Source organism: Mycolicibacterium vaccae NBRC 14118 = CIP 105934, from assembly GCF_001552715.1.
Lineage (GTDB): Bacteria > Actinomycetota > Actinomycetes > Mycobacteriales > Mycobacteriaceae > Mycobacterium > Mycobacterium vaccae.
Genome location: NZ_BCRS01000027.1, coordinates 1 through 45,008 on the forward strand (window position 1 = coordinate 1; position 45,008 = coordinate 45,008).

47 protein-coding genes and 1 riboswitch are annotated in these 45,008 nt (G+C 68.9%); of the genes, 28 read left to right on the forward strand and 19 right to left on the reverse strand.

Translation table 11 applies throughout. The features are described from left to right. A partial coding sequence (locus tag MVA01S_RS07715; RefSeq protein WP_174538867.1) for an alanine racemase occupies positions 1-748 on the reverse strand: 748 nt, incomplete at its 3' end. A gap of 23 nt (positions 749-771) precedes the next feature. On the opposite strand from MVA01S_RS07715, the gene lysS reads away from it, so the two are divergent. From lysS to MVA01S_RS07745, 6 genes are all read left to right on the forward strand, one after another. After that, positions 772-2,277 carry a lysine--tRNA ligase gene (gene lysS, locus MVA01S_RS07720; protein WP_003930680.1) on the forward strand — a complete coding sequence of 502 codons (1,506 nt, stop codon included), beginning with the start codon at positions 772-774 and terminating at the stop codon, positions 2,275-2,277. 107 nt (positions 2,278-2,384) lie between these two features. Then, entirely contained in the window at positions 2,385-2,726 is a 342-nt protein-coding gene (gene lsr2 / locus MVA01S_RS07725; protein ID WP_003930679.1) for a histone-like nucleoid-structuring protein Lsr2, read from the forward strand. A 290-nt stretch (positions 2,727-3,016) separates the two neighbouring features. Continuing rightward, on the forward strand, positions 3,017-5,560 hold the full coding sequence (gene clpC1, locus MVA01S_RS07730) for an ATP-dependent protease ATP-binding subunit ClpC (RefSeq protein WP_003930678.1): 2,544 nt from the start codon (positions 3,017-3,019) through the stop codon (positions 5,558-5,560). 69 nt (positions 5,561-5,629) lie between these two features. After that, positions 5,630-5,826, forward strand: a riboswitch (cobalamin riboswitch). A 22-nt stretch (positions 5,827-5,848) separates the two neighbouring features. Further along, on the forward strand, positions 5,849-5,992 hold the full coding sequence (locus MVA01S_RS07735; protein WP_435405975.1) for a CbtB domain-containing protein: 144 nt from the start codon (positions 5,849-5,851) through the stop codon (positions 5,990-5,992). 27 nt (positions 5,993-6,019) lie between these two features. Next, positions 6,020-6,817, forward strand: a complete 798-nt coding sequence (locus tag MVA01S_RS07740; RefSeq protein ID WP_003930676.1) for a CbtA family protein — start codon at positions 6,020-6,022, stop codon at positions 6,815-6,817. Further along, positions 6,814-7,392 (forward strand): histidine phosphatase family protein, encoded by a 579-nt coding sequence (locus MVA01S_RS07745; RefSeq protein WP_003930675.1) that lies wholly within the window; start codon positions 6,814-6,816, stop codon positions 7,390-7,392. The genes MVA01S_RS07740 and MVA01S_RS07745 overlap by 4 nt, the downstream gene beginning before the upstream one ends. On the opposite strand, the gene MVA01S_RS07750 is transcribed toward MVA01S_RS07745, so the two are convergent. Together MVA01S_RS07750 and mhuD are read right to left on the reverse strand one after the other, a co-directional pair. Then, complete coding sequence (locus MVA01S_RS07750; protein WP_110765613.1) at positions 7,379-8,740, reverse strand: serine hydrolase; 1,362 nt, start codon at positions 8,738-8,740, stop codon at positions 7,379-7,381. The two genes, MVA01S_RS07745 and MVA01S_RS07750, sit on opposite strands and share 14 nt — an antisense overlap. After that, the gene (gene mhuD, locus MVA01S_RS07755) at positions 8,715-9,032 is read right to left on the reverse strand and encodes a mycobilin-forming heme oxygenase MhuD (protein WP_003930673.1); all 318 of its coding nucleotides are present in this window, start codon (positions 9,030-9,032) and stop codon (positions 8,715-8,717) included. The genes MVA01S_RS07750 and mhuD overlap by 26 nt, the downstream gene beginning before the upstream one ends. A 40-nt stretch (positions 9,033-9,072) precedes the next feature. Between mhuD and MVA01S_RS07760 the strand changes: the two genes are divergently transcribed. Then, entirely contained in the window at positions 9,073-9,855 is a 783-nt protein-coding gene (locus tag MVA01S_RS07760) for an alpha/beta fold hydrolase (protein WP_003930672.1), read from the forward strand. 45 nt (positions 9,856-9,900) lie between these two features. Here the strand turns inward: MVA01S_RS07760 and MVA01S_RS07765 are convergent, their stop codons facing one another. After that, positions 9,901-10,152, reverse strand: a complete 252-nt coding sequence (locus MVA01S_RS07765) for a hypothetical protein (protein WP_003930671.1) — start codon at positions 10,150-10,152, stop codon at positions 9,901-9,903. 72 nt (positions 10,153-10,224) lie between these two features. Between MVA01S_RS07765 and MVA01S_RS07770 the strand changes: the two genes are divergently transcribed. Next, on the forward strand, positions 10,225-11,205 hold the full coding sequence (locus MVA01S_RS07770) for a GlxA family transcriptional regulator (protein ID WP_003930670.1): 981 nt from the start codon (positions 10,225-10,227) through the stop codon (positions 11,203-11,205). Here the strand turns inward: MVA01S_RS07770 and MVA01S_RS07775 are convergent. Continuing rightward, positions 11,202-12,074 (reverse strand): HhH-GPD family protein, encoded by an 873-nt coding sequence (locus tag MVA01S_RS07775; protein ID WP_040541274.1) that lies wholly within the window; start codon positions 12,072-12,074, stop codon positions 11,202-11,204. The genes MVA01S_RS07770 and MVA01S_RS07775 overlap by 4 nt on opposite strands. A 28-nt stretch (positions 12,075-12,102) precedes the next feature. On the opposite strand from MVA01S_RS07775, the gene MVA01S_RS07780 reads away from it, so the two are divergent. Continuing rightward, positions 12,103-12,723: a carbonic anhydrase gene (locus tag MVA01S_RS07780; RefSeq protein WP_003930668.1), complete on the forward strand. Its 621-nt coding sequence runs from the start codon at positions 12,103-12,105 to the stop codon at positions 12,721-12,723. Positions 12,724-12,781: 58 nt separating this feature from the next. After that, positions 12,782-13,552: a hypothetical protein gene (locus tag MVA01S_RS07785; protein ID WP_186007280.1), complete on the forward strand. Its 771-nt coding sequence runs from the start codon at positions 12,782-12,784 to the stop codon at positions 13,550-13,552. Between the two features lies 1 nt (position 13,553). Here the strand turns inward: MVA01S_RS07785 and disA are convergent, their stop codons facing one another. The 3 genes from disA to MVA01S_RS07800 form a co-directional block, all read right to left on the reverse strand. Further along, positions 13,554-14,675: a DNA integrity scanning diadenylate cyclase DisA gene (disA, locus tag MVA01S_RS07790; RefSeq protein WP_003930666.1), complete on the reverse strand. Its 1,122-nt coding sequence runs from the start codon at positions 14,673-14,675 to the stop codon at positions 13,554-13,556. Between the two features lie 56 nt (positions 14,676-14,731). Next, positions 14,732-16,120: a DNA repair protein RadA gene (radA, locus tag MVA01S_RS07795; protein WP_040541272.1), complete on the reverse strand. Its 1,389-nt coding sequence runs from the start codon at positions 16,118-16,120 to the stop codon at positions 14,732-14,734. A gap of 62 nt (positions 16,121-16,182) precedes the next feature. Continuing rightward, a complete protein-coding gene (locus MVA01S_RS07800) occupies positions 16,183-16,767 on the reverse strand; it encodes a copper chaperone PCu(A)C domain-containing protein (RefSeq protein ID WP_040541270.1) in 585 nt (194 codons plus the stop codon). Between the two features lie 260 nt (positions 16,768-17,027). Here MVA01S_RS07800 and carD point away from each other — a divergent pair, with 260 nt between their 5' ends. Genes carD through rlmB form a run of 4 tightly spaced genes read left to right on the forward strand, consistent with a single transcriptional unit; the run spans position 17,028 to position 20,443 of the window. Further along, the gene (carD, locus tag MVA01S_RS07805) at positions 17,028-17,516 is read left to right on the forward strand and encodes an RNA polymerase-binding transcription factor CarD (protein WP_003930663.1); all 489 of its coding nucleotides are present in this window, start codon (positions 17,028-17,030) and stop codon (positions 17,514-17,516) included. A gap of 18 nt (positions 17,517-17,534) precedes the next feature. Then, positions 17,535-18,047, forward strand: a complete 513-nt coding sequence (ispF, locus tag MVA01S_RS07810) for a 2-C-methyl-D-erythritol 2,4-cyclodiphosphate synthase (RefSeq protein WP_003930662.1) — start codon at positions 17,535-17,537, stop codon at positions 18,045-18,047. A 60-nt stretch (positions 18,048-18,107) separates the two neighbouring features. Then, positions 18,108-19,499: a cysteine--tRNA ligase gene (gene cysS / locus MVA01S_RS07815; RefSeq protein WP_040541235.1), complete on the forward strand. Its 1,392-nt coding sequence runs from the start codon at positions 18,108-18,110 to the stop codon at positions 19,497-19,499. After that, on the forward strand, positions 19,499-20,443 hold the full coding sequence (rlmB, locus tag MVA01S_RS07820) for a 23S rRNA (guanosine(2251)-2'-O)-methyltransferase RlmB (RefSeq protein WP_003930660.1): 945 nt from the start codon (positions 19,499-19,501) through the stop codon (positions 20,441-20,443). Before cysS ends, rlmB begins: the two co-directional genes overlap by 1 nt. Here the strand turns inward: rlmB and MVA01S_RS07825 are convergent. From MVA01S_RS07825 to MVA01S_RS07840, 4 genes are all read right to left on the reverse strand, one after another. Then, complete coding sequence (locus tag MVA01S_RS07825; RefSeq protein WP_040541361.1) at positions 20,440-21,681, reverse strand: SLC13 family permease; 1,242 nt, start codon at positions 21,679-21,681, stop codon at positions 20,440-20,442. The two genes, rlmB and MVA01S_RS07825, sit on opposite strands and share 4 nt — an antisense overlap. Further along, on the reverse strand, positions 21,672-22,586 hold the full coding sequence (locus tag MVA01S_RS07830; RefSeq protein ID WP_003930658.1) for an MBL fold metallo-hydrolase: 915 nt from the start codon (positions 22,584-22,586) through the stop codon (positions 21,672-21,674). The genes MVA01S_RS07825 and MVA01S_RS07830 overlap by 10 nt, the downstream gene beginning before the upstream one ends. Positions 22,587-22,595: 9 nt before the next feature. Beyond that, the gene (locus MVA01S_RS07835) at positions 22,596-23,798 is read right to left on the reverse strand and encodes an MFS transporter (RefSeq protein WP_003930657.1); all 1,203 of its coding nucleotides are present in this window, start codon (positions 23,796-23,798) and stop codon (positions 22,596-22,598) included. Positions 23,799-23,907: 109 nt separating this feature from the next. Then, a complete protein-coding gene (locus MVA01S_RS07840) occupies positions 23,908-24,672 on the reverse strand; it encodes a LamB/YcsF family protein (RefSeq protein ID WP_003930656.1) in 765 nt (254 codons plus the stop codon). A 104-nt stretch (positions 24,673-24,776) separates the two neighbouring features. Here MVA01S_RS07840 and MVA01S_RS07845 point away from each other — a divergent pair, with 104 nt between their 5' ends. Genes MVA01S_RS07845 through MVA01S_RS07860 form a run of 4 tightly spaced genes read left to right on the forward strand, consistent with a single transcriptional unit; the run spans position 24,777 to position 28,510 of the window. Then, positions 24,777-25,757: a metal ABC transporter solute-binding protein, Zn/Mn family gene (locus tag MVA01S_RS07845; protein ID WP_003930655.1), complete on the forward strand. Its 981-nt coding sequence runs from the start codon at positions 24,777-24,779 to the stop codon at positions 25,755-25,757. After that, positions 25,744-26,529: a metal ABC transporter ATP-binding protein gene (locus tag MVA01S_RS07850; RefSeq protein ID WP_003930654.1), complete on the forward strand. Its 786-nt coding sequence runs from the start codon at positions 25,744-25,746 to the stop codon at positions 26,527-26,529. The genes MVA01S_RS07845 and MVA01S_RS07850 overlap by 14 nt, the downstream gene beginning before the upstream one ends. Next, positions 26,526-27,398 carry a metal ABC transporter permease gene (locus MVA01S_RS07855; RefSeq protein ID WP_003930653.1) on the forward strand — a complete coding sequence of 291 codons (873 nt, stop codon included), beginning with the start codon at positions 26,526-26,528 and terminating at the stop codon, positions 27,396-27,398. The genes MVA01S_RS07850 and MVA01S_RS07855 overlap by 4 nt, the downstream gene beginning before the upstream one ends. Before the next feature lie 11 nt (positions 27,399-27,409). Beyond that, the gene (locus MVA01S_RS07860; protein ID WP_003930652.1) at positions 27,410-28,510 is read left to right on the forward strand and encodes an Rv3575c family transcriptional regulator; all 1,101 of its coding nucleotides are present in this window, start codon (positions 27,410-27,412) and stop codon (positions 28,508-28,510) included. Here the strand turns inward: MVA01S_RS07860 and otsB are convergent. Together otsB and kstR are read right to left on the reverse strand one after the other, a co-directional pair. Beyond that, positions 28,493-29,257, reverse strand: a complete 765-nt coding sequence (otsB, locus tag MVA01S_RS07865) for a trehalose-phosphatase (protein ID WP_003930651.1) — start codon at positions 29,255-29,257, stop codon at positions 28,493-28,495. The two genes, MVA01S_RS07860 and otsB, sit on opposite strands and share 18 nt — an antisense overlap. Before the next feature lie 3 nt (positions 29,258-29,260). Beyond that, positions 29,261-29,968 carry a cholesterol catabolism transcriptional regulator KstR gene (kstR, locus tag MVA01S_RS07870; RefSeq protein ID WP_003930650.1) on the reverse strand — a complete coding sequence of 236 codons (708 nt, stop codon included), beginning with the start codon at positions 29,966-29,968 and terminating at the stop codon, positions 29,261-29,263. A 193-nt stretch (positions 29,969-30,161) separates the two neighbouring features. Here kstR and MVA01S_RS07875 point away from each other — a divergent pair, with 193 nt between their 5' ends. Together MVA01S_RS07875 and MVA01S_RS07880 are read left to right on the forward strand one after the other, a co-directional pair. Beyond that, positions 30,162-32,300 (forward strand): acyl-CoA dehydrogenase family protein, encoded by a 2,139-nt coding sequence (locus MVA01S_RS07875; protein ID WP_003930649.1) that lies wholly within the window; start codon positions 30,162-30,164, stop codon positions 32,298-32,300. Then, a complete protein-coding gene (locus MVA01S_RS07880) occupies positions 32,297-32,851 on the forward strand; it encodes a DUF6973 domain-containing protein (RefSeq protein ID WP_003930648.1) in 555 nt (184 codons plus the stop codon). The genes MVA01S_RS07875 and MVA01S_RS07880 overlap by 4 nt, the downstream gene beginning before the upstream one ends. 4 nt (positions 32,852-32,855) lie before the next feature. Here the strand turns inward: MVA01S_RS07880 and MVA01S_RS07885 are convergent, their stop codons facing one another. Together MVA01S_RS07885 and MVA01S_RS07890 are read right to left on the reverse strand one after the other, a co-directional pair. Beyond that, positions 32,856-33,443 carry a hypothetical protein gene (locus MVA01S_RS07885; RefSeq protein WP_003930647.1) on the reverse strand — a complete coding sequence of 196 codons (588 nt, stop codon included), beginning with the start codon at positions 33,441-33,443 and terminating at the stop codon, positions 32,856-32,858. Between the two features lie 22 nt (positions 33,444-33,465). Further along, on the reverse strand, positions 33,466-34,536 hold the full coding sequence (locus MVA01S_RS07890; protein ID WP_003930646.1) for a ferredoxin--NADP reductase: 1,071 nt from the start codon (positions 34,534-34,536) through the stop codon (positions 33,466-33,468). Positions 34,537-34,696: 160 nt separating this feature from the next. Between MVA01S_RS07890 and hsaA the strand changes: the two genes are divergently transcribed. The 4 genes from hsaA to hsaB are packed head-to-tail and all read left to right on the forward strand — an operon-like array spanning position 34,697 to position 38,263. Continuing rightward, a complete protein-coding gene (hsaA, locus tag MVA01S_RS07895; protein WP_003930645.1) occupies positions 34,697-35,881 on the forward strand; it encodes a 3-hydroxy-9,10-secoandrosta-1,3,5(10)-triene-9,17-dione monooxygenase oxygenase subunit in 1,185 nt (394 codons plus the stop codon). Then, positions 35,881-36,780, forward strand: a complete 900-nt coding sequence (gene hsaD, locus MVA01S_RS07900) for a 4,5:9,10-diseco-3-hydroxy-5,9,17-trioxoandrosta-1(10),2-diene-4-oate hydrolase (RefSeq protein WP_003930644.1) — start codon at positions 35,881-35,883, stop codon at positions 36,778-36,780. The genes hsaA and hsaD overlap by 1 nt, the downstream gene beginning before the upstream one ends. Continuing rightward, positions 36,777-37,679, forward strand: coding sequence for an iron-dependent extradiol dioxygenase HsaC (gene hsaC, locus MVA01S_RS07905; protein ID WP_003930643.1), 903 nt, complete (start codon positions 36,777-36,779; stop codon positions 37,677-37,679). The genes hsaD and hsaC overlap by 4 nt, the downstream gene beginning before the upstream one ends. A gap of 14 nt (positions 37,680-37,693) precedes the next feature. After that, positions 37,694-38,263 carry a 3-hydroxy-9,10-secoandrosta-1,3,5(10)-triene-9,17-dione monooxygenase reductase subunit gene (gene hsaB, locus MVA01S_RS07910; RefSeq protein WP_003930642.1) on the forward strand — a complete coding sequence of 190 codons (570 nt, stop codon included), beginning with the start codon at positions 37,694-37,696 and terminating at the stop codon, positions 38,261-38,263. Here hsaB and MVA01S_RS07915 read toward each other — a convergent pair. Continuing rightward, on the reverse strand, positions 38,260-38,736 hold the full coding sequence (locus MVA01S_RS07915) for a hypothetical protein (protein ID WP_003930641.1): 477 nt from the start codon (positions 38,734-38,736) through the stop codon (positions 38,260-38,262). The two genes, hsaB and MVA01S_RS07915, sit on opposite strands and share 4 nt — an antisense overlap. An 83-nt stretch (positions 38,737-38,819) precedes the next feature. On the opposite strand from MVA01S_RS07915, the gene MVA01S_RS07920 reads away from it, so the two are divergent. After that, positions 38,820-39,383 carry a TetR/AcrR family transcriptional regulator gene (locus tag MVA01S_RS07920; protein WP_003930640.1) on the forward strand — a complete coding sequence of 188 codons (564 nt, stop codon included), beginning with the start codon at positions 38,820-38,822 and terminating at the stop codon, positions 39,381-39,383. A gap of 40 nt (positions 39,384-39,423) precedes the next feature. Here MVA01S_RS07920 and MVA01S_RS07925 read toward each other — a convergent pair whose 3' ends face one another. Beyond that, the gene (locus tag MVA01S_RS07925; RefSeq protein ID WP_040541233.1) at positions 39,424-40,374 is read right to left on the reverse strand and encodes a LysR family transcriptional regulator; all 951 of its coding nucleotides are present in this window, start codon (positions 40,372-40,374) and stop codon (positions 39,424-39,426) included. A gap of 69 nt (positions 40,375-40,443) precedes the next feature. Here MVA01S_RS07925 and MVA01S_RS07930 point away from each other — a divergent pair, with 69 nt between their 5' ends. From MVA01S_RS07930 to MVA01S_RS07940, 3 genes are read left to right on the forward strand one after another with little or no spacing between them, the layout of a single operon-like run. Next, entirely contained in the window at positions 40,444-41,814 is a 1,371-nt protein-coding gene (locus MVA01S_RS07930) for an MFS transporter (RefSeq protein WP_003930638.1), read from the forward strand. Further along, on the forward strand, positions 41,811-42,557 hold the full coding sequence (locus MVA01S_RS07935) for a 3-hydroxybutyrate dehydrogenase (protein ID WP_003930637.1): 747 nt from the start codon (positions 41,811-41,813) through the stop codon (positions 42,555-42,557). Before MVA01S_RS07930 ends, MVA01S_RS07935 begins: the two co-directional genes overlap by 4 nt. Next, entirely contained in the window at positions 42,542-44,449 is a 1,908-nt protein-coding gene (locus MVA01S_RS07940) for an acetoacetate--CoA ligase (protein ID WP_003930636.1), read from the forward strand. Before MVA01S_RS07935 ends, MVA01S_RS07940 begins: the two co-directional genes overlap by 16 nt. Here the strand turns inward: MVA01S_RS07940 and MVA01S_RS07945 are convergent. Then, on the reverse strand, positions 44,430-45,008 hold a 579-nt coding region (locus tag MVA01S_RS07945; RefSeq protein WP_169801747.1), incomplete at its 5' end, for an HNH endonuclease signature motif containing protein. The two genes, MVA01S_RS07940 and MVA01S_RS07945, sit on opposite strands and share 20 nt — an antisense overlap.

A 45,008-nucleotide genomic window follows, 5' to 3' on the forward strand; every position in this document is an offset into this window, starting at 1 on the left:
CCAGCCGCAGGACCGTCGCCCGCAGGTCCGCCAGGTGGGCTGCGACAGCGGCCAGCGCGTCGCCGGTCAACGCCTGCGCCACCGCGGCCTCGTACCCGGCCACGCCCACCAGCCTCAAGTGTGGGGAGGCGAGTGCGGCGCGGGCCACCTCGGCGGCGGTCTCCGCCGACCGGCACCCGGTCCGCCCGCCCGGCATCCCGATGTCGACGCACACGTCGACCGGTCTGGCCGCGCCGGCCAGCGCCCGGGTCATCAGCTGCACGCCGCGCACCGAGTCCACCCAGCACACGAACCCCAGGCCGGGGTCGCGGTCCAGTTCGGCGGCCACCCAGCGCAGCCCGGCTTCGTCGACCAGTTCGTTGGCCAGCACCAGTTCGCGGACCCCGAACGCGCGGTACACCGCGGCCTGTGCGACGGTCGCGACCGTGATCGCGACGGCGCCGGCGGCCAGCTGGCGGGCCGCCAGCTGCGGAGACATGTGCGTCTTGCCGTGCGGGGCCAGTTGCACGCCCCGGTCGCGGCACCAGGCGGCCATCGTCTCGATGTTGTGTGCGACCGCGTCGGCGCGCAGCACACAGGCCGGGCTGCCGGGCCCCGAGCGGGGCAGTATGGGGCGCTGGGCGACGATCTGCGCCGGGGTGTGTCCCCACCACGGCGCCGGGACACCCTTGTAGCTCCAGTCCAGGGTGCGGTGAGTCAGGCCACGCACCGCGGCGGTGTCGATTAGAGCGTGGGCGGACGGGGTCATTTGTTCATTTAAGCTGGCACGTCGTGACGTCCCCCGATTCTGTTGACGACATCCCCGAGCAGTTCCGCATCCGGCAGGCCAAGCGTGAGCGGCTGCTGGCCGAGGGGCGCGACCCGTACCCGGTGATGGTCGACCGCACCCACACCCTCGCGGAGCTGCGCGCGGCGTTCCCGGACCTGGCCGCCGACACCAAGACCGGTGAGCAGGTCGGCGTCGCGGGGCGGGTCATCTTCGCGCGTAACTCCGGCAAGCTCTGCTTCGCGACGCTGCAGGAGGGCGACGGCACGCAGCTGCAGGCGATGATCAGCCTGGACCAGGTCGGGCAGGAATCCCTGGACGCGTGGAAGGCCGATGTCGATCTCGGTGACATCGTTTTCGTGCACGGAGAGGTGATCAGCTCCCGACGCGGCGAACTTTCTGTGCTCGCCGACTCCTGGCAAATCGCTGCCAAGGCGCTGAGGCCGCTGCCGGTCGCGCACAAGGAATTGAGTGAGGAATCCCGGGTTCGGCAGCGTTACGTCGACCTGATCGTGCGTCCCGAGGCGCGCGAGATCGCCCGGCAGCGGGTGGCCGTGGTGCGCGCGGTGCGGTCGGCGCTGGAGCGCCGCGGTTTCCTCGAAGTCGAGACCCCGATGCTGCAGACGCTGGCCGGCGGGGCCGCGGCCCGGCCTTTTGTGACGCACTCCAATGCGCTGGACGCCGACCTTTACCTACGCATCGCGCCGGAACTGTTTCTGAAGCGCTGTGTGGTGGGTGGATTCGACCGGGTCTTCGAGTTGAATCGAAACTTCAGAAACGAAGGCGCGGATTCCACGCATTCACCTGAATTCGCGATGTTGGAGACATATCAGGCGTACGGAACCTATGACGATTCCGCGGTCGTCACCCGGGAACTTATTCAGGAGGTCGCCGACGAAGCGATCGGCACCCGTCAGGTCCCATTGGCGGATGGCTCCGTCTACGACCTCGACGGTGAATGGGCGACGCTGGAAATGTATCCGTCATTGTCCGAGGCGCTCGGTGAAGAGATCACCCCGCAGACCCCTGTACAGCGGCTTTGGCAGATCGCCGACGGTTTAGGAGTCGAGATCGCCCGTGACCGGGGTTATGGGCACGGGAAATTGGTGGAAGAACTGTGGGAATTCACCGTTGGTGACAAGCTGTGGGCGCCGACGTTCGTGCGTGATTTCCCGGTCGAGACCACGCCGCTGACGCGGCCGCACCGCAGCATCGACGGCGTCACTGAAAAATGGGATCTTTACGTACGCAACTTCGAGTTGGCGACCGGATACTCGGAGCTGATCGATCCCGTCATTCAGCGTGAACGTTTCGAAGCCCAGGCGCGTGCCGCTGCGGCCGGAGATGACGAGGCAATGGCGCTTGACGAGGATTTTCTGGCCGCTCTTGAGTACGGCATGCCTCCTACTACCGGAACCGGAATGGGCATCGACCGACTTCTGATGGCGTTGACCGGACTGTCGATTAGGGAGACCGTTTTGTTCCCGATTGTTCGCCGACACGGCAACTGAACTGCTTCGAATCGAACGTTGTTGAATGGCCCGCCCGTTTATGGCACATTGGTGCCAGCGATGGGGCCATATCCGCCCATCTGAGACGTGAGAAGGGCAGTACGGTAATGGCGAAGAAAGTCACCGTCACGTTGGTCGACGATTTTGACGGTGAGGGCGCCGCCGACGAGACCGTTGAATTCGGTCTCGATGGTGTCAGCTATGAGATCGATCTGTCCGCCAAGAACGCCGCAAAGCTGCGAAATGATTTGAAGCAATGGGTGGACGCCGGCCGTCGGGTCGGCGGCAGGCGCCGCGGGCGCGCCGTGGGCACCGGCCGCGGCCGCGCCGCGATCGACCGGGAGCAGAGCGCGGCCATCCGCGAATGGGCCCGTCGCAACGGCCACAACGTCTCCACCCGCGGGCGGATTCCGGCCGACGTCATCGACGCCTTCCACGCAGCAACGTAACTACCGATTGCCGGTGCGTCTCACGCCGGTTTTTCGTTCGCTGCTGGCGAACCGAAGGCGACGCGGATTCGGAAACGAAATGCCGCTGCCCCGCGTTGCTTGTATCAGCGTCGGGTTTCTCGTCCTCTGCCAGTTCTGTCGTCATTCCGTCAGTTACCGGCGGGCGGGGCACTCGGAGCCGCCGACCATTAGAGTGGACGGCGTAGGTGCGAAGCGCTGGGTGAAGACCGCCCGCGAGACGGCGCAGTGCGAGCACCTCCATATATGCAATGGAGAGCAGGTAACCACGGATGTTCGAAAGATTCACCGACCGTGCGCGTCGGGTTGTCGTCCTGGCTCAAGAAGAGGCCCGGATGCTCAACCACAACTACATCGGCACCGAGCACATCCTGCTGGGCTTGATCCACGAGGGTGAGGGCGTCGCCGCCAAGTCGCTCGAATCGCTGGGCATCTCGCTGGAAGGCGTGCGCAGCCAGGTCGAGGAGATCATCGGCCAGGGCCAGCAGGCGCCGTCCGGGCACATCCCCTTCACCCCCCGAGCCAAGAAGGTGCTCGAGCTCAGCCTGCGCGAGGCGCTGCAGCTCGGCCACAACTACATCGGCACCGAGCACATCCTGCTCGGCCTCATCCGCGAGGGTGAGGGCGTGGCGGCCCAGGTCCTGGTCAAGCTCGGCGCCGAACTGACCCGGGTGCGCCAGCAGGTCATCCAGCTGCTGAGCGGCTACCAGGGCAAGGAGACGGCCGAGGCCGGAACCGGCGGCCGCGGCGGGGAGGCGGGCAATCCGTCCACCTCGCTGGTGCTCGACCAGTTCGGGCGCAACCTGACCGCCGCCGCGATGGAGGGCAAGCTCGACCCGGTCATCGGCCGCGAGAAGGAAATCGAGCGGGTCATGCAGGTGCTGAGCCGCCGCACCAAGAACAACCCGGTGCTGATCGGCGAGCCCGGCGTCGGCAAGACCGCGGTCGTCGAGGGCCTGGCCCAGGCGATCGTGCACGGCGACGTGCCCGAGACGCTGAAGGACAAGCAGCTCTACACGCTCGATCTGGGTTCGCTGGTCGCAGGCAGCCGCTATCGCGGTGACTTCGAGGAACGCCTCAAGAAGGTGCTCAAGGAGATCAACACCCGCGGCGACATCATCCTGTTCATCGACGAGCTGCACACCCTCGTCGGCGCCGGCGCTGCGGAAGGCGCCATCGACGCGGCGTCCATCCTGAAGCCGAAGCTGGCCCGCGGCGAGCTGCAGACCATCGGTGCGACCACCCTCGACGAGTACCGCAAGTACATCGAGAAGGACGCCGCGCTGGAGCGCCGCTTCCAGCCGGTCCAGGTCGGCGAGCCGACGGTCGAGCACACCATCGAGATCCTCAAGGGTCTGCGCGACCGGTACGAGGCGCACCACCGCGTGTCCATCACCGACGGGGCGATCGCGGCCGCGGCAACACTGGCCGACCGGTACATCAACGACCGGTTCCTGCCGGACAAGGCGATCGACCTGATCGACGAGGCCGGCGCCCGGATGCGCATCCGCCGGATGACCGCGCCGCCGGACCTGCGTGAGTTCGACGAGAAGATCGCCGACGCGCGCCGGGAGAAGGAGTCCGCGATCGACGCGCAGGACTTCGAGAAGGCCGCCAGCCTGCGCGACAAGGAGAAGACCCTCGTCGCGCAGCGCGCCGAGCGTGAGAAGCAGTGGCGCTCAGGCGATCTCGATGTCGTGGCGGAAGTCGACGACGAGCAGATCGCCGAGGTCCTGGGCAACTGGACCGGCATCCCGGTGTTCAAGCTGACCGAGGAGGAGACCACGCGTCTGCTCCGCATGGAGGACGAGCTGCACAAGCGGATCATCGGCCAGGAGGATGCCGTCAAGGCCGTCTCCAAGGCGATCCGCCGCACCCGTGCCGGTCTGAAGGATCCCAAGCGTCCGTCGGGGTCGTTCATCTTCGCCGGCCCGTCCGGTGTCGGTAAGACCGAGCTGTCCAAGGCGCTGGCGAACTTCCTGTTCGGCGACGACGACGCGCTCATCCAGATCGACATGGGCGAGTTCCACGACCGGTTCACCGCGTCGCGGCTGTTCGGTGCCCCTCCGGGGTACGTCGGCTACGAAGAGGGCGGCCAGCTCACCGAGAAGGTGCGCCGCAAGCCGTTCTCCGTGGTCCTGTTCGACGAGATCGAGAAGGCCCACCAGGAGATCTACAACAGCCTCCTGCAGGTCCTCGAGGACGGTCGCCTGACCGACGGCCAGGGCCGCACGGTCGACTTCAAGAACACCGTGCTGATCTTCACCTCGAACCTCGGTACGAGCGACATCAGCAAGGCGGTCGGTCTGGGCTTCACCCAGGGTGGCGGCGAGAACAACTACGAGCGGATGAAGCAGAAGGTTCACGACGAACTGAAGAAGCACTTCCGTCCGGAGTTCCTCAACCGCATCGACGACATCATCGTGTTCCACCAGCTGACGCAGGACGAGATCATCAAGATGGTCGACCTGATGATCGGCCGGGTCTCCAAGCAGCTCGCTGCCAAGGACATGACGATGGAGCTGACCGACAAGGCCAAGTCGCTGCTGGCCAAGCGCGGGTTCGACCCGGTGCTGGGCGCGCGCCCGCTGCGCCGGACCATCCAGCGCGAGATCGAGGACGCGCTGTCGGAGAAGATCCTCTTCGAAGAGGTCGGACCCGGTCAGCTCGTCACCGTCGACGTCGAGAACTGGGACGGCGAGGGCCAGGGCGAGGACGCGGTGTTCACGTTCTCCGGCGCCCGCAAGCCGGTTGCGGCTGCCGAGCCGGACCTGGCACAGGCCGGTGCCGGCGGCGCTGCGTCCGCAGCCGAATAACGTCGTCAACCACAACGGGCGGTCACCTGCGGGTGGCCGCCCGTTGGGCTTTGTGAAGGTGGCTTACGTGGGCGGTGCGGTTGGGCTTACGATGCAGAAGTAATCGACGGGCCCCGGAACCTGGTGAAATTCCAGAACGGTCGCGCCACTGTGAAAGTCAGACCCGGACCCGTCGCCCTCATCACTGGGACGCGACATCCCTGAAAGGAACCGGGCATGACTTCTCCTCACGCGAGCAGGACACGGGCGGGCGCCATCGACCTCTCCGGCACCAAAGCCGCGGTCTGGCTGTCTCTCACCGCATTCTTCGCGCTGGTGGTGCTGTATTTCATCGGCATGGATCAGGGTGCGACGTCGGTCTTCGGCAGCAACACCTACATCCACGAGTTCGTGCACGACGCACGGCACCTCCTCGGTTTCCCCTGCCACTGATTCAGCGGCAGGAAGGGACAACCGAAAATGGAGAAGCAGATCATCTGGCGTGGCCTCTTGGCCGGCGCCGCGGCAGGCGTGCTCGGGTTCTTGTTCGCCCGGATCTTCGTCGAGCCGCAGATCGAGCTGGCGATCGGCTATGAGGACGGCGTCGGTGCCGCGCACGAGGCGATCGAGGCCGCCGCGGGCGCCGCAGGCCACAGTCACGGCGACGGGGGAGGCTTCAGTCGCGCTGTGCAGATGAACATCGGCATGGGTCTGGGCGTGCTGCTGTTCAGCCTCGCGATCGGCGCGTTGTTCGCGGTCGTGTTCGCGGTCGCCTACGGGCGGGTCGGTGCCGTGTCGGCACGGCTGCTGTCGCTCTACATCGCGGGCGGCATGCTGTTGAGCCTGTATGTCGTTCCGTCGCTGAAGTATCCGGCGAGTCCGCCCGCGCTGAGCCTGGATGAGACGATCAGGCAGCGCACGCTGCTCTACCTCGCCGTCGTGGTGCTCTCGGCGGCATTGCTGGTCGGTGCGGTGTACCTGGGCAGGCGGTGGTCGGCCAGGCTGGGCGCATGGAACGCCACGCTCGCCGCCGGCGGCGCGTACGTGGTCGCGGTCGCGGTCGTGATGCTGATCCTGCCGTCGATCAACGAGACCCCCGGTCCGTTGGTAGACGATGCGGGAGTCATCGTCTACAAGGGCTTCCCGGCCGATGTGCTCTACGACTTCCGCCTCTACTCGCTGGGCACCCAGGTCGTGGTCTACGCCACGATCGGACTGGTGTTCGCGGCGATGGTGTCGCGGCTGTTCGGGGAACGTAAGCAGTCCGTCAGCGGGTGAGTCCGGTCAGCGAGGTCGTCCGGCTGACGCTGGTGTCGCATGCGATGACCGATGCGATGGCGGCCGGACGGTTCCCCGTCGACGAGCCCGTGAACCCGCTCGGCCGAGACCAGATCGCCAAGGTCGGCCGAGCCGACCTCGGTCAGGCCGAGCGGGTCTTCTGCGGGCCGGAGATGCGTGCCCGGCAGACCGCCGAGCTGCTGGGTCTGCACGCGACGGTCGAGACCGGGCTCGCCGATCTGGACTGCGGCCGGTGGCGGGGCGACGAACTCGGCGGCGTGCCACCGGCCGACATGGCCGTCTGGCTGACCGATCCCGTGCGCGCGCCGCACGGCGGCGAATCGGTGGTCGAACTGATCGCCCGGGTGGGCCGGTGGCTGGATTCGGTGACTACCGCGCGCACCCGCGTCGTGGCGGTCACCCATCCGGCGGTGGTCCGGGCGGCGATCCTGGTGGCGCTCGACGCGCCGCCGAAGTCGTTCTGGCGCATCGACGTCGCACCGGTGAGTCGCACGGCGCTGCACTTCCGCGGGTACGCGTGGAACCTGCGGGGCGCCCCGATCAGTTCGGAATGAGGTCGAAGGTCTGTCGGGCGATCGACATCAGCCACGCCGCGGCGGTCTGGCTGCGGAACTCCGGCCAGTTCGACTGCAGGCTGACGACCCACGGCTGACCGGAGGCGTCGACGGCGTACCAGCTGAACGTCAGGTCGCCCGGCAGGTTTCCTGCCTTGGCGCCGATGTAGGGCCACTCACCGCGGTCGAGGTCGATGCCGGGAACGGCGGACAAGATGTCTCTGACCGGCGCGGCCTCGCCGACCGCGCCCTTCTGCAGCGCGGCGTGCAGCCGGCAGATGTCGGCGGCGCTGCCGTACCACTCGGCGCCGATGTCGGAGGCCGGCATGTGGGTGCGCTTCGGGTCCGGTTCGTACGGGCGGCTGTTGGTCTGCTGCAGCAACCGGGCGCGACCTTCGCGGGAGGCCTGCTTCCACTGGTCACGCAGATCCGGCGTGCCCCAACCGACCGAGAACAACTCGTGCATGGTCGGAAACGGGGTCATGCTGGCCGGATCGTGATGGCCGGCGGCCACCAGGGCCCGCTCGATGGCGCCGGGCCCGAGACGCTCGATGAGCAGGTCGGTGGCCATGTTGTCGCTGGCCGAGATCATCTGCTGGGCGGCGTCGCGCACGGTCACCGTGGCCCCCGGGTCCAGTTCGTCGAACGCGGACGAGCCGACGGCCTTGGCGCCCTCGGTGATCGTCAGGGTGTCGGTCCACTCCAGGGTGTCCGCTTTGACCGCGTCGGCGACCGCGAGCAGTACGTACAGCTTGAAGATCGACGCCAGCGGCAGCGACAGGTCGGTGTTGGAGCCGGCCACCTTGACGCAGCGACCGTCCTCCACCTTGGCCACCTGGTAGGAGTAGCGGGCCCCGGCCGCGGTCAACAGCTCGTCGATGTCCGACCATTGGTCGACCGTCGGCGGCACCAACTCAACCTGGAACCGGTCCACCATGCCCGCTGCATCGGTGCGCAGCTCGATGGTCTGGGCCACCCCGTAGGACGTCAGCACGTTCAGTTTCGCGTGCCCGGCGCCCACGTCGACGTCGGTGACCGTGAAGGGCCTGTCCCACCACATCCGGTCGAGTGTCACCCCGACGTGCTCGACAGCCTCCGGCGCGGCCAGCGTGCGGATGCCGACCTCGCCGATCGGCCAGTCGCTGTTGAGCATGTCCATGGTCTGCTTGGCACGCAGACCCTGGGGCGTGTTGATCTGGATGGGCACGCCGTATGCCGCGTCGGCCGGAGCCGGACGCGTGGCGGCACATCCGCAGGCCACGGACGCGACGCAGACCAGGCTGACCGCCAGCGCGGTCGCTCTGCGCCTTATCCGGCCTGCGTTACGACGTGGTGTCAGTCCTTGCAACGTCGAGTACAACCTCGAACTCCAGCAGGGAGGCGCCGGTGGCCACCGGGTTGGCGCGCTCACCTGCGTGTGCCTCGATCGCAGGCCCGTTCGCCCAGGCCTGGAACGCTTCCTCGGACTCCCACTGCGTGACCACGAAGTAGCGGGTCTCACCCTTGACCGGGCGGAGCAGCTGAAAGCCCAGGAATCCGGGTTGGTTGTCGACGGCGTGGGCGCGGTGGCCGAACCGCTTCTCCAGCTCCGGGCCTGCGTCCGGGGGCACCTCGATTGCGTTGATCTTCACCACAGCCATGCCGTTCAGGTTACCGCCTCCGTCTCGGCATGATGTCTGCATGGATTCGGGGCGCAGTTTCGCAGGCGGGGATCTGCTCACCTTCCGGGGCGGCGCGGGCCGTCCGCTGGTGCTGGTGCACGGACTGATGGGCCGGGGTACCACGTGGCCCCGGCAGACGTCGTGGCTGGCCCGGTTCGGGCGGGTGTACACCTACGACGCGCCGTGGCACCGGGGCCGCGAGGTCGCCGATGCGCATCCGATCTGCACCGAGCGGTTCGTCGCCGACCTCGGCGCGGCCGTCGCAGAGCTCGGTGAGCCCGCGGTGATGATCGGTCACTCGATGGGGGCGCTGCACTCCTGGTGTCTGGCTGCCGAGCGGCCGGACCTGGTGGCCGCGGTGGTCGTCGAGGACATGGCTCCGGACTTCCGGGGGCGCACGACCGGCCCGTGGGAGCCGTGGGTGCATGCGCTGCCGGTGGAGTTCGGCACCGCCGAGCAGGTGTACGCCGAGTTCGGTCCGGTGGCGGGCCGGTACTTCCTCGAGGCGTTCGACCGGACGGCGACAGGCTGGCGGCTGCACGGACACCCGGACAAGTGGATCGAGATCGCCGCAGAGTGGGGCAGACGCGACTACTGGGAGCAGTGGCGGGCGGTCTCGGTGCCGGCGCTGCTGCTGGAAGCGGGCGCCTCGGTGGCCCCGCCGGGGCAGATGCGCGAGATGGCCGAGATGGTGCGCGACGCCAGGTATCTGCACGTGCCGGGCGCCGGACACCTGATCCACGACGACGCCGCCGGGAAATACGAACGGGCGGTCACGGAGTTCTTGACAGTGTGTTCTTGAAGCTTGATCACGGGTCTGCGGCCGGTCGTTCTTGACCAGCCGTTTCTAACGGCGTTCGCCGGACGCGCTCGAGGACGGCCAGCTCGGGTGTTCCTCGAACCGGGTGCGGATCGCGTCGAGGTCGTGGTGCACCCGGTTCCAGTCGGGGTCGTCGAACAGGCGGCCCGACATCGGTGCAGCCCAGCGGAACTGGTCCCGGTGCAGGCGAAGGTGGCCGGACCGGTGGGCAGCCCAGCTCACCACGACGGCCAGCGCGAACGGAGAGAGAAGGATCAGATATGCCAGTGCGGTACTCATGGCAGTAATAGTCCGCTCAGATAACATCCGGCCAACAGTGGCAGGAGCGACATCTCTCGATAAGATGCTGCCATGACGTTGAAAAGTGTCTCGACGCTCGTGCTCGACAAACTCGCGGTGTTCGAGTTCGGCGTCATCTGCGAGGTGTTCGGCATCGACCGCTCCGGCGACGGCGTGCCCAACTTCGACTTCAAGGTGTGCGGCCCCGAGGCGGGTAAACCGCTGCGGACCTCGGTCGGCGCCACCCTCACCCCGGACCACGGTCTCGACGACCTCATCGGCGCCGACCTGGTCGCGATCCCGGCGATCGGTGGGGGCGACTACCTGCCGGAAGCGCTCGAGGCGGTGCGCCGGGCAGCCGAATCGGGCTCGATCATCCTGACGGTGTGCTCGGGGGCGTTCGTCGCCGGCGCCGCGGGTCTGCTCGACGGGCGTCCGTGCACCACGCACTGGATGCACGCCGACGAGCTGGCACGCATGTACCCGACCGCGAAGGTCGACCGCAACGTGCTCTTCGTCGACGACGGCAACCTGATCACCAGCGCGGGCACCGCGGCGGGTATCGACGCGTGCCTGCACCTGGTGCGCCGGGAGCTCGGCAGCGAGGTGACCAACACGATCGCCCGACGGATGGTGGTGCCGCCGCAGCGCGACGGCGGGCAGCGCCAGTACATCGAGCAGCCGATCCCGGTGAAGTGTTCGGAGCGGTTCGCGCCGCACCTGGACTGGATCCTGGCCAACCTGGACAAACCGCACACCGTCACCACGCTGGCGCGCCGCGCCCACATGTCGGGGCGGACCTTTGCCCGCCGCTTCGTCGAGGAGACCGGCCGGACCCCGATGCAGTGGGTGACCGATCAGCGCGTGCTCTACGCCCGGCGGTTGCTGGAGGAGTCGACGCTGGACGTCGACGAGATCGCCGAGCGGTCCGGGTTCGGCACCGCCACACTGCTGCGCCACCATTTCCGGCGCGTCATCGGCGTCACTCCGTCGGACTACCGCAGGCGGTTCAACTCCTCGGACAACGTCGCGCCGGTCGCCGCGCTCGCCTAGTCGCCGCCCTCGCCGCACAGCGCGAACCGGCCGTCGGCGGTCTGCTCCACCAGGCCGTCGATCAGAAGCGAGTCCAACGCCCGGTCACGCTGGGCCGTGTCGGTCGTCCACGCGACGTCGAGCTCGGCGCGGTCGACCGGAGAAGCGCTGGCGCGCAACACATCCAGCAACCTTCCCCGCACCTGCCGGTCGGTGCCGGCGTACTTCTGCGTCCGTTTGGCCGGGCCGGCGCCTGCCGGGAATCCCCGTGACCGCCACGCGCACAGCGGAAGTGGGCAGACGCCGCACCGCGGGGCGCGTGCGGTGCACACGGTGGCGCCGAGCTCCATGAGCGCCACCGAGAACTGCGGCGCGCCGGAATCCTCGGGCAGCAGTGCCTCGACGTCGGCGAGGTCGCGCGACGACGGGGATCCGGCGTCGGCGAGTCCGTGCACGGCGCGGGCCACCACTCGGCGAACATTGGTGTCCACCACCGGAACTCGCTGTCCGTAGGCGAAACACGCCACCGCACGCGCGGTGTAGGCGCCGATGCCGGGGAGCGACAGCAGCGTGTCGACGTCATCGGGCACGACGTCGTCGTGTTCGGCGGCGATCACGGTGGCGCACTCGTGCAGCCGCTTGGCCCGCCGCGGGTAGCCCAGCTTCCCCCACGCACGCAGCACCTCGGCCGCGCCGGCGGCCGCGGTCGTCGACGGCGTCGGCCAGCGGTCGACCCAGGTCAGCCAGATCGGCTCCACGCGGGCCACCGGGGTCTGCTGCAGCATGAACTCACTGACCAGGATCTGCCACGCGGACACCCCGGGCCGACGCCACGGCAGGTCACGCTGCGCGTGCTCATACCACTGGACAAGCTGGTCGGGATCGATCATCGGTCGTGTCTCGGGCAGAATGGCAGCCATGCCGAACTCGAGCCCGTTGACCGCATGGAAAGCACTCAAAGAGGGTAACGAGCGTTTCGTGGCCGGGAAGGCGCTGCATCCCAGCCAGAGCATCGAACACCGCGCCAGCCTCACGTCGGCGCAGAAACCGACCGCGGTGGTCTTCGGTTGCGGTGACAGCCGGGTCGCCGCCGAGATCCTGTTCGATCAGGGCCTGGGCGACATGTTCGTGGTGCGCACCGCCGGCCACGTGATCGACTCGGCGGTGCTGGGCTCGATCGAGTACGCCGTCACGGTACTGAATGTGCCGCTGATCGTGGTGCTCGGGCACGACAGCTGCGGGGCGGTCAAGGCGGCGCTGGGAGCGATCGACGACGGCGACGTCCCAGGCGGCTATGTGCGGGACGTGGTCGAGCGGGTCATGCCGTCGATCCTGGCGGCCCGCCGCGACGGTCTGAACCGGATCGACGAGTTCGAGGCACGGCACGTGACCGAGACCGGTAAGCAGTTGCTGAGCCGGTCGAAGGCGATCCACGACGCGGTGGACAGCGGTGCGTTGGCGATTGCCGGCGTGACCTACCACCTCGCCGACGGCCAGGTGGTATTGCGCGACCATATCGGTGACATCGGCGAAGCCTGAGGGCGACACGCCGGGCAGCGTCGGACAACGCGGCGTGACCTGGCCTTACCGTGATCTCGTGCTGGATCTAGAACCACATGGGCCGCTGCCCAGGCAGATTTACTGGCGTCGCAGGGCGCTCGCCCTCGGCATCGCCGTGCTGGTCATCGGCATCGTCGCGGCCGTGGTCTCCGTCGTCGTGTTGAACAGCACGAGTTCCGAACAGCCGACTGCCAACGAATCGTCCTCGGCGTCGGCCGAGGACGCCCCGCCGCCGCTGCCGGGCGAGGATCCCGCCGTCAAGTCGCCGATCCAGCCACCGGCGCAGCAGGCGCCGCCGCCCACCCCGACGCCGACGGCGGCGGTGGTGCCGCCGCCGATCCTCAAAGAGGGCGACGACTGCCCGGACTCCACGCTCGCGGTCAAAGGCATCACCAACCAGCCCCAGTACGTGGTCGGCGATCAGCCGAAGTTCACCATGGTGGTGACCAACATCGGCCTGGTCGCGTGCCAGCGCGATGTGGGAGCGGCGGTGCTCGCGGCCTACGTGTACTCCCTGGACAACCAGCGACTGTGGTCGAATCTGGACTGCGCGCCGTCCAACGAGACGCTGATCAAGACCTTCCAGCCGGGCGAGCAGGTGACCACCGAGGTGACCTGGACCGGAATGGGTTCGGCCCCGAACTGCCCGCTGCCGCGGCAGCCGATCGGGCCGGGCACCTACAACCTGGTGGTCCAGCTGGGCAATCTGAGATCGGCGACGGTGCCGTTCATCCTTGCCCAGCCCGCTGCCGCCCCGGGCGACCTTCCGCCGCAGGGACCCGGGCAGCCGCCCGGACCCATCGGCTGAGTCAGGCCAGCCGGTCGGCGATCGTCGATTCGGCCAGCTGGGACAGGCCCTCCCTGATGTGGCGCGCCCACATCGAGCCGATGCCGTCCACCGACTGCAGGTCGCTGGCGCTCGCGGCCAGCAGGCCCTGCAGGGAGCCGAAGTTGCGCACCAGCAGGTCGACGTGGGCGAACTGCAGCCGGGGGATACCCGCCATCGCCCGGTAGCCGCGTGAGCTCATCGCCGAGTCCTGCGCCTCGGCGGTCGACGGATAGCCGAACACCCGGGCCAGGGTGGTGAAGTCCAGCAATTCGCTGTCCGACAGCGCGTCGAGCTCTTCCAGCGTCGCGGTCACCTGCGCGGCCGTGGGCGGGTCGGGGTTGGCGTGGTAGTCGCGCACGATCAACTCGCGGTCGGTGTCGTTGTCGCCGACGAGTTCGTCGAGCTGCAGCTTGAGCTGCCGCCCGTCGGTGCCGAGCTCGACGACGTCGGAGTCGATCTCCAGGCTGATCCGGCGCACCATCTCCAGCCGCTGCACCACGGTCATCACGTCGCGCAGCGTCACGAAGTCCTCGATCTCCGCCGTCGACAGCTGCCTGCTGACCTCGTCGAGCCGGGTCTTGTAGCGCTCGAGGGTGTCGATGGTCTGATTGGCCCGGGACAGGATCGTCGCCGACTCGGGCACCACGTGACGCTCGCCGGCGACGTACACGGTCACGATGCTCATCGAGTGGCTCACCGAGATCACCGGGTAGCCGGTCTGGATGGCGGTCCGCTCGGCCGACCGGTGCCTGGTGCCGGACTCTTCGGTGGGGATCGACGGATCGGGCACCAGCTGCACGTTCGCGCGCAGGATCCGGCTGCCGTCGCTGGACAGCACCACCGCGCCGTCCATCTTCGACAGCTCGCGCAGCCGCGTCGGTGCGTAGCGGACGTCCAGCGAGAATCCGCCGTCGCAGATCGCCTCGACGCTGTCGTCGTAGCCGATGACGATCAGCGCGCCGGTCCGGCCGCGCAGGATGCGTTCAAGGCCGTCGCGCAGCGGGGTCCCGGGAGCCAGCCGGGCGATCGTCTCCCGCAGCGTCGGGCGCGCCAGCGGCACGACCGTGCGCGCAGCCCGGGCTGTCGTCGACTTCACGGCCACATTGTCTCCACGTCTGCAGTCTCCACGTCTGCGGTCCCCACGTCCGCGCTGGGCTGTCAGTTCGCGCCATTCTGGCTGATCCGCCGCAACACCTGCAACGCCGAGGTGATGTTGTCGGCCGACAGCACCTGCAGCCCGGCCGGTGCTGACGCCACCCCGGACGGGACGACCGCGCAGGTGAACCCGAGCCTGGCCGCCTCGGCCAGCCTGCGGTCCATGCCCGTCACCCGGCGCAGATCCCCGGCCAGGCCGACCTCACCGATCGCGATCGCGGTGGTGGGCAGCGCGAGATCGGTGTAGGCCGACGCGATCGCCAGGGCCACGGCCAGGTCCGACGACGAATCGGTCAGCCGCATGCCGCCGACGGTGGACAGGTAGATGTCGTTCGTGCCGACCGGCAGCCGCGCACGCTTCTCCAGCACCGCGGTGATCATCGCCGCGCGGGAGGAGTCGATGCCGCTGACGGCGCGACGGGGGCTGCCGCTGGCCGGCGCGCCGATGAGCGCCTGAACCTCCCCGATCATCGGGCGCTTGCCATCGAGGGTGACGGTGACCGCGGTGCCCGAGACCGGCTTGGGCCGCTGGTCGAGGAACAGCCCGGACGGGTCGGACACGCACTCGATCCCGTTGTCGTGCAACAGGAAACATCCGACCTCATCGGCGGCGCCGAACCGGTTCTTGACGCCGCGCACCATGCGCAGCGCCGACGAGCGGTCGCCCTCGAAGTGCAGGACTACGTCGACCAGGTGTTCCAGCGAGCGCGGCCCGGCGATCGCTCCGTCCTTGGTGACGTGCCCGACGAGCAGCATGGCGACCCCGGTGGTCTTGGCCGTCATGGTCAGCGCGGTGGTGACGGCGCGGACCTGGGTGACCCCGCCGGTCACGCCGTCGGCCTCGGTGGTCGACATGGTCTGCACGGAGTCCACGACCACCAGGCTGGGTTGCACGACGTCGATGTGGCCGAGCGCGGTCTGCAGGTCGGACTCGGCGGCCAGGTACACCTCGTCGTGGGTGCAGCCGGTGCGCTCGGCGCGCAATCTGATCTGCCCGGCCGACTCCTCACCCGACAGGTACAGCGCCCGGCGGCCGGTCGACGCCCAGCGGTGGGCGACTTCCAGCAGCAGGGTCGATTTGCCGACTCCGGGATCTCCGGCGAGCAGGGTCACCGAGCCGGGGACCACGCCGCCGCCCAGCACCCGGTCGAGCTCGCTGATGCCGGTGTGGAAATGCCGGGTGGTGCCCGGGTCGATCGAGCTGATCGGCACTGCAGGGGAGGCCGGAGCGACCGGACGCCGGGCCGCGGAACCGCCGACTGCGCTCAGCGCCACCTCGTTGACCGTGCCCCAGGTGCCGCATTCCGGGCATCGGCCCACCCATTTGGGGGTGACGTGATGGCACTCCGAACAACGGTATTGCGAACGTACTTTCGAATTTGTCCGGGCCACGCGCTGACCGTAACCGCCGGCACCGACAGAACGCCGACGGCACGCGAACGTGTCGTGACGGGCTAGTGCCCGCCGCCACCACCGTGGCCGGCCGAACTGCCGGCCTCTTCCCGGCGCGGGCTCTCACCGGCCGAGATCGGCACCGGGACCGTGGCCTGGCCGGCCTTCTGGAACGTGAACGTGAAGTCGTACGTGAGCCCGTTGGTGATCGGCTTGTTCAGCTCGACCTTGGCCTCGGCGGCGTCGGCTGGCTCGACGCTCTCCAGCGCCGCGACCTGGCCGTCGGGTGCGCCGACCAACAGGGAGCCGTTCACCGGCAGGTCGCCGCCACCGGTCAGCGTCACCTCGCCGATGTCGGAGGTGATCGACACCAGCTTGTCGGCGATGTCGGGCGAGTTGTTCGCCGCGACGAAGAGCAACTCGACCTCGGTGCCGGGCTGCACATAGTCGGTTGTTTGCTCGGCACGCAGGTGGACATTGCGCAGCGCGATGTTCCCGACGTTGCCGCTCGTGCCGTTGACCGCCGGCTCCTGGGTGGCGGTCTGGGACACCTGCCCGGCGCTGCAGCCGCTGAGCACGACCGACGCGGCCACACCGCAAGTCGCCAGCGCGGCGACGACAGAAGAGGGCCGTTTGAAGGGGTTCACTGGGGGCCTCCTGCTTAGCCGGCGGAGACGTTTCCCGCCGGGCACCGTGGTTCGACTATGCAGAGTAGTAGGTGATCATCCGGCGCGGTAGCCGAGGTCGGGACGCGCCCGGGAACACCGCTGGACGGGCCCCGACGATGCACGGATTCGTTGTGGTGTCAACCCCTAGTACATACCTTCCGTGCCCCTGACCTGCATCGTTGATCCGCGCCCGATGGCGGTGCGTGTTAAGATCAAGGGGTGAAAGGGGTTCGAAACTGATGATTTTCAAGGTCGGAGACACCGTCGTCTATCCACACCACGGTGCTGCGTTGATCGAGGCGATCGAAACCCGGACCATCAAGGGCGAGCAGAAAGAATATCTCGTCCTCAAGGTCTCGCAGGGAGATCTCACCGTTCGTGTTCCCGCAGACAACGCTGAGTATGTGGGCGTGCGTGATGTCGTCGGGCAGGAGGGCCTCGACAAGGTCTTCCAGGTGTTGCGGGCACCGCATACCGAAGAGCCGACCAACTGGTCGCGGCGGTACAAGGCCAATCTCGAGAAGCTGGCCTCCGGTGATGTGAACAAGGTGGCCGAGGTCGTCCGCGACCTGTGGCGTCGTGATCAGGAGCGCGGGCTGTCGGCCGGCGAGAAGCGCATGTTGGCCAAGGCCCGGCAGATCCTGGTGGGTGAGCTCGCGCTCGCCGAGAACACCGACGACGCCAAGGCCTCGACGATTCTGGACGAAGTTCTCGCTGCGGCGTCCTAGCCGCACCTCGATGCGGCTGTGACACTTCCGGGTATCCGCGTCGGGCTCGGTACCGACGTACATCCCATCGAAGCCGGTCGTCCGTGCTGGTTGCTGTGTCTGCGATTCGATGACGCAGACGGCTGCGCCGGCCACTCGGACGGCGACGTGGCCGCCCATGCTCTCTGCGACGCGTTGTTGTCTGCAGCGGGCATGGGCGACATCGGCGAGGTGTTCGGCACCGGCCTGCCGCAATGGCGGGGTGTCAGTGGTGCCGAAATGTTGCGGCACGTGAATTCCATGCTGGTCTCCAATGGCCTGCGCGTCGGCAACGCCGTCGTGCAGGTCATCGGGAACCGGCCCAAGGTCGGTCCCCGGCGCGCAGAGGCGCAGGCCGTGCTGTCCGAGCTGCTCGGCGCCCCGGTGTCGGTGTCGGCGACCACGACCGACGGCCTGGGTCTGACCGGGCGCGGCGAGGGGCTGGCCGCGATGGCGACGGCACTTGTGGTCACCGACGAGCGCTCGCGCGAGGAGTCGGTTCAGCAGCGATGAGGGTTCTGGCTGATCGGGCCGGTAAGCTGGCCGGTCGTGACCGAAAGCCCCGCAGCTGTCATGCGGCTCTATGACACTTTGTCTGGCGGTGTGCGCGATTTCGCGCCGCTGCGGCCCGGCCACGTGTCCATCTATCTGTGCGGCGCGACGGTGCAGGGTCTGCCCCACATCGGGCATGTCCGCAGTGGTGTCGCGTTCGACGTGCTGCGGCGCTGGCTGACCGCCAAAGGCTTCGACGTGGCCTTCATCCGCAACGTCACCGACATCGACGACAAGATCCTGAACAAGGCCGCCGACGCGGGACGTCCCTGGTGGGAGTGGGCGGCCACCTACGAGCGGGCGTTCACCGCCGCCTACGACGCGCTGGGCGTGCTGCCGCCGTCGGCCGAGCCGCGAGCGACCGGGCACATCACGCAGATGGTGGAGCTGATCGAGCGGCTCATCGAGCGTGGGCACGCCTACACCGGGGCCGGGGACGTCTACTTCGACGTCTCGACGCTGTCCGCGTACGGCAAGCTGTCGGGCCACAAGATCGACGACGTCCATCAGGGCGAGGGCGTGGCCACCGGCAAGCGGGACCAGCGCGACTTCACGTTGTGGAAGGGTGCCAAGCCCGGAGAGCCGTCCTGGCCGACTCCGTGGGGGCGGGGAAGACCCGGCTGGCACACCGAGTGCGTCGCGATGTGCGAGACCTATCTCGGCCCCGAGTTCGACATCCATGCCGGCGGCATGGACTTGGTTTTCCCGCACCACGAGAACGAGATGGCGCAGGCGGAGGCGGCCGGTGACGGGTTCGCCCGGTTCTGGATGCACAACGGCTGGGTCACCATGGGCGGCGAGAAAATGAGCAAGTCGCTGGGCAATGTTCTCGCGATACCTGCTGTGCTGCAACGGGTTCGGGCTGCTGAGCTGCGCTATTACCTGGGCAGTGCGCATTACCGGTCCATGCTGGAGTTCTCCGAGACGGCGCTGCAGGACGCGGCGAGGGCCTACGCCGGCATCGAGGACTTCCTGCACCGGGTCCGCACCCGGGTGGGTGCGGTGGTGCCGGGTGAGTGGACGCCGAAGTTCGGCGCCGCTCTTGACGACGACCTCGCCGTGCCGATGGCGCTGGCCGAGGTGCACGCCGTGCGGGCCGAGGGCAACCGGGCGCTGGACGCCGGTGACCACGACACCGCACTGGCGCACGCGATGTCGATCCGGGCGATGATGGGCATCCTGGGTGCCGACCCGCTCGACGAGCGCTGGGAGTCACGTGACGAGACCTCGGCGGCGCTCGCGGCGGTCGACGTGCTCGTGCGGGCCGAGGTGCGACGCCGCGAGGAGGCCAGGGCCTGCCGGGACTGGGCCGAGGCCGATGCCATCCGGGACCGCCTCAAGGCGGCCGGTATCGAGGTGACCGACACCGCCGACGGTCCCCAGTGGTCACTTCTGGACGGGACGGACAAGTAATGGCGGGTAATTCACAGCGTCGCGGTGCGGTGCGTAAGGCCGGAACCAAGAAGGGGCCGACCATCGGGTCCGGCGGGGTCCGGCGGCGCGGTCTGGAAGGCCGCGGCGCGACGCCGCCTGCGCACGAGCGGCCGCATCACCCTGCGGGCAAGCGCGCCGCCAAGGCGGCGCGCCAAGCGCAGGGCAGGCACAAGAAGACCGACGACACCGAGATCGTCCTCGGGCGTAACCCGGTGGTGGAGTGCCTGCGCGCCGGGGTGCCCGCCACCGCGCTGTACGTGGCGCTGGGCACCGACTCCGACGAGCGTCTCACCGAGTCGGTGCAGATGGCTGCAGACAGAGGCATCTCGATTCTTGAGGTGCCCCGTCACGACCTGGACCGGATCGCGGCCAACGGCCTGCATCAGGGCATCGCGCTGCAGGTGCCGCCCTACAACTACGCGCACCCCGACGATCTGCTTCGCGACGCGAAATCGGATGCGGCCCCGGCACTTCTGGTCGCACTCGACAACATCTCCGATCCGCGCAACCTCGGTGCGATCGTCCGTTCGGTCTCCGCATTCGGCGGCCACGGCGTCGTGCTGCCACAGCGCAGGTCGGCGTCTGTCACCGCTGTCGCGTGGCGGACCAGCGCGGGTGCTGCAGCCAGGACGCCCGTGGCGCGGGCGACCAACCTCAACCGCACGCTGAAGCAGTACGCCGACGCGGGACTGCAGGTCGTCGGACTCGACGCCGACGGTGACACCACGATCGACGAGATCGACGGGTTGAGTCCGACCATCGTGGTGGTCGGTTCGGAAGGCAAGGGCCTGTCGCGCCTGGTGCGGGAGAACTGCGATCGCATCGTGTCCATCCCGATGGCAGGCCCCACCGAGTCGCTGAACGCCTCGGTGGCAGCCGGAGTCGTGCTCGCCGAGATCGCCCGGCAGCGCCGCCTGAACTAGAGCCCCACCAGCTGGATCCAGGTCCACAGCCCCAGCACCGCGGCGATGAGCACGAGCGGGGTGGTGCACAGGCCCACCCGGCTGAACTCCCCGAACCCGGCTTTCATGTCCCGCCGGACGACGCTGCGCCACAACAGGTTTGCCAGCGAGCCGATGTAGGTCAGGTTGGGCCCGATGTTCACCCCGATCAGCACCGCCAGCACCGGGGCGGGCCCGGCCGCGCTCACCAGCGGCAGCAGCACCAGCACCGCGGGCAGGTTGTTGACGAGGTTGGACAGCACGGCCGCCACCGCGGCGATCGCCAGCAGTGCCCACAGGCCCTGACCGTCGGGGATCAGCCGGTGCATGGCGGGCTCCAGCCCGCTGCGCATCACCGCGTCGACCACGACGCCGAGGCACAGCACGAACGCCAGAAACGGCACGTCGACCGCTTTGGCGATCGCGGTGACCGTGGTGCGCCCCGTACTCAGCGCGCGCGCTCCCAGTACCAGCGCCCCGGCCAGTGCCGCCCACGCCGGCGACAGCCCCAACAGGGAGGTCACGGCGAAACCGGCCAGCGTCAGGCCCACCACCACCAGTGCGAAGGCAGGCACCTCGATCGGTTCGGTGTGCACCTCGCGTTGAGGCGGGATCGCCAGATCCTTCGCGAAAAACCAACGCAACAAGAGGAATTCGACGACGATGGCGGCCAGCCAGGGCAGGGACATGGCCGCGGCGAAATGCAGGAACGACAGCCCGGCCGCGCTGAAGGCCAACAGGTTGGTCAGGTTCGACACCGGCAGCAGCAGCGATGCGGTGTTGGCCAGGTGCGCGGTGGCGTAGGCGTGGGGCCGGGCCGGGACCGCGAGCATCCGCGCGGTGGCCAGCACGACAGGGGTCAGCAGGACGACGGTGGCGTCCAGGCTCAGCACCGCGGTCACGCCGGCAGCGATCGCGAACACCGAGGCCAGTAACCGGTTCTGGCCGCCGGAGGTGGCCCGGGCCATCAGCACGCCTGCGGCGTGGAACAGCCCGAGGTCGTCACACAGCCGCGCCAGTACGAGCACCGCGGCCAGGAACCCCACCACCGGTGCGAGCCGACCCACCTCGGCGACAGCGTCGTCCCAGGACAGGGCGCCGACGGCGATCACGGCGCCGGCGGCGGGCACCGCGACGACGGCTTCGGGCCAGCGGTGGGGGCGCAGCAGCGCGAACCCGAGCACCGCGGCCAGCGCGAGGACGGAGACGGTCAGTGCCATGGGGCGGCCGGCCGCCACAGCGTGGGCAGGTGCAGTCCGACGCCGTCTTCGGCGGCCAGCCTGGTCAGCACGCGCATCGACCGATCGAGGTCGTCGGCGGCGTACGGCAGGGCGCGCAGCGGCTTGCGCAACGGCCGGAAGAAGTCGTCCCAGTGGATCAGCACCACCCGGCGGGCGCCGACGGTGCGGACGGTCTGCGTCCAGTATTCGACGAGGTAGCTGTCCGGTTGCAGCCCGAGCTGCCCGACGCCGAGGTATGCCACATCGGCGCGGTGGCCGCTCAGCGCGTCCGGCCGGAATCCGGCGCTGCCGACGATGAGGATGCCGATCCCGGACGGCCGGTGGCGCACCAGCGTCGACCACGCCTCTCCGCAGCGGTATGCCGAGACCCGTGCCGGCACGGTGACCGGTGCGGTGATGGTGCCCGGGAAGCGGTCCGGGGGGCAGTGGTCGCCCTCGATGAGGGTGAGGTCGAAGTTGCCCGCGGCAGTCGGCGTGCCCGGGGTGACGACCTCGATGCGGTCCAGGCCGTGTCCGTGGCCGAGGTGCGCCGCGGAGGTGCCGCCGACCAACCGGGCGCCTGTCAGCTCGGCGACGACCGCCGAGTCCATCGCGTGGTCATAGTGGGTGTGCACCGGGGTGACGGCGTCCAGGTGGGTCACGCCCATCCTGGCCAGCCCGTCCCGGATCCGGGGCAGGGACGGTTTCAGCGTCCGCGCGGCGACGGTGAGAAGGCTTGGCCGGGTGAAGAACCCGTCGGTCATGAGCGCGGACTGACCATCGTCGATCAATAGAGTCGAGACTCCGGCCCAGGTCACCGTCAGCGGTGACGATGCCGGCGGGGACGGCAGGTCGAAATACCCGGCGTAGGCCTGCAGGTCAGGCCGCCCGGCCTTCAGGCGCATGTCGACACCCTAAGCGGTGCGGGTGGCCCTGATGCTGCGGAGTCCGGCCAGTGCGGCGCCCAGGCAGGCCGCCGCCACCGCGCCGGCGAACCACGGGAACACCGCGGCCAGATCCCATCGGGTGGCCGCCCAGCCCGCGATCAGGGTGGGCACGGCCATCGCCGAGTAGGCGAGCAGGTAGAACGCCGACATCGTCTCGCCCCGCCTGCCCGCGGGCACCACGTCGGACAGGTGGCGCAGCGAGCCCCCGAACCCGAGCCCGAACGTCGCGCCGAGCAGTGCGGCCGCGACGAAGACCAGCTGCCACTGGTGGGTCAGCAGCACCGGGATCGTCAGCAGCAGAGCGGCGGCCATGCCCGCGTCGCCGATGATCGCCGAGTACCGCGCCGGGATGCGGGTGGCCGCCAGTTGTGCGAGCGCGGCGGCGAAGGCGGTGGTGCCGACCACCGCCCCGCCGAAGACCAGGTTGTCGATGTGGGTCTGGCGCGCCGCCAGCGACGGGTACAGCGACAGCAGTACCCCCAGCACCGACCAGGAGGCCATCGCGCCGAGTGCGGAGAACCAGAAGTCGCCACGGATTTCCTCAGGCACAGAGGGTTTGGCGATGCGGATGGGGCCGCTGGCGCGGTTGGTGTGGGTTTCCCGCAGGGCCAGCACGCCGACGCCGACGATGAGGCAGAGGACAGCGACGACGGCGTACGGGGTGCGCAGCGGGTGGGGCGCGTACTGGGCGAGCAGCGCCGAGCCGAAGATCGCGACGGTCATCCCGATGTTGAAGCTGACGCCGCTGAGCTGACCGGCACGCACGCCGTGATCGGGCCGCAGATCCAGCAGGGCGGCCGCGCCCGCGACGACGATCGAACCCACCGCCGCGCCGTGGATGGTGCGGGCCAGCAGCAGCATGGCCATGCTGTCGGCGACCAGGAACACGCCGAGGCCGACCAGCAGAGCGATCAGCGCGGCGACGAGCACCGGTTTGCGGCCCACCACGTCGGAGATCCGGCCGGACACGAGCACGGCGGCCAGCGCGGCGATGGCGTACACCGCGAAGACCACGGTGGTGGCCAGCGGCGAGAGATGCCAGTTGGTCTCGTAGATGCCGTACAGCGGTGCGGGCATCCCGGAGACCCCGAGCGCGACACCGCTGAGCACCAGCAGCAGTGGGTAGGCCCACCGCTGGGCGTCTCTGACGGAGGGGTCGAACGCGACCACCGCGCCTCACCTCCAACCGGCTGATTTCGATGTGCGTAGAGCCCGTCGAGGTTACGTCGGGCCTGACGAACTTCAAACCCGGAGGGGCGCCGGATATTCCCCGGCCGGTTCAGGTGAACGGAGCCAGCGTCACGCCGTCGCCGACCAGCCGTTCGCGAACCGCGGTCGCGATCTGCACGGCGCCGGGGGAGTCGCCGTGCACACAGACCGATTCGACGGTGACCGGGATCGTCGAACCGTCCACCGCGGTGACCCGTCCGGCGGTGACCATCGAGATCACGCGTGCGGCGATCTCGTCGACGTCGTGCAGCACCGCGTTGCGCTCGCGCCGCGACACCAACTGGCCGTCGGGCCGGTAGGCCCGGTCGGCGAACGCTTCCGGCACGGTGCGCAACCCCAGGCGGTCGGCGGCGGCGAAGAACACGGAGCCGGCCAGGCCGAGTACGGGAAGCCCGGGGTCGACGGCGTGCACGGCTTCGGCCACCGCCTGCGCCTGGATTCGGTTGGTGACGATCGAGTTGTACAGCGCACCATGGGGTTTGACGTAGGACACGGAAGTGCCGGCCGCGGCGGCCAGCGCAGAGAGGGCGCCGATCTGGTACATCACGTCGGCGGTCAGGTCCTCGGCGCTGGCGTCGATGAAGCGTCTGCCGAAGCCGGCCAGATCGCGGTAGCTGACCTGGGCGCCGATTCGCACTCCACGCGCGGCCGCCGCCCGGCACACCTTCGCCAGCGTCGCCGGGTCACCGGCGTGGAAACCGCACGCGACGTTGGCGGAGGTGACGATCTCCAGCATCGCGTCGTCGTCACCGAGCGTCCAGACCCCGAAACCCTCACCGAGGTCGGCGTTGAGGTCGACCGAGACCGTGGTCATGGCGCGAGCCTAATGGGCGAGATCCCGGACGCCGGCCGGTGACGGGGAAGTGACGGCGACCACGGCGGTGTGCGCCCGTTATTGAAAACGGTTATCGTTGCGAGGTGTCTCGTTCGTCCCGTCGTCTGCGTGCGCTCACCGCGACGCTCGCCGTCTGTCTGCCTCTGTCCCTGTCCGCCTGCGGCGGTGCGGACACCGCCGCCCCGTCGGCGGCCGGTGCCCCGGACTGCCCAGCGTCGGCGGTCGACGTCGTCGTCAGCGTCGACCAGTGGGGTGACATCGTGACCCAGCTCGGCGGGGCGTGCGCCGAGGTGACGACGGTGCTGGCCGGTTCGTCGGTCGATCCACACGACTACGAACCCGCGCCCTCGGACGCGGTGGCCTTCGAGGGCGCCCAACTGGTGGTCGTCAACGGCGGGCACTACGACGAGTGGGCGGTCAAGCTCGCCGCGACCTCGGCGGCCGATGCGCGGGTGGTCAACGCGGTCGAGCTCGGCGGCGGCCACAGCGATGACGATCACGGGGACCACGCGCACCACGACCACAGCGCAGGCGAGAACCCGCACGTCTGGTACAGCCCGGCGGTGGTGACCGAGGTCGCCGATGCGGTCACCGCGACGCTGACCGAGCTCTCCCCGGACGCCGCCGGCTACTTCGCCGACCGGCGCGCGGCGTTCGGGGAGTCGATGAAGCCCTACCACGACACGATCGCGGCGATCCGGACCGGCGCCACGGGCAGGACCTACGGCGCCACCGAGAGCGTGTTCGAGGACATGGCCACCGCGGTCGGCCTGGTGGACCGCACCCCGGCCGGCTACCGCGCCGCCGCGGCCAACGAGAGTGAACCGTCGCCGGCCGATCTCGACGCGTTCCTGCGGTTGCTCGCCGACCGCGGCGTCGACGTGCTGATCTACAACATCCAGACCGAGGGTTCGGTGCCCCAACAGCTACGGTCCGCCGCCGAGCGGGCCGGCGTCGCCGTCGTCGAGGTGACCGAGACGTTGCCCGACGGGGCCGGTTCGTTCCAGGATTGGCAGGTGGCGCAACTGGATTCCCTGGCCGAGGCACTCGGTGTCCGCACCTGACCCCGCCGCGGTACCGGCGCTGTCGTTCGAGGACGTCAGTGTCGAGCGCGACGGACGCGTGATCTGGAGCGACTCGACGTTCCGGGTCGAGGCGGGCAGCTTCGTCGCCGTGATCGGGCCCAACGGTTCGGGCAAGACCACGCTGCTGCAGGTGATCCTCGGACTGCTCCCGCCGACCGCGGGGAAGGTCCGCGTCTACGGCCACCGGCCCGGCAGCGCCAATGACGAGATCGGTTATGTCCCACAGAATTACGACGCGAACGCGAACGAGGCCATCCGGGCCCGGGATGCGGTGCTGCTCGGTCTGACGGGGCGCCGGTGGGGTTTCGGCCGCACCAGCGCCGCCGACCGTCAGCGCGTCGACGAGGCGCTGGGCTGGGTGGACGCCCGCGAGATCGCCGACCGCAGGCTCTCGGACCTGTCCGGCGGGCAGCGGCAGCGGATCGCGCTGGCGGCCGCGCTGGTGTCGCGGCCGCGGATGCTGATCCTCGACGAGCCGCTGGCCTCGCTGGATCTGCGCAACCAGCACGAGATCGTCGCGGTGCTCGACCGGCTCAAGCGCGAGCTCGGGGTGACGGTCCTGGTGGTGACGCACGACCTCAACCCGCTGCTGGCGGTCCTGGACAGCGCGATCTATCTGCTCGACGGGCACGCCCACCACGCGGCACTGGACCGCGTCGTCGACTCCGACCTGCTCACCCACATGTACGGAACCAGGATCCAGGTGGCCCACACCCTGCAGGGCAAGCTCTACATGCGGAGCGGCGGATGACCCAGACCGTCGTGGCCCTCGGTTACCAGGACAACTGGCTGCACATCCTCGGCTCGTCGTTCATGCGCAACGCTTGGTTGGGCGGCACCATCGTGGCCTTGGCGGCCGGGCTGATGGGCTATTTCATCGTGGTGCGCCACATCGCGTTCGCCGCCCACGCGCTGGCGCACATCGGCCTGCCGGGCGCCACCGGCGCGGTGCTGGTGGGCCTGCCGGTCGCGGTCGGGCTCGGCGTGTTCTGCGTGGGCGGGGCGCTGGTGATCGGAGCGCTCGGCAAGCGGGCCGCCGACCGGGAGGTAGCGACCGGCACCGTGCTGGCTTTCGCCACCGGGCTGGGGTTGTTCTTCAACTCGCTGGCCACCCGGAACTCCTCGACACTGACCAACGTGCTGTTCGGCAACCTGCTGGCGATCACCGGCGAGCAGTTGCTGTCCTTCCTGGGGCTTCTGGTGTTGACCGCCGCCGGCATCGCGTTCATCTTCCGGCCGCTGCTGTTCACCTCGGTCAACAGCAAAGTGGCTGAGGCCAAGGGTGTTCCGGTGCGCGGTCTGTCGATCACGTTCATGGTGCTGCTCGGGTTGACGGTGACGATGGCGGTGCAGGCCGTGGGGACGCTGCTGTTGTTCGCCCTGGTGGTCACCCCTGCCGCGACCGCGCTGATGCTGACCGCCCGCCCCGTGGTGGCGATGGCGGTGTCCGCCGCGATCGGACTGGTCTCGGTGTGGGTGGGGCTGGTCCTCTCGGCGATGTTCAATCTGCCGCCGAGCTTCGTGATCGTCTCGATCGCGTGCGCGGTCTGGTTGCTGGTGTGGGCCGGTCTCCGCGTGCCGCGCCCGAGTCGCAGGTCCGCGGCGCCGGCCATCCACTAACCTCGGGGAGCATGTCCCGGAGTCCGGCGCCCAGGCGGCGTGCCACGTTGGCCTCGCTGGCCGCCGAGCTCAAGGTGTCGCGCACCACCGTCTCCAATGCCTACAACAGGCCCGACCAGTTGTCGGCGGAGCTTCGCGAGCGGGTGCTCACGACGGCCAAGCGGCTGGGTTACCCGGGCCCGGACCCGGTCGCGCGTTCGCTGCGCACCCGCAAGGCCGGAGCGGTCGGCCTGGTGATCACCGAACCTCTCGACTATTCGTTCAGCGATCCCGCAGCGCTGGATTTCGTTGCCGGGCTTGCCGAGTCGTGTGAGGCGGTGGGCCAGGGCCTGCTGCTGGTCTCGGTGGGGCCGAACCGTACCCTCGCCGAGGGGTCGGCGGCCGTGCTGGCCGCCGGGGTGGACGGCTTCGTCGTGTATTCGGCCTCGGACGACGATCCGTATCTGCCGGTGGTGGCCGAACGTCACCTCCCTCTCGTGGTGGTCGACCAGCCGCGGGACATCCCCGGGGCGTCGTGCGTGGGCATCGACGACCGGGCGGCGATGCGCGGGCTCGCCGAACACGTCATCGGCCTCGGGCACCGCGAGATCGGGCTGCTGACGATGCGACTGGGCCGGGACTGGCCACACGGCGGTGTCGCTCCGGCGCTGGCCGACCCGGAACGGTTGCGGACCCCGCACTTCCAGGTGCAGGGCGAACGGATCCGCGGGGTGCGCGACGCGATGGCCGCGGCGGGCCTGGATCCGGAGTCGCTGACCGTCGTCGAGAGCTACGAACATCTGCCCTCCTCCGGGGGTGCGGGCGCCGACGTCGCACTGGAGGCCAATCCCCGGATCACTGCGCTGATGTGCACCGCGGACGTCCTGGCGCTGTCGGCGATGGACCACCTCCGCGCGCGGGGGGTCTACGTGCCCGGCCAGATGACGGTCACGGGGTTCGACGGTGTCCCTGAGGCCAGGCGCCGCGGCCTGACCACCGTGGTGCAGCCGAGCCTCGAAAAGGGAAGGCGCGCAGGGGAGATCCTGCACAACCCGGCGCGGTCGGGGCTGCCCGTCATCGAGGTGCTGCCGACCGAGGTGGTGCGGGGACGGACCTCAGGACCGCCGGCGTGACCGGCGCTGTGTGAGGAGGAAGTGCAGCGCGGTGGCGACGTCGTCGGGCGAGTCCACCCGGTAGGCCGCGGCAGTCTCGCCCGGCCCCACCTTGACCCCGACGTCGGAGTCGCGCAACCGGGCGAACGCCTTCTCGTCGGTGACGTCGTCGCCGAAGAACACCACGACCGTCGCGTCGTGCTCGGCGCGCAGGATGTCGACCGCCTCGCCCTTGTCGGTCGACACCACGGCGAACTCCAGTACCGCCTTACCGGTGGTCACGTGCGCGTCCCACTGCGAGGACGCCTCCCACGCGGCGGCCAGAGCGGCCTCCCCGTCGGCCGGGGCCGCATTGCGCACGTGCAGCGCGACGCTGGCGGGCTTCGTCTCGACCGTCACCCCCGTTCGGCCCGAGGCGATCTCGCGCAGCCGCTCGGTGATGTCCTGCAACAGGTCGCGGTCGATGTCGTGGGCGAAACCGCCGGCGAACTCGGCGCCGTGGCTGCCCACCAGGTGAACAGTCGCCGGCATCGACGACAGCGCGCGCAGGGTCTCCAGCGCCCGGCCCGAGATCAATGCTGTTGTGGTGGAGGGTAATTCGGCAAGACTGAGCAAGCCCTCGGCGGCGGCGGGCAGCGGTCGCGCGTCGGCCGGGTTGTTGACGATCGGCGCCAGCGTGCCGTCGAAATCAGAGGTGACCAGGAGCCGGGGGGTGTCGGCCGCGGTGGACAGCGCAGCTAGCAGTTCGGGCGGGAGGTCGGCGCTCACCCGTCAGATCTTAGGCTGGTCGCCGTCGCCGATCAGGAGCCGCACGGCCAGATCCAGTCGCTTGCTGACGTCGGTGGCCGAGGCGCGCCGGGTCAGCCAGGCCAGCAGGTTGGACAGCCAGACGTCGGAGATCACCCGCGCGATGTGGTACTGGTCCTCGGTGGGTTCGCCGTCGCTCATCGCGCGGGCGAACATCGAATCCATCAGCTTGCCGACGTGGTCTACCTCACCCGCGGCGGACGCGTCGGCGAAGACGAACGCGCGCGTCATCGCCTCGGTCAGCAGCGGGTTGCGCTGCATGGCCCGGTTGAGCTTGCCGACCATGATGTTGAGCCGCTGGTAGGCGCTGGCGCCGGCCGGGAAGGCGGACCGGTCGGTCTTGGCGTCGATGCGTTCGAACTCGCGTCCCAGCGCCGAGACCAGCAGGTGCACCTTGGACGGGAAGTACCGGTACAGCGTGCCCACCGCGACATCGGCGCGTTCGGCCACCGCGCGCATCTGGACCGCCTCGTACCCGCCCTTGGACGCGATCGCCAGGGTGGCGTCCAGGATGCGTTTGCGCCGTTCGCGCTGTGCTTCGGAGCCGAGCTCGGATTCGGCGAGCACCGCGACGTTCATGACCTGGCGGGGTTTGGAGTCCGACGCCGTGCCCGAGGTGGCGCGGGCAGGCGTCTGCGGCTTATCAGCGGCGAAATCCGACGTCCCCGACATCCGGTGAATGGCTCCTTCGTGATGCGTTCCCGGTGAAAACGATACGCATCCCGGTCCCGTATTTCTCTTGTCCGTGCGGCGGGCACTCACCGGTGCCCTGCTCCGAGGGCGGTCGACTTGACGGTCGAACGCTGTCACTATTAGAACACGTTCTAGTGAGAAGCATCGTCTTCTCACCCAAACGCGAGGAGACATGGTGTCGGCTTCAACGTCCGCTCCCACCACCGACGACCAGTCCGCCGCCCGTGAACTGGTCCGGACCTGGGCCGCTGCGTCACGCGCGGTCGAGGCGGCACGGGAGGTCGAGCAGGGCGACGCCGACGCCTGGCGGGCATCGTACGGCAGCCTGGCCGAACTAGGCATCTTCGGTGTCGCGCTCCCCGAGGAGCACGGTGGCGCCGACGGCACGGTATCGGATCTGGCGGCCATGATCGACGAGGCGGCTGCGGCGCTGGTGCCCGGCCCGGTGCTGACCACGGCACTGGCCACTCTGGTGTTGCCGGGTTCGCAGGCCGAGCTGTTGGAGGCGCTGGCCACCGGTCAGCGCACGGCGGGGCTGACGCTGAGCGCGGATCTGGACTATGCCGACGGCCGGGTCTCCGGCACTGCGCCCTACGTGCTGGGCGCCGACCGGTCCGGAGTGCTGCTGCTGCCCGCAGGTGACACGTGGGTGCTGGTCGACGGCGCCGCGGACGGGGTGAGCATCGAGGCGCTCGAGGCCACCGATTTCTCCCGCCCGTTGGCCCGCGTGGTGCTCGACGGTGCGGCGGCCGAGGCGCTGGACGTCCCGGCCCGGTGGGTCGTCGACCTGGCGGCCACGCTGCTGGCCGCCGAAGCCGCCGGACTGGCCCGCTGGCTGCTGAAAACCGCCACCGACTACGCCAAGGTGCGCGAGCAGTTCGGCAAGCCGATCGGCAGCTTCCAGGCGATCAAGCACATGTGTGCCGAGATGCTGCTGCGCTCGGAGCAGGTCGCCGTGGCCGCCGCCGACGCCGCGCGGGCCGCCGAGGAGTCGGACGCCGATCAGCTCTCGATCGCGGCCGCGCTGGCGGCGTCGGTCGCCATCGACGCGGCCAAGGCCAACGCCAAGGACTGCATCCAGGTGCTCGGCGGGATCGGCATCACCTGGGAGCACGACGCGCACCTGTACCTGCGGAGGGCCTACGGCATCGCGCAGTTCCTGGGTGGCCGGTCGCGGTGGTTGCGTCGGGTGGCCGATCTGACGCAGCAGGGCGTGCGCAGGGACCTCAACATCGATCTGGACTCGGTGGCCGACCTTCGGCCCGAGATCGCTTCCGCGGTAGCCGAAGTGGCCGCCGCGCCGGAGAACGAACGTCAGGTCGTGCTGGCCGAGACCGGCCTGCTGGCACCGCACTGGCCGCGACCGCACGGCCGCGCCGCCGGTCCGGCCGAGCAGCTGCTGATCGACCAGGAGCTGGCCGCCGCGGGTGTCGTGCGCCCGGATCTGGTGATCGGGTGGTGGGCGGTGCCGACGATCCTGGAGCACGGCAGCCCGGAACAGGTCGAGCAGTTCGTCCCGCCGACGTTGCGCGGTGAGCTGACGTGGTGCCAATTGTTCAGCGAGCCCGGGGCGGGCTCGGACCTGGCGGCGTTGCGCACCAAGGCCGTCCGCGTCGACGGCGAGTCGGGGCCCGGCTGGAAACTGACCGGCCAGAAGGTATGGACCTCGGCCGCGCAGAAGGCGCACTGGGGTGTGTGCCTGGCCCGCACCGACGCCGACGCGCCGAAACACAAGGGCATCACCTATTTCCTGATCGACATGAAGAGCCCGGGCATCGTGATCCGCCCGCTGCGCGAGATCACCGGTGACGAGTTGTTCAACGAGGTGTTCTTCGACGACGTCTTCGTCCCGGACGAGATGGTCGTCGGCCAGGTCAACGACGGCTGGCGGCTGGCGCGCACCACGCTGGCCAACGAGCGCGTCGCGATGGCCCAGGGCACCGCGCTGGGCAACCCGATGGAAGAGCTGCTGGCGGTCATCGCCCGGCTGGAAGTCGATGGGGCCCAACAGGATAAGCTCGGTCAGTTGATCGTCACCGCACAGGTCGGTTCGTTGCTCGACCAGCGGATCGCCCAGCTCGCCGTCGAGGGTCAGGACCCCGGCCCGCAGGCCAGCGCCCGCAAGCTCATCGGTGTCCGGTACCGGCAGGCGCTCGCCGAGTTCCGGATGGACCTGTCCGAGGGTGCCGGCGCGGTGCTCAACCAGCAGGTGCACGACTTCCTCAACACCCGGTGCCTGACGATCGCCGGCGGCACCGAGCAGATCCTGCTGACCCTGGCGGGGGAGAGGCTACTGGGCCTGCCGCGGTGAGCGGGCAGCGCGCGCGTCGGCTCGCCGAGATCCTGCGGACCTACCGGGTCCCCGAGGATCCTGGCGGGACACAGGTTTTCGACGCCGCGGCGGTGACAGCCGGGCAGGCGGGCGACCTCGCTCCGGTGGAGCTGACCCGCACCGAGATCGACATGCTGCTGGCCGAGCCCGCGCGGATGTCCGACGTCCACGCCGTCAAGATCCGGGCGACGGCCGAGGCCGTGGCCCGGTTCCCGCCGCCGGGCGGTGTCGAGACCGACAACCAGACCGATGCGTTCCGGCACGCGTACGCCAGCGCGCTGTTGACGCGGCGGTTCGGCGCGGACTGGACGGCGACGTTCACGGCCGCGCACGAGGGCAGGGCCGGCAACCGCCCGACGAGCATGGCCATGGACCTCTTCAACAACGAGGTCGGCCGCGGCATCGCGCTGGCCCATCCCGACGCGTCGGCCAGCGAACTGGCCGACCTGGTGCATCGGGCGGTGCTCGGCGGCGACCTGGTCGTCGTCGCGGCGGACGGCGCGCATCTGGAGTGGAGCGGGCCGCGCTAGGCGGCTACTCGAAGGTCGTCTGGGCGCAGGCGCTCGGGGTGGTGAGGTTGACCCCTTCGTAGACCACCTGGATCTGCGAGCACACGATGAACTGCGACCCCTTGGCGGGCAGGCCGGTGGTCCACGAGGTCGGCACGGAGTCACCGTCGGTGGTGAACCGTGGGATCGGGCCGCCGCCGAAGTAGGTCACCGAAACCTCGACGTCGCGCAGCGATTTCAGCATCCTGGACAGCACGTTGTCGTGGTTGGCGCCCTTGGATTCGCGTGGGGTGCCCGACGGCGCGCTGTACGAGGCCTCCTGCCAGATGTCCTGGGAGTCGCTGCGCAGGGTCACCGTCTGGCGGGCCCAGGTGTCCCGCGGGAACCCGGTCGGGCCGCTCGGGGTCAGCAGGTTCGCGGAGGTGTTGTAGAAGCACCTGTTCTGTGCCGCGTCGCAGTTCGCGGTGACGTGCATCTGGATCTGGGTGGCGGGGTCGACGTTGATCGAGGACACCGCGGTGTTGGACGCGGCCGTGGCCGAGGGTGCAGCGGTCAGCGCCACCATCAACATCGGGGCCAGCGCGACCGCACTTGCCGTTGCGAGCCGTTTCATCGTGATGAAGGTAATCCCCCCGCTACTCGTCATAGGTGACTTCGACCGAATCCGACAACGGATGTGCCTGGCAGGCCAGGATGAGGCCTTCGTCGAGATCCTGCTGCTCGAGCACGTCGTTGATCTCCATCTCGGTGTCGCCGGACTTCTTCACCACCGCGCACGCACCGCAGTGGCCTTCCCGGCAGGAGAACGGCGCGTCGAGGCCCTTGTCCAGCAGCACGTCGAGCAGTTTGGCGCGGCGCGGCCAGGACACCTCGTGGGTCTGACCGTCGAGGGTCACGATCGCGGTCGCGGGGCCTTCGTCGCTGTCGTCGGGTTCCAGCGTCACGGCCGCGAAGGGATCGGACTCCAGCGACTTGAACACCTCGATGTGGATGCGCTCGGCGGGCAGGCCCGCGGTCGTGAGCGCCTCCTCGGCGGCGGCCATGAACGGCCCGGGTCCGCAGATGAACGCCTCGCGGGACCCGTACGGGGCGAACAGTTCGGCCAGGGCGGACACGGTCGGCAGCCCCTGCACCGACTCCAGCCAGTGGATCGTGGTGAGTCGGTCCGGGTACTTGGCGGCGAGGTCGCGCAGGATCTCGGCGAAGATGACCGAGTTCTCGTCGCGGTTGGCGTAGAGCAGCGTGACCTTGCCGGTGCCTTCTGACAGCGCCGACTTCAGGATCGCCAGCATCGGGGTCACGCCGCTGCCGGCGGCCAGCAGCAGGAAGTCGGTGTCCAGGGTCTTGGGCACGAAGGTGCCCGACGGGGCGAGCACGTGGATCCGCATCCCGGCGTGGGCGTTGTCGCACAACCAGTTCGACGCGTATCCGTCGGCGGTCCGCTTGACCGTGACGGTCAGCGGGTCGCCCGTGAACGGTGAGCTGCACAGCGAATAGCAGCGCGCCACCGAGCCGGTGCGGTCGCTGGGCACCCGCAGGGTGAGGAATTGTCCTGGTGCGTACCGCAGCTTCTCCGGCGGCACGGGCGCGTCGGCCGGGGATCCGAACACGAGCGAGCGTGCGTCCGCGGTCTCCTCGATGACCTTGACGATCTCCAGTTCGAGCACGTGGGCGCCCAGCGGTTGGTCGGCGACTACGTCCGTCACAAGATGAGCCCTCTCTTCGCGCCGCGGTAGGTCATAACTAGAACAGGTTACAGAAATGCATGTCCGCAGGTCCAGTGGCCACAGGCCACCGCTACTCGACACAAATCGTAACGTGTTCTAATCTCTTGTAGTTACTTCGCACGCCTCGGGAGGCACACCAGTGACGTCCATTGAACAGCGCGACGCGCAGTCGGTTCTCGCCGGTATCGACGACCTGCTGCCGCGGATCGCCAAGCGTTCGCTCGCCGCCGAAGAGTTGCGCCGTCTGCCCGACGAGACCGTGGCCGAACTGGACGAGGTGGGCTTCTTCAAACTGCTGCAGCCGCAGCAGTGGGGTGGCCTGCAGTGCGATCCGACCCTCTTCTACGAAGCTGTGCGGCGCATCGCCAGCGCGTGCGGTTCCACCGGTTGGGTGGCGTCGATCATCGGCGTGCACAACTGGCATCTGGCGCTGTTCGACCAGCAGGCCCAGGACGACGTCTGGGGCAACGACCCGACGGTGCGCGTGTCGTCGTCGTACGCGCCGATGGGCGCGGGCACCGTGGTCGACGGCGGCTACCTGGTCAGCGGCGCCTGGCAGTGGTCGTCCGGATGTGACCATGCGACCTGGGCGTTCCTGGGCGGCCCGGTGATCAAGGACGGCAAGCCGGTGGACTTCGGCAGCTTCCTGATCCCGCGCACCGACTATCAGATCGACGACGTGTGGAACGTGGTGGGACTGAAGGCCACCGGCAGCAACACCGTCGTGGTCAAGGACGTTTTCGTGCCGCGGCACCGGTTCCTGTCCTACAAGGCGATGAACGACGGCACCGCGGGCGGATATCAGAACAACACCGCGCCGGTTTACAAGATGCCTTGGGGCACGATGCATCCCACCACCATCAGTGCGCCGATCATGGGCATGGCCTACGGCGCCTACGAGGCGCACGTCGAGCATCAGGGCAAGCGGGTGCGCGCGGCGTTCGCCGGCGAGAAGTCGAAGGAGGATCCGTTCGCCAAGATCCGGATCGCCGAGGCGGCCAGCGACATCGACGCCGGCTGGCGGCAGCTGATCGGCAACGTGCGTGACGAGTACCAGCTGCTGCAGGCCGGCCAGGAGATTCCGTTCTCGCTGCGTGCCTGCGCCCGTCGGGACCAGGTCCGTGCCACCGCGCGCGCCATCGCGTCCATCGACCTGCTGTTCGAGGCATCGGGTGCGACCGCGCTCGGCCTGGACCAGCCCGTCCAGCGCTTCTGGCGGGATGCGCACGCGGGCCGGGTCCACGCGGCCAACGAGCCGGAGCGCGCGTACCTGATCTTCGGCAACGACGCGTTCGGTCTGCCGCCCCAGGACACGATGGTTTGATGACGTCTTTCGCAGCCGAAGCGGCCCAGCAGCAAGAGATCACGTTCGAGTCGACCTCGCGGTTCGCCGACGTCAGTGGCAAAGGTCAGGACATGCGCCTGCACTACCACGAGGCCGGGGTCGGGCATTCCGAGACGGTGGTGCTGCTGCACGGCGGCGGTCCCGGTGCCTCCAGCTGGTCGAACTTCTCGAAGAACATCGCGGTGCTGGCCAAGCACTTCCACGTGCTGGCCGTCGACCAGCCCGGCTACGGGCTCTCCGACAAGCACACCGAGCATGAGCAGTACAACCGCTACAGCGCCAACGCGTTGCTGAACCTGTTCGACCATCTCGGCATCGAACGGGCTGCGCTGGTGGGCAATTCGCTCGGCGGCGGCACAGCGGTGCGATTCGCGCTGGACAACCCGAAGCGGGCCGGGCGCCTGGTGCTGATGGGCCCGGGCGGGCTGAGCGTCAACCTGTTCGCACCGGACCCGACCGAGGGCGTCAAGCTGCTCGGCAAGTTCGCCGCCGAACCGACGCGGGAGAACATCGAGAAGTTCCTGCGCATCATGGTCTGGGATCAGAGCCTGATCACGCCCGAGTTGGTCGAGGAGCGCTTCCAGATCGCCAGCACGCCAGAGTCGCTGGCGGCCACCAGGGCGATGGGCAAGTCGTTCGCCGGCGCCGATTTCGAGCTGGGCATGATGTGGCGCGACGTGTACAAGCTGCGCCAGCGGGTACTGCTGATCTGGGGTCGCGAGGACCGCGTCAACCCACTCGACGGGGCGCTGGTGGCGCTGAAGCAGATTCCGCGGGTGCAGTTGCACGTCTTCGGACAGTGCGGCCACTGGGCTCAGCTGGAGAAATTCGACGAGTTCAACAAGCTGACCATCGACTTCTTGGGAGGCGCATCATGACGATCAAGTCCCTGGGCTATCTGCGCATCGAGACCACCGACATCGCGGCGTGGCGAGAGTACGGCCTGAAGGTCCTCGGCATGGTCGAGGGATCTGGGGCCACCGACGGCGCGCTCTACCTGCGGATGGACGAGTTCCCGGCCCGCCTGGTGATCGTGCCGGGCGAGCACGACCGGCTGCTGGTGTCCGGCTGGGAGACCGCGAACGCCGCAGAGCTGCAAGATATCCGGACCCGGCTGGAAGGCGTGGGCACGCCCTACAAGGAGGCCACCTCCGCTGAGTTGGCGGAGCGGCGCGTCGACGGGATGATCGTCTTCGACGACCCGTCCGGCAACACGCTGGAGGTGTTCCACGGTGTCGCGCTGGAACATCGCCGGGTGGTCAGCCCGTACGGCCACAAGTTCGTCACCGAGGAACAGGGTCTCGGGCACGTGGTGCTGACCACGCGCGACGATGCCGAGACCCTGCATTTCTATCGCGACGTCCTCGGCTTCTACCTGCGTGACTCGATGAAGCTCCCCCCGCAGCTCGTCGGCAGGCCCGCCGACGGCGCACCCGCATGGCTGCGTTTCCTCGGGGTGAACCCGCGGCATCACAGCCTCGCGTTCATGCCCGGCGAAACACCCAGCGGCATCGTGCATCTGATGGTCGAGGTGGAGAACTCCGACGACGTCGGCCTGTGCCTGGACCGCGCGCTGCGTCGCAAGGTCAAGATGTCGGCGACGCTGGGCCGGCACGTCAACGACAAGATGCTGTCCTTCTACATGAAGACTCCGGGCGGCTTCGACATCGAGTTCGGTTGTGAGGGTCTCGAAGTCGACGACTCCGACTGGGTGGCGCGGGAGAGCACCGCGGTCTCGCTGTGGGGCCACGACTTCAGTGTGGGCTTCCGGGACTGACGAGCAACTTGAGCGTGTCCGAGCCTCAGATCGATGCCCGCACATTCCGGAATGTGCTGGGCCAGTTCTGTACCGGGATCACGGTGATCACCACGGTGCACGAGGGCCAGCCCGTGGGGTTCGCCTGTCAGTCGTTCGCGGCACTGTCGCTGGATCCGCCGCTGGTGCTCTTCTGCCCGACGAAGCAGTCGCGCTCGTGGGCGGCCATCGAGGCCAGCGGCAACTTCTGCGTCAACATCCTGCACGAGGACCAGAAGGACGTGTCGGCGCGGTTCGGCTCCCGCGAGCCTGACAAGTTCGCCGGGATCGACTGGACGCCTTCAGGTCTCGGATCACCGGCGATCGACGGCGCGCTCGCTCATCTCGACTGCTCGGTGCATTCGGTGCACGACGGGGGTGACCACTTCGTGGTGTTCGGCGGGGTGCACTCACTGTCGGAGAATTCCACCGGGAAGAAGCCGCGGCCGCTGCTGTTCTACCAGGGGCAGTACACCGGCATCGAACCTGACAAGACCACGCCGGCCGACTGGCGCAATGACCTCGAGGCGTTCCTGACCGCGACCACCGACGACACCTGGCTCTAGGTCGTCCGCTGCGCCGCCCCTTCCATCAGCGAGCGCACGGTCCTCAGGTGCCCGGGTAGCACCTTCGCCCAGACCATTCGGGCGACGGGGTTGCCGAGTTCGACGAGTGTCGCGAAGGTGACACCCTGATCGCTGAGCCGGGTGATCAGCTGGCCGTGCAGGCCGATCCGGGAATCGCTCTGCAGGCGAAGGAATTCCGCGGTGTTGCCGGTGATCGGCCAGCCGGCGATGGTGTCGGGCCGACCGTGATGTAGCGCTATCCCGAGCGCGGTCCACCCGGCGCGCAGGCGTAGGCGCACGGCCGCCGGCGGATGCTCGAGGATCTCGCGCGCCCATTGTTCGGGTGTGCGCGAGAGGTCGCCGTCGGTGCGCAGGACGTGGGCGTCGACGTGGTCGATCCGCGTCAGGGTGCTGCGCGCCAGGAGGGCGCTGTCGGCGTCGACGCGGTCGACGGTTGCGGTAGGGGAGTTCATCGTCTGCCTCCTGATAGATACAGAACAGTACTGTATCTATCGTAGGATGGAACGGCAATAGTCGCTCGACGATCGGACCGCCGATGCCGCCACCTGTTCGCACACCCCGGGATGCATGGGTCGACGCCGGGCTGGGCCTGTTGGCCGCGGACGGACCCGACGCGGTGCGGGTCGAGGTGCTCGCTCAGCGGCTCGGCGTGACCAGGGGCGGGTTCTACCGGCAGTTCGGCGGGCGCAGCGAGCTCATCGAGGCGATGCTCGACACCTGGGAGCAGCGCAGTATCGACGACGCCCGGGCGCGGGTCGAGGCCGAGGGCGGCGACGCGCGGAGCAAGGTCGCCCGGGCCGGAGCGCTGACCTTTTCACCCGAGTTGCTCCCGCTGGATCTGGCGGTCCGGGACTGGGCGCGGCGTGACCGGGAGGTGGCGCGCAGGCTGCGGCAGGTGGACAACCGCCGCATGGACTACCTGCGAGAGCTCCTCTCGGCAATCGTCGATGACCCGGCCCAGGTCGAGGCCAGGGCGATGCTTGCGTTCTCGCTCGTCATCGGTGACCACCTGATCGCCGCCGACCATCCGGGCAGCACCCGGGGTCGGGTCATACGCGACGCGACCCGCCTGCTCCTCGGCGAAATCACACCGGTGTGATTCATCCACACTGGGGATAACTCCTGTGGATAACCTTCGCCTACTTCCGGCCGAGCAGCACCTCGCGCTGGTCGCGCACCCGCTCCCGCAACGCGGCGACCACCGCCGCGACCTCGGGCCGGCGCAACGTCTCGGCGCGGGTGACCAGCCAGTAGGTCAGCCGGATCGACACCGCGGCGGGAAGCACCCGGACCAGATCGGGATGGCGGTCGGCCATGAAGCACGGCAGCAGGCCCAGTCCGGCCGCGGCGCGGGTGGCCTCGACGTGGACGAACACGTTGGTCGACGTCACCGATTCGCGCATGGCGGGTGCGAAACTGGCGGCCAGGTCCAGATCGTCGACCTGCAGCATCGAGTCGATGAAGTACACGAGCGGGAACCGGCGCAGGTCGTCCACATCGGCCGGTTCACCGTGCTCGGCGAGGTAGTCGCGCGAGCCGTACAGGCCCAGGCAATAATCGCCGAGGGGCAGTGCCTCGGCGCGGTGCACCTTCGGCTCGCCGACGACGATCTCGATGTCCAGGCCCGAGCGCTGCTGACTGGCCCGGCGTGTGGCGGCCACGATCTCCACCGACACCTTGGCGTGCTTGCGCTGTACCGCCGCCGCGGCCGGCGCGGCGATGTAGGCGGAGAACCCGTCGGTGGCCGAGAGGCGCACGACGCCTTCGAGTGCTCGCTGCCCGGCCGCGTCGGTGGCCAGCGAGCGGACCGCGTTCTCGACCGCTTCGGCGGCGGCCAGGGCTTCGCGTCCGAGGTCGGTGAGCTCCCAGCCGCCGGCGACGCGGGCCAGGACGCGGCCGCCCATGGCCTGTTCCAGCGCGGCGATGCGGCGGCTGATCGTCGTGTGGTTCAGGCCAAGCTCGTCGGCCGCGGTGGTGTATCGGCCCGTCCGGCCGACCGCCAACAGGACCAGCAGGTCGTCGGCACTGGGCCTGCGGGCAGGTAAAGGCACTTCTGCATTTTCGCAGATCGACACTGCGGTTTTGGCCATTGCCGGGTGGGGTAGCTGCAGGAATACTCACCGACATCTGTGGCGGTCATCACAAAGGAGGGGTGTGCGATGAGCACGCAACACGACGCGCGAACCGACGGTCCGGGACCGATCACGACGGGCCTCAAACGGGTGGTGGTCGCCTCGATGGCGGGGACGGTGGTCGAGTGGTACGAGTTCTTCCTGTACGCCACCGCCGCCACGTTGGTGTTCAACAAGGTGTTCTTCGCCGAGGGCACCAGCGAGGCCGCCGGGCTCATCGCCGCGCTGCTGACCTATGCGGTCGGGTTCGTCGCCCGTCCGCTGGGCGGCATCGTGTTCGGACATTTCGGCGACAAGTACGGCCGCAAGAAGCTGCTGCAGTTCGCGATCCTGCTCGTCGGTGTCGTGACCTTCCTGATGGGATGCCTGCCCACCTATGCCCAGATCGGGGTGTGGGCGCCGATCCTGCTCGTCGCGCTGCGGTTCCTGCAGGGCTTCGCCGTCGGCGGTGAGTGGGGTGGGGCGGTGCTGCTGGTCGCCGAACACAGCCCGGACAAGGACCGGGCGTTCTGGTCCAGTTGGCCGCAGGCCGCGGTGCCGGTGGGCAACATGCTCGCCACCGTCGTGCTGCTGGTCCTGACCGGGGTGCTGACCGAGGACGCGTTCATGTCCTGGGGCTGGCGCGTGGCGTTCTGGCTCTCGGCGGTGGTCGTGCTGATCGGCTACTACATCCGAACCAAGGTGACCGACGCGCCGATCTTCATCGCGGCCCAGGAAGAGGTCGAACGGGTCAAGGCCGTGTCCTACGGCGTCAAAGAGGTGCTGAAGCGTTACCCCCGTGGCGTTTTCACCGCGATGGGGCTGCGGTTCGCCGAGAACATCATGTACTACCTGGTGGTCACGTTCTCGATCGTCTACCTCAAGACCCATGTCGGCGCCGATACCAGCGACATCCTGTGGTGGCTGCTGGCCGCGCACGCCGTGCACTTCCTGGTCGTGCCGCAGGTGGGCCGACTGGCCGACCGGTACGGCCGCCGACCGGTGTACATCGGCGGCGCAGCGCTGGCCGCCACCTGGGGGTTCTTCGCGTTCCCGATGATGAACACCGGTAACTACCTGATGATCATGGGCGCGGTCATCCTCGGACTGGTCATCCACGCGTTCATGTACGCGCCGCAGCCGGCGATCATGGCCGAGATGTTCCCGACCCGGATGCGGTATTCGGGTGTGTCCCTGGGCTATCAGGTGACGTCGATCGTGGCGGGATCGCTGGCCCCGGCGATCGCCACCTGGCTGCTGGACAGGTTCGGCACCTGGATCCCGATCGCGGTCTACCTGGCCGGCGCCGCAGTGATCACGCTCGTCGCCGCGTGGTTCACCCGCGAGACCAACGGCATCGACCTGCACGACGTCGACGAGGCCGATCGAGAGCAACTCGCCAAGGCCGGCCTGGTATGAGTGGTCTGCGCGGCCGCACCGCACTGGTCACCGGCGGCGCCGGCGGTATCGGCGCGGCGTGCGCCAGGGCGCTGGCCGAACAGGGGGCCGAGGTCACCGTCGTGGACGTAGACGACGTGGCGGCCAAGGCCCTCGCCCAGGAGATCGGCGGAACCGCCTGGGTGCTGGACCTTCTCGATGTCCAGGCGCTGGAGGGTCTGACCCTGGCGACCGACATCCTGGTCAACAACGCCGGCGTGCAGAACATCGATGAGATCGCCGAGTTCCCGCCGCAGAAGTTCCGCTCGATGATGGCGTTGATGGTGGAAGCGCCGTTCCTGTTGATCCGGGCCGCGCTGCCGCACATGTACCGCAACGAGTTCGGGCGGGTGATCAACATCTCGTCGATCCACGGACTGCGGGCGTCGCCGTACAAGGTCGCCTACGTCACCGCCAAGCACGCTCTGGAGGGGTTGTCCAAGGTGACCGCGCTCGAAGGCGGTCCGCACGGCGTCACGAGCAACTGCGTCAACCCGGGCTACGTCCGGACCCCGCTGGTGACCAGACAGATCGCCGACCAGGCCAGAACGCACAACATCGATGAGGATCAGGTCATCTCTGACATCCTGCTCAAGGAGAGCGCGGTGAAGCGTCTCGTGGAACCTGAGGAGGTCGGCGCGTTGGTCGCATGGTTGGCATCGCCTGTGGCGGGCATGGTCACGGGGGCGTCGTACACGATGGACGGCGGATGGAGCGCCCGGTGACGGTGACCACCGAGCCCCAGTGGGTGCCGACCGACGAGGACATCGAGGGAGCGCAGGTCACAGCGTTCGCCCGCTTCGCCGAACAACGCACCGGCAAGACGTTCGCGGATTACCAGGCCCTGTGGCGGTGGTCGGTCGAGGACGTCGAGGGATTCTGGGGCGCGCTGTGGGACTACTTCGAGCTCGGTGAGCATTCCGGTGTCCTCGAGGGATCGGAAATGCCCGGGGTCACCTGGTTTCCGGGCACCACACTGAACTACGTCGACCAGGTCGTGCGGCAGGCCCGGACTGACCGGCCGGCGATCATCCACGTCAGCGAGGACGGACCCGACCGCGAGGTGTCCTGGGCCGACCTGCTCGGACGGGCCGCGGCGTTCGCCGAGAAACTGCGCGCGGTCGGCGTCGGCCCCGGTGACCGCGTCGTCGGGTATCTGCCCAACATCCCGGAGACAGTCATCGCGTTTCTGGCCACCGCCGGCGTCGGCGCGGTGTGGAGCGCATGCGGGCAGGACTACTCGGCCAAGGCAGCGCTGGACCGTCTGGGGCAGCTGGAACCGACGGTGTTGGTGGCCGCCGACGGCTACCTGTTCGGCGGCAAATACCGCGACAAGCGGGACGACGTGAAGGCCGTTGCGGCCGGGTTGCCGACGCTGAAGGCGACGTTCTCGACCGACGACCTCGCCGAACGAAGCGACGTCGCATGGGAACCCGTCCCGGTGGCGTTCGAGCATCCGCTGTGGATCCTGTTCTCGTCCGGGACCACCGGGCTGCCGAAGGGCATCATCCACGGCCACGGCGGCGTGGTGATCGAGCATCTCAAAGCCGTTGCGCTGCAATCGGACATCGGCCGCGACGACACATTCTTCTGGTACACCAGCCCCAGCTGGATGATGTGGAACTTCCAGGTCGCGGGGCTGCTGGTCGGTGCGACGATCGTCTGCTACGAGGGCAGTCCGAACGCCCCGAAGCCGGATGCGTTGTGGGACATCGCCGCCCGGACCCGCGCCACGGTGCTGGGCACGAGTCCCGGTTATGTGCTGGGCTGTATGAAGGCCGACGCCGAGCCCGGCCGCACCCACGACCTGTCGGCGCTGCGGACTGTCGGGATCACCGGGTCGTCGCTCCCTTCGTCGTCGTCGCTGTGGTTGCGCGACCATGTGGGGGTGCAGGTCGCCTCGATCAGCGGAGGCACCGACGTGGTGTCGGCGTTCATCGGTGGTGCGCGCACCGTGCCGGTATGGCCCGGCGAACTGTCCGCGCCGTACCTCGGTGTCGCCCTCGACGCATGGGACGAGTCAGGAAACCCGGTGCGGGGCGAGGTCGGCGAACTCGTCGTCACCAAGCCGCTGCCGTCGATGCCGGTCGCGTTCTGGAACGATCCCGACGGAGACCGTTACCGTTCCGCCTATTTCGACACGTTCCCGGGTGTCTGGCGCCACGGTGACTGGATCACCATCACCGACCACGACAGCGTGATCGTGCACGGCCGGTCCGACTCGACGCTCAACCGGCACGGCATCCGGATGGGCAGCGCCGACATCTATCAGGCGGTTGAGAGTCTGCCCGAGGTGGTGGAGGCGTTGGTGATCGGCGCCGAGCAACCCGACGGCGGCTACTGGATGCCGTTGTTCGTGGTGCTGCCCGATGATGTCGAACTGACCGACGAACTCCGCGACCGTATCAACGACACGATCCGCTCCGAGGTGTCGCCGCGCCACGTGCCCGACGAGATCATCGTCGCGCCCGCCGTTCCGCACACCCGCACCGGCAAGAAGCTGGAGGTGCCGATCAAGAAGCTGTTCCAGGGCGGAGACCCGGCGAAGGTCGTCGAGCGCAGCGCTGTCGACGATCCCGCGCTTCTCGACTGGTACGTCACGCAGCGTCGAAGGTGACGAGGTCGATGCTGAGTCGGCCTTCGGCCAGGCTGAGCCGCCGGCGTACCGGTGGCCCGGGTAGCTGCGGGGCGATCGAGGTGTAGGTGGCCCCGGTCGGGGTCACATACTCGGCTCGATGCTCACCGTTGTCCTCGCTCGTGCTGACCCGCCAGCCCGGCGCCTCCTTCGCGTAGTTGCACGCCTCGCACACCCCCAGCCCGTTGCCCGCACTCGTGGGCCCGCCCGCCCGGGCCGGCACCGCATGATCGTGGTGGCGGATCGGGGCATTGCAGTACGGGGTGCGACACGTGCGGTCCCGGCGCTGCAACAGCAGCGCCAAACCTTTCGGAAACCTGCGGGCTTTGGATTCCATCGCCACCAACTGCCCTGAGCCGGGGTGACGGTAGAGCCGGCGCAGCGTGGCCTTCGGCTCGGCATCAGCAGCCGCATCCCCGGTCAACGCCCGGCAGAACCCGGCCGGCACCGGGCCGTACCCGTCGAGCCAACCCAGCTCGTCATCGTCACCGGCCAGGGTGGTGTCGGCCATCACCAGACTCACCGCCACCGGTACCGGCCC

Excerpts from the sequence above, each read along its gene's own strand:
- lsr2 (WP_003930679.1), top strand. The coding sequence starts at position 2,385 with ATGGCGAAGAAAGTCACCGTCACGTTGGTCGACGATTTTGACGGTGAG.
- clpC1 (WP_003930678.1), top strand. The coding sequence starts at position 3,017 with ATGTTCGAAAGATTCACCGACCGTGCGCGTCGGGTTGTCGTCCTGGCT.
- MVA01S_RS07740 (WP_003930676.1), top strand. The coding sequence starts at position 6,020 with ATGGAGAAGCAGATCATCTGGCGTGGCCTCTTGGCCGGCGCCGCGGCA.
- mhuD (WP_003930673.1), bottom strand. The coding sequence starts at position 9,032 with ATGGCTGTGGTGAAGATCAACGCAATCGAGGTGCCCCCGGACGCAGGC.
- MVA01S_RS07760 (WP_003930672.1), top strand. The coding sequence starts at position 9,073 with ATGGATTCGGGGCGCAGTTTCGCAGGCGGGGATCTGCTCACCTTCCGG.
- MVA01S_RS07765 (WP_003930671.1), bottom strand. The coding sequence starts at position 10,152 with ATGAGTACCGCACTGGCATATCTGATCCTTCTCTCTCCGTTCGCGCTG.
- MVA01S_RS07770 (WP_003930670.1), top strand. The coding sequence starts at position 10,225 with ATGACGTTGAAAAGTGTCTCGACGCTCGTGCTCGACAAACTCGCGGTG.
- MVA01S_RS07775 (WP_040541274.1), bottom strand. The coding sequence starts at position 12,074 with ATGATCGATCCCGACCAGCTTGTCCAGTGGTATGAGCACGCGCAGCGT.
- MVA01S_RS07780 (WP_003930668.1), top strand. The coding sequence starts at position 12,103 with ATGCCGAACTCGAGCCCGTTGACCGCATGGAAAGCACTCAAAGAGGGT.
- carD (WP_003930663.1), top strand. The coding sequence starts at position 17,028 with ATGATTTTCAAGGTCGGAGACACCGTCGTCTATCCACACCACGGTGCT.
- cysS (WP_040541235.1), top strand. The coding sequence starts at position 18,108 with ATGCGGCTCTATGACACTTTGTCTGGCGGTGTGCGCGATTTCGCGCCG.
- rlmB (WP_003930660.1), top strand. The coding sequence starts at position 19,499 with ATGGCGGGTAATTCACAGCGTCGCGGTGCGGTGCGTAAGGCCGGAACC.
- MVA01S_RS07825 (WP_040541361.1), bottom strand. The coding sequence starts at position 21,681 with ATGGCACTGACCGTCTCCGTCCTCGCGCTGGCCGCGGTGCTCGGGTTC.
- MVA01S_RS07830 (WP_003930658.1), bottom strand. The coding sequence starts at position 22,586 with ATGCGCCTGAAGGCCGGGCGGCCTGACCTGCAGGCCTACGCCGGGTAT.
- MVA01S_RS07840 (WP_003930656.1), bottom strand. The coding sequence starts at position 24,672 with ATGACCACGGTCTCGGTCGACCTCAACGCCGACCTCGGTGAGGGTTTC.
- MVA01S_RS07855 (WP_003930653.1), top strand. The coding sequence starts at position 26,526 with ATGACCCAGACCGTCGTGGCCCTCGGTTACCAGGACAACTGGCTGCAC.
- MVA01S_RS07860 (WP_003930652.1), top strand. The coding sequence starts at position 27,410 with ATGTCCCGGAGTCCGGCGCCCAGGCGGCGTGCCACGTTGGCCTCGCTG.
- kstR (WP_003930650.1), bottom strand. The coding sequence starts at position 29,968 with ATGTCGGGGACGTCGGATTTCGCCGCTGATAAGCCGCAGACGCCTGCC.
- MVA01S_RS07875 (WP_003930649.1), top strand. The coding sequence starts at position 30,162 with ATGGTGTCGGCTTCAACGTCCGCTCCCACCACCGACGACCAGTCCGCC.
- MVA01S_RS07885 (WP_003930647.1), bottom strand. The coding sequence starts at position 33,443 with ATGAAACGGCTCGCAACGGCAAGTGCGGTCGCGCTGGCCCCGATGTTG.
- hsaD (WP_003930644.1), top strand. The coding sequence starts at position 35,881 with ATGACGTCTTTCGCAGCCGAAGCGGCCCAGCAGCAAGAGATCACGTTC.
- hsaC (WP_003930643.1), top strand. The coding sequence starts at position 36,777 with ATGACGATCAAGTCCCTGGGCTATCTGCGCATCGAGACCACCGACATC.
- MVA01S_RS07915 (WP_003930641.1), bottom strand. The coding sequence starts at position 38,736 with ATGAACTCCCCTACCGCAACCGTCGACCGCGTCGACGCCGACAGCGCC.
- MVA01S_RS07920 (WP_003930640.1), top strand. The coding sequence starts at position 38,820 with ATGCCGCCACCTGTTCGCACACCCCGGGATGCATGGGTCGACGCCGGG.
- MVA01S_RS07925 (WP_040541233.1), bottom strand. The coding sequence starts at position 40,374 with ATGGCCAAAACCGCAGTGTCGATCTGCGAAAATGCAGAAGTGCCTTTA.
- MVA01S_RS07930 (WP_003930638.1), top strand. The coding sequence starts at position 40,444 with ATGAGCACGCAACACGACGCGCGAACCGACGGTCCGGGACCGATCACG.
- MVA01S_RS07935 (WP_003930637.1), top strand. The coding sequence starts at position 41,811 with ATGAGTGGTCTGCGCGGCCGCACCGCACTGGTCACCGGCGGCGCCGGC.
- MVA01S_RS07940 (WP_003930636.1), top strand. The coding sequence starts at position 42,542 with ATGGAGCGCCCGGTGACGGTGACCACCGAGCCCCAGTGGGTGCCGACC.